We start from the raw sequence: 56,225 nt of genomic DNA on the forward strand, positions 1-56,225 counted from the left end.
GATCGCCATGCGGCGGCACGCGCGCACGGCGATCGCAAAGGAGCGACATGAAAGAGGCAATCCGCCGCAGCGCCACGCGTGCTGCCGCAACGATGTTCCCCTGTAGGAGCGGCTTCAGCCGCGACAGGCACCCACCATCCCGCGACATCGCGCCGCACGCGCGCTGCTCCGCACGGACAGGTCAAACATCCCCCACCACCGGCAATCGCATCCTGGCCCACTGCCTGGCCATGCTGTCCTGCCTGGCACTCCCGGCCTTCGCCGCCCCCGCACCCGCCACCACCGCACCCGAACTCCTGTTCCGCGTCTCCGCCGACCAAGGCTTCGACGCCGACATCGCCCAGGGCGACGCCAAACCCAACTTCCGCGACAAGGTCGCCCTGGTCCCCACCGGCGTGAAAGGCAACGCCATCGAATGGGCCGACGACGGCGTCCTCGCCTGGAACGCGCCCGGCAACCTCTACACCCAACGTGGCACGCTGTCCTTCTTCTGGCGTTCGCGCTATCCGGTCGGCGAAGCGCCGTTCGTGATCTTCCGCGTCGGCTACGCCGACCACAGCAGCTGGGACATGGCCTGGCTGCGCATCGACTGGAACGGCCACGGCTTCGACGCCTTCGTCACCGACGCCAACCTGGCGCGCACCCGCGTGTCGTTCAAGCTCGACAAGAACCCATCCGCCAGCGCCTGGACCCACCTCGCCTTCGCCTGGGACGAAACCCGCGGCGTGCGCCTGTACGTAGACGGCAAGGAAGCCGCGCGCGCCGACTGCGCGCAGGCCTGCGCCGACGGCGGTTCGCTCGACTTCGACGCCGCGCTCGACCAGCTCGGCCTGGCCGGGCGGGTGATGGCCCCGCACCAGGTGCAGAGCCGCTACAACTTCCTGCGCGGCAGCGACTTCGACGAGATCCGCGTCTACGACCGCATGCTCGACGCCACCGGCGCCGCAGCCCTGGCGCGGCAGCAGGAACCGCGCAGCGCCGAACCGCCGCGCGCCGACGCCGCGCGCAACGCCTGGCTGCATCGTTTCGGCTGGGACCACGGCCACGCCCCACCCGTGCTGGATGCACCGTCCACCCGTATCCGCAAGGTCGAATTCGCCGACGCCAAAGACCTCAAGCAGTGGATGTGGAAGGCCACCGACGGCATCGCCGAGACCACCTGGCCCGGCGTCTACAACCGCTCGCGCCTGCCCGGCCGCAACGACTACTTCCAACTGCCGGACTGGAACGTCTACGTCGAAGGCGGCAAGGCGCTGGACCTCACGCTGCCCGACGAACCGTTCAACCGCATCGAACTGCGCGGCGCCGCCTACGGCCAGGCTAGCTACGCCGCCGCCGGCGCAACGCCCGCGCCGCTGTTCCAGCGCAGCCAGGGCACCGTGCGCAGCGTCGACCAGTTCGAACGTCGCCGCGGCGGCCATCTGCGCTTCGCCAACACCGCGCAGGAAACCCCGATCCAGGAAATCTGGGCCTACGACGTCGGCGCCGGCGCACCGCCGTCCGACCCCAGCGCCACCCTCAGCTACACCGTGCGCAGCGACATCGCACCGGACTACGCCAACCTCGCCACATTGCGCAACTACATCGCCGGCCGCTACCCGCCGGCCGAACGCAGCACCGTGGTCGCGCTGCCGAGCAAGGCGCCCACGCGCAAGCGCAGCGACGAAAAATCCGCCGTGCCGCCGCTGCCGATCGTGCACGTCCTGATCCCCTCCAGCCTCGGCGACGCCCCGCCGGACCAACCGCTGATGCGCAGCTGGTCCTACGGCTGGGAAAACATGCATGACGGCCTGGACGGCATCGCCATCGACCTGCCGGCGCTGGACCTGCCGGCCACCCACGACGGCCTGATCCCGCTCAACCTCCGCATCAAGGACCCGATCTGGCCGGCGCGCGACATGCTCGACGTCTCGGTGTCGGTCAAGCCCGGCCAGGCGCGCACGCTGTGGCTGGACCTGCGCGACCGCATCCTCACCAACGACAGCCTGATGCTCAGCATCGCCTCCGCCGCGCCCGGCTTCGACGCGCGCGCGCTGGACGGCGCGCAACTGCGCCTGCTGTTCAAGCCGCGCGACCAGGCCAAGGCCGAACACATCGCCGACCGCTTCAACCAGGTCAAGGACAACTGGGGCTTCCTGGTCGAGGAACACACCACCTCCAAGCGCCAGCTGCTGTACGCGCGCCTGGATGCGGACATCACCGACCTGCTGCGCGTGGACCCGGACAACGCGCTCGGCCGCGAATACTGGAACGACATCAGCTACGGCAACCAGGGCGCGCTGCCGGTGGACCTGCCCACCCCGCCCAAGGGCGTGCCGGCCTGGGCGTTCTGGCAACTGGAAGACCTCAAGGCCACGCGCCGCTACATCAACTGGTGGATCGACGAGCGGCAAGTGGCCTACGGCGATTTCGGCGGCGGCATCTCCGACGATTCCGACCTCACCCAGCAATGGCCCGGCGTCGCCCTGATGGGCGTGGACCCGGACAAGCTCAACGCCTCGCTGACCGCGCTGTCCGACGCCAACTACCGCAACGGCATGTTCACCGACGGCCTGTCCACCATCGAGACCGACGAACTGCATTCCTACGAGGAAGGCATCAACATCAACAGCGCCATGCTCTACCTCAACTGGGGCGACCCGCTGACGGTGGAACGCCTGATGCGCACGGTGAAGGCGTTCGACACCATCATCCAGGTCAACCCGCAAGGCCACCTGCTGTTCGCCAGCAACTGGTTCGGCGGGCGCAAGGTCTACCGCGAGCCGAACTGGCAGTGGCAGAAACCCTACTCGTTCCCGGTGCTGCACCCGGCCATGCTGCTCGGCGGCTACAACGCCGACCCCAACAGCCGCCGCATCGTCACCGGCCTGGCCGACGGCTACCTCGCCCACGCCTATACCAACGCCAAGGGCCAATGGGCGCTGCCCAACGAGATCAACTGGACCACCGGCAAGACCCGCGGCGGCGAACTGTTCGAAGGCAGCGGCGGCGCCGACACCCTGCACACCTTCTGGGCCGCCTACCGTTGGACCGGCGAGGCGCGCTACCTCAAGCCCATCGACTACCGCGTCGCCAACGCCGGCCCGGCGGGCCTGTCGCTGCTCAACGAGAACGTCCTCGACCTGCTCGGCAAGCGCGACAGCTGGGGCGCCGACCTGGCCAAGGACGCCGCCAAACCGGATGCCGTCCCCGACTTCGCCCACCATGCCGCCTGGGAAGCCAGCGGCGACACCGCCTGGCTCGAAGCCCTGTACCGCGCCGAGACCCGCGACAAACTGCAGAGCTTCTACATGAACACCGAAGGCCACTGGTGGAGCGACCGCGTCGAATCGCCCACCGTGAACCTGCAGCGCGCCCGCCTGGGCGGCGTGGCCCTCAAGCGCAACCAGACCTACCCCGGCCATACCGTCAGCTGGCGCTTCGCCGACCCCGAAGGCGCCGTGCAGGTCGCCCTGCTGCTGCCCAAGCCGCGCCAGGACCGCTTCACCGTCATCGGCTACAACACCGGCGGCAAGCTGCAGCGGGCGCAGATGACGGGGTGGAACGTCGCCGCCGGGCAATGGCGCATGCGCTCGGGCCTCGATCGCGATGGCGACGGGCAAATCGACGGCAAGCCCGCCACGCGCGAATTCGCGTTCGAGAAGAGCGGGGCGGTGGACGTGGAATTCCCGGCCGGCAAGACGGTGGTGATGGAGTTCGAACTCATTGCGCCTGCCGCGGTGCCGGTGGAGCAACGGCCGGATCTGGGGATTGGGCGTGGCGATGTGCGGGTGAGTGCGGATGCCATCGAAGTGACTGTGCATAGCCTTGGCCATGCGGATGCGCCGGCGGGGTTCGTGGTGTTGGAAGACGCGCGTGGCCGGGAATTGGCGCGGGCGGCGTTTGCTGCGTTGGAGGCACCGCGGGATTTGGAGCCGAGGACTGCGAACGTGCGGTTGGCGGTGCCGGGGGGCGTCAGTACCAAGGGTGGCCGTTTGCGGGTCGTCAGCGAGGATGAGGTGGACGAGGTGACGCAGCGCAATAACGCGATGGAGTTGCCCTGATCCAGCAGGGAATAAGCCAGCAGCACCACCTTCGATAGCGGGAGACGTCGTCGCACGGAAGCGACTTCGGGACAGAGCTTACATTTGTCTCCACGCGCCGCATCGCGTCGTGCTACAACAGAATCGTCTATCTGGGAGAAGGGACTCCCATCTGACCCTATTGAACGGCTGCGCGAGCTTGCGGTGTGCGGCGCACTCCTCAGTACGTGTCAGGAAAGCTAGAACTCGACATTTCTCAGGGGGAATCGATGTTCACCAAAGTTTCGATCATTACGGCGCTGGCTGGGTTAGCCATGTGCCTGGCCGCTGCATCTGTAGACGCCCGAGTCCGTGCGTCCGGTGCACATCACACTTCTAGTCATGGCGGTCACTACTCGTCGGGCCACGGCTCCTCGCACAAGGGCGGTAGTTACCGTAGTCCAAGCACCAACAATCAATACCGGCGGCATAAGTCTTGGTTTTTATAATTTACGAAATTGGTGACACGAACAGATACTTGGTGGAGCAAATGCGTCTGTTTGTTCTCTAACCGTGCCCAACATCTTAGAAAATGTACTGACCCTGGTTCTCTGAAAGTGATGAAGCGGATGAGATCTAATAATTCATTCAGGCCGAGGCCGCTTCGCGGCGCGGATTGCCTAAGGCGTTAGGCCGCTGAACATGGGAATTGAATCCGTCGCCAATAAGGTCCACTGGAACTACTTCCTCGCCCTTGAGCGCGATCTCGAGACGGCTGCGCGCTACGTAGAGTTCGCAGAAGCGAATATGACCACTTACTCCATTGAGTTCGCGCACCTGCTATTCGCGGCCGCGTCGGAAGCGGATGTAGTCGCGAAGCTGCTTTGCAAGTGTGTCGCAGTTGACATGCCTCGTGGAAATATTGACCAATACCGCGCTGCGCTTGCGCAGAACTTGCCGGAAATCATCTCTACAAAAGTGCTAGTGCCGCGCTATGGGCTAACCCTTAGCCCTTGGTCGAACTGGGCCAATGAAAAGAACCCAGATTGGTGGCGGAGCTACAACAATGTTAAGCACGAGCGCGACAGCCACTACGCGGAAGCGACTCTCAAGAATGCGCTGAACTCACTAGCCGGTCTTATGGTTCTCGTTCTCCATCAATACAGCAGCACGCCACTAGCACCCGGTGTGAAATTGGATCGACGCGAGACGACCCGATACTTGTTGCCGGAGTCTACTCTGCTCCGCTTTCCCGAGAGTTACTACTACGATGTCCTCATTTGTGGCTAAGCAGTAGCTGCCTAACAATTCGTCCAAGCCGACGCCGCTTCGCGGCGCGGCTTAACACAGGTGTTAGGCCTCTCGATAACCATTCCTATTCTTGGAGCGCAAAATTGACGACAGAACTCGAATTCATGCGGATGGCAATCGATGCATCAAGAAAATGCAAGGGCGAGGACGGACGTGCTCACCCGAAGGTTGGCGCAGTAGTCGTTAAAGACGGTAAAGTTCTTTCTGTCAGCTACCGGGGTGAGCTTGCCGACGGCGAGCACGCAGAGTTCACTGCCCTCGAGAAGCGCTTAGAAGATCAAATCATTGCTGGGGCGACCGTCTACACCACTCTGGAGCCGTGCACCACGAGAAATCACCCAAAGGTTCCTTGCGCTGAACGTCTAATCGAAAGAAAGGTCAGTCGTGTTGTTATCGGAATGTTGGATCCGAACCCCGACATTACTGGGAAGGGTCAGAGGCGACTTCGCGATGCGAACATCAAGACGGACCTTTTTCCGGCTGATTTGATGGCAGAGGTAGAGGAACTAAATCGTGAGTTCACACGATTTCAACGAAGACAAGACGAAGGTCCAACATTCTCTGAAGCACTTGTCACGCAGAATGCCTCTCGATCATTAGATGAATGGTACAAAATCTCAAATCGAATATTCTGGAATCAAAACTTCCAGCGCGACCCCAGCGCCATCTTCTCGCACCTCGTTGAGGTGATAGGTAGTCTTTCTGCGCTGGCCAGCAGCAAACGCAAGGCGGGCGTCAATCCTGAGACTTACATCGTCAAGGCTTTGGCTTGGTGGTTGGCGCTATGTGGAAAATTGGGAGTTAAAAGCGTCGAAGACATGCTCTGGGATAAATTCCCCGCAGTGTGTCCTTACTGCCAAGAGCCGCGGCACAACCCAGATGTTTGTACGGAGCGGAAAGCCGCCTCTGGTGGACCGCCATGGACTCAGTTGGCAACGCTTGGATCGAAAAGAGGGCGCCCCAAACGTCTTAAGGAGTGGCAGTTGATGTACTCCACCATCTATCCAGCACAACAGACTGAGGAGTTCGGACCCTCGTTCGCTCGTTTGACGGAAGAACTTGGCGAACTGGCGGAAGCGGTTCGGGTCTTCCGGGCGGAGCCAGGATATCTCTTGAGTGAAGCCGCGGACGTATTTGCCTGGCTTATGCACATTCAGAATATTGTCGACTCGCGCGCCAATGTCACTTCTGCCAAACGTGGCGATACGCTTGAGCTTGCATTTGCACGCGCCTATCCAGACAGTTGCACCGCATGCGGAAAGAGACAATGCGCGTGCCCACCGATACTTCCGTCGACTATCGGCCGAATCGCCCATGAAGTCCCCTCCGGCCGCGGCTCATTCGATGATGAAGGCAGGTTTATGACACCAGACAGAGCGAGCAAATTCTTTCAAGATAACTAGCTCGCGGTGAGGCTTAACCCCTAATTCCAGCGGACTGCCTTCGGCAGCCCCTGAATTCAAAAGTTAGCGTGAAAACCCAATGTACTCAACACTGACTCAAGGCTTCGCGGACCGCGCGTCTTCCTTGATCTCTGCCGGATCAAGGGTAGAGCTCATCTACGCTGCACTCGAAATTCGTATGGGCGTTGAGGCACGCCTTCAGTCGTACGTCCAAGCAAATGACGAGGTATCTGAGCGCTTAAAGCGCGGGTGGCAAATACCGAAACTTTTCAAAGGCCTTGAGCAAACGTTCTCTAATTCAAGCCAAGTTGTAGAGTTTTACATATCAGCAAACGGGGCCGACCCGATAACGATGTGCTTCATTCCCGTAAGCAAAGGCCTGCGATCACATGCAGAGCGGTTCGGTAATGTGTTGCACTACACGGCCGATAGTCACATGACAGACCAATGGTGGTCTGATCTTGAGGAATCGCTGACGGATGCCCTGAGGGACTTGAAAATTTGTGCTAGAGCCAACTTGCTCGGCGTACCCCTATTAGACCCGCTAACCAATCAAATTCTGACCAAGTTCGAGTTCCATGCAAGCGATCCAAGAGCGGAACTTATGCAACGCCTAGCAAGAACAAGGGAGCAGCATAAATTCAACGTCAAGTACATCCAAACTGATCAGTATTACGTAAGTGCGCGGTAACAATTTATTCAAACCGATGCAGAGTAACAGGGGTCAGAGTAGAATTTCCCCGCAGATAGCGGGGCTAGGTGTGCTTTTACTTGTGCACCGGTGCCTTCTCAACGCTTGACATCTAAAGCAGCCGGTATCAAATCTGTTGCCCAAAGAGTGTAGAAACTTCTAAGGCAGCGGTACCCACCTCCGAGATCAAGGTGTTTTTTTTCCCGATGCTCAGGCGCAGGCCGACGCGATGCCTACGTCGGGAGGGCGGCTAATACAACACCCTTCGGAAGAATACGCCCGCCGTCTGTCTTCGGTTTCTAACCGCGATTTCGCCACGTCGACCAGTTGACATTTGAAACAACCAGTAGCAATCTATTCTCCAAGGAGCGTAGAAACTCCTCTAGTAGCGGTACCCACCTCCGACAAACCGGTGGGTTTTTTGTGCCTGATACCTCAGGTACAACCGACGCGATGCCTACGTCGGGAGGGCGGCTAATACAACACCCCTCGGGGAAATACGCCCGCCGTCTACTAGCGGTTTCTAACCTCCCGACATCCCGTCGCCGGCTGGCGGCGGGTTTCTGGTCGTCAAGGAGGGCTTCGCCATGCATCCACCGTCATCCCGTCCTGCCCCTGCGCGCAAGCGTGCAACGCACAAGGCAACCTGCTGCCCGAACTGGACCATCGTCGATTCGGAGCTTATTACCATGCTGACGCCCGAACAGATCGCCGCGGCCGACGCCGCCGATCTCGCCCGCCAGCAACGCGCCCCGCGCCGCACGCGCCCGCCGCAGCACTGCACCGTCGGCTGTGGCCATGCCGCCAACGGCAAGCGCATGCCCGCGCTGCGCCTGGCCGGCCGCTGGATGGAGGAACTGGGCTTCGCCATCGGCAAGAAGCTGCAAGTGCGCGTGCGCGACGGCGAACTGGTGGTGAGCCTGGCCACCGAGGATTGAATCGGTACGCTTCCTGCAACCGACTCGCCTGGATACCATCTAAGGTACCCTCACCTGCATCCTGGCTGGCCGACGGCGGATGGCACGATCCGGCTTATCCACCCGATCAGACACATCCTTTAAACCCCTTGCCCCATCGAGGTTTGTAATGCATGAAAATAGCAACCAGGATACTCGCCCTCTGCCTTGCCCTTCTTGTGAACGGGCAAGCACTGGCATATGAAAGCACCGCTCAGGTCATCAAACACCAAGCGCCCAAGGGAATTACCAATGCGTTCTATGGATGCATTGAAAAAGCAGAATCAGACAATATTGCGATTGCCGCATGCCAATCTGCGGAGAAGAAGAGACAAGACGCTCGATTGAATGCTACGTATAAGTCGCTGCTCAGCAAGCTGCATGACACATCCAAGGAAAACCTTGTCCGCGCCGAGCGCGCCTGGCTCGAGCTCCACGGCACCAGCGAGGCCTTTGAGTCGTCGCTTTATGGCAGCGAAATGGTGAGCAGCTTTCAAGTCATGCAGAACGAAATTTTCCGTCTCTGCGAGCGCGCCAATACGCTCGAAGAATATCTGTCTGTCGCAGACGATCGTTAGCCACACTAGGCCGCATCGGTCCGGTTGCCCCGACGCGCGCATCACCAAGCTTCCGTGGACAAGTCACCCGTCATTCAACCGCGAACCCCGCAATAAGGCCTGTCTCGTCCAGCCGGACCGTATAGCCGATGAACGCTCCCGGGCCGAACTCGGCCACGTAGCTGTACAGCGTTCCCTTTTCGCCCTGGCGTGTGCCCTTGAACACCATGGCGGTCGGTGTGCCATACGGGCTCAGGGAACGCATCATGCCGGCGCCGATGCCGGCCGACAGCTTGCCACGCAGGTCGTCGCTGAAGGCGCTGTAGTCGGTGCCGCCCTGCAGCTGGCGGAACGAGGCCTTCGCGCTGTCGCTGACGGCGGCAACCTCGCCGGCAACAGGGAGTTCCCAGGCCGCGACGATGTCCGGATGCAGTGCGGCGAACACCAGGTTGGTCATGGTGATGCCGGCCTCGGGCTTCTTGTCGCCCAGGTTGCTGAAGGCCAGGATGCGCAGGCCAAGATCCGGGAAGTACTCATCGGCGGTGGTGAAACCCTGCGAGCCGCCGGTGTGACCGACCCGCGCCTGCCCATACACCGAATCCACGAACAGGCCCAGGCCGTAACCCACGGGCTTGCCATCGGCGGTGGCGAAGGAGGTCTTCATCTGCGCATAGCCGGCTGCGGACACCACCTTGCCACCGCTCAGGCCGGCGTCCCAGCGCGCCAAGTCGTCCAGGGTGCTGACCAGGAAGCCGGCCGCACCGCTCCAGTCCGGGTGGAAGTATGGCGAGCGCCGCAGCGCACCCTGCTCATGCCGGTAACCGACGGCCATGCCGGCCAGGCGGTCGTTGTCGGCCAGGGTAAAGGTGTGCGTCATTTCCAGCGGCGCGAGCATGTGCCGCTGCAGGTAGTCGCGGTAGCGCTCGCCGGATACGGTTTCGATCACCTTGCCGAGCAGCGCGTAGCCGGTATTGGAATACGACCAGCGCGTGCCCGGCGGGAAGTCCAGCGGCTGGTCGGCAATGCGCGCGATCAGGTGCTCGAAGTCGATGGGGCGGGTCACCAGATCGTCGACTTCCGCTTCCGGCCCATCGAAGTAGTCGTGCAGGCCGCTGGTATGGGTCAACAGCTGGCGCAGGCTCACTTCGTTGGCATGCGGCGCATGCGGCAGGTAGCGCGCCAGCGGGTCGTCCAGCTGCAGCTTGCCCGCTTCTTGCAGCTGCACGATGGCTGCGGCGGTGAACTGCTTGGTGATCGAGCCGATCTCGAACGGCGTATCGGGACGCACCGGCAGTGCGCGCTCACGGTCGCGTAGGCCGTAGGCGTTGGAATAGACGGGCTTGCCATCCACGATCACCGCGATGGCCGCGCCGGGCACCTGGAAGCGTTGCATGACCTGCTGCACATCGGCATCGATGCGCCGTGTCACGGCGGGGTCGATGGCGCTGGCATGGCGACCGACGCCGCCGGCAGGCACGGCCGGCACCGTGGGCGAGGCCGAGGCGCAGCCGCAGCCGACAATGGTGGCGGCAAGGGCGCCGGCAACGATCCGCAGGTATCGAGTACGCATGTCCAAGCCGCCAATTATTCAATTTTGATCTATAGTTTGAATTATGAGCAAACCCCCAGCAAGCCCCCCTGCGCCGCGCGCACTGAAGCTGACCCCGGACCAACTGGGCGCCATGGCGTCTTCGCCGCGGCTGGCGATCCTGCAGCGCCTGGATATCGACGGCCAGGCCACCGCGCGCGAGCTTGGCGAGCGCCTGGGGCGCCCGGTCACCGCGCTCTATCACCACCTGGAGCGGCTGGAATCGGCTGGGCTGGTGCAGGTGGTTGAACGGCGCAGCACCGGCCGTCGACCCGAAGCGGTCTATGCCGTGGTAGCGCGGCAGCTGTCTTCGGCCGACGCACTGCGCACGCCGGGTGGGCGCAGGAACCTGATCAAGGTGGCCAGCAGCGCGGTGGGCGCCAGCCTGCGCGCGTTCGCGGGGGCAGCCACGCAGGCCGCGGCGCGCTTCGAAGGTAGCCAACGCAACTGCGCCGTGCGCCATCTCTCTTTCCGTGCCGACGCTGCCCAGTTGGCACGCATCAACACGCTGATCGGCGAACTCGAACAGGCCAGTCTGCAAGGCGGTGAAGCGGCCGAGGATGGCCAGCCCCTGCTGTTGACGGTGGTGCTGGCCCCCGTGTCGGACACACGCAAGAGCTGAGTGTCGTTCGGCACGATCGGCGGGGTTACAGAAAATGAGGTCGGAGTGCAATTTTCTATGTACCCGGCACCCTGGAAAGTGCACTCTGATCCAGATTCTCTACTTATGCGCCAACTAAGCGTGCGTGCTCATGCTCCGACATTTCGCTTTTCTGCTTCCCTTGCTCCTCGCGGCATCGAGTGCCGCGAACGCCCAGTGCCTGCCCGGCCAGCCGGAGGTGGTTCGGCTCACCGGCGTCCTTGAGCGCGTCACGTTCGCAGGCCCGCCCAACTACGAGAGCGTCCAGGACGGCGACGAGGCCGAGACCTATTTCGTCTTGCGGCTGCCGGCGCAGGTATGCGTGCGCGATGACGATCAAGGCGTCGTCTCCGCGGCCAGCCTGCAACTGCTCCTGGAGCCGGGTCAATACGATCTATTCCGGCCCCAGCTTGGCAAGCGCATCACGCTGCCGGGCGAACTGTGGCCGGCTGAAACCGGGCACCACCACACGCCGCTCATGTTTACGCCGGCGCGTGGGAAGACGGGCTAACGATCCGTCCAAACCGACGCTCGTTTGCCGGTAACGGAGTTAGGTTCACAAAAGACAATCTGACTCCGGCTTTGGAAGAACTGGGCGTTGTCGTCGGCCGGATGCTGTAGGCCCCTGTGCGCGACGGCGAACAAGTGGTGAGCCTGGTGGCTACCGTACCGAGGACTGACTCGATGCGCTTCCCGCAATCGGCCTGTCTGGATACTATCCAGGGCGGCTTACGTCTTGTCAGTCGACACTGAGGATCCATGGCCACTAGACAAAGCTATGAAGCATCTTGCCTACGCCTGCAGCCGAGCTACTTGGAACCCGGCGATGTTCCGCCCGTTCCCGACCATCTCCCGCAATACGATGACGAGGAGCCAATGGGCGTCAACTTCTTTCGGACGGCGATAGACGGGGAAGATCTCAGCAATCTGACCTTGCCGCGTACGTTCTTTGGTCGCTCCGAGATCAGCAACGTCTCTTTTCAGAACACCGATCTTTCGGAGTCTAACCTTTGCTGGAATGAGTTCATCCAGGTAGATTTTTCATCAGCACGGCTGACGCTGAGTGATCTGCGTGCATCCGTCTTTACCAACACGTCGTTTCAATCTACCGACCTGAGCGGATCGGATCTTCGCCGCTCCTCGTTTGAGAATTGCATCTTTACGGATGCCCTGATGGCCGGCACTGTCCTCACTCTCGCGCAAGGCAAAATTCTGCCGCTGTCGGATCGGCAGCGAGCGGACATTGCCTGGGCAGACACGGACGGGGACGAGCCGGGCGGTGGTTAAAATGAATATGGGGTCGGAGTGAGCCACCCCCGATTTCTCGGACAGGTTAATTAGGGAACAACCGCCATCTTCTCGAACTCGGCCGGCGAGCGGTAGCCCAGCGCACTGTGCAGCCGCTGCCGGTTGTAGAACACTTCGATGTACTCGAACACTTTCCCGCGCGCTTCGTCGAGACTGGCGAAGCGCTCGTGGTGCGTCAGTTCCTGCTTGAGCGAACTGAAGAAGCTCTCCATCACCGCATTGTCGTAAGGCATGCCCTTGCGGCTCATGCTCGCGACCAGCCCAGCTTCCTGCAACTGCCGCTGATATGCACCGCTGGTGTATTGCGTGCCCTGGTCGCTATGGTGGATTGCACCCTGCGCTGGCCGTCGGCGGTGCACGGCCATGGCCAGTGCAGCGCTGGCCAACGCCTGGTCGGCCCGCTCGCCCATCGCCCAGCCCGCGATCTGCCGACTGTGCATGTCCAGCACCGCCGCCAAGTACAACCAGCCCATCCGAGTCGGGACGAAGGTGATGTCCGCCACCCACACCCGATCTGGTCCTGGACTGACGAACGGCCATGCCAGCCGGTTAGGCGCCACCGCCACACGCTGATAGGTGCTGCGCGTGCGCAGGTAGCGTTGCCGCCGTTTGGTGCTGATCGCATGTGCCTGCCGCAGGCGCCGCACCCGATGCCGGCCGCAGGTCTCACCTTGCTGGCGCAACGCGCGCCACAGGCGCTCGCTGCCATACGCCTCGCGGGTTTGTACGTGCAACTGCTCGATCCGCTGCAATAGCCGAGCATTCTCCTGCGCGCGCGGCCCCGGACGGCGAGCGCACCATGCGTAGTAACCACTGGGCGACACGCCCAGCGCATGGCAAAGCCAACGTACACGGTAACCCTGCTGGTCTCGGATCCAGGCGTACTTCACGATAGTTCTCGCGCAAAGTACGCCGCCGCTTTTTTTAGGATCTCGTTCTCTTGCCGCAGACGCTCGTTCTCGCGCTGCAGCTTGGTCAGTTCATCCGGGTTGGACTTAGGTCGGCCACTGCCGCCAAAGGCGCCCGCGCCTTTCGCATCGAGGTCCGTGGCCCACTTGTAGAGCCGGTTGCGCGGGATGCCTAACTCCCGCGCGATCACGGCCGCTGGCCGATCCCCCGCCTTGAGCAATCGCACTGCTTCCCGCTTGAACTCCGCCGTGAACCGCTGCCGCTTCTGCATCGAACACCTCCGTGCGAGGATTGTCCTCGCTTTCAGGTGTCCGAGTTATCAGGGGTGGCTCAGAGTGCACCTTTCCCTGAGCGACATTTTTGAAAGTGCACTCTGACCCCAGGTTCTTCCTCGCACATGGGCGGCAATCCCTCCGCCGGACAACGCCGCCACGATAGGGGCGTGCGGGTCATTCGCATTCGAAGGCAGCTTCCCGCGCGCGCACGCTACGCGCCGTCGCTGTGCACGTCCTCGCCGCATCAGGCATCCGCTTGTAGATCTGGACCTGACCGGCGGGACCGTACTCGCATACCGCGTACTTTCCGTACGCGTCCGGCCCAGGGAACGTCCACACGGACGTCGAGACCCCGCCTGCTGGCGCCGCGCGCTCGTTGTCTGGAACCAATGACGCCTGCTCGCGTGGGTGCCCGGAGAACATGCCCATGGAGAAAAACGGCAGCGGTGCATCGCTCTTGAAGGCCATCTCGCCGCCTTCCGGCAGGTCCGGGCTCTGCAGGGCCGCAGCGGAGACGCGCAGGGTATCGGGGCACTTGAAGGTGTCTTTCGCCAAGGCGTACATGCTGAAAGACGCCAATGCCAGGGCAACCACGCATTGCGCTATTGCGGATAGACGCTTCGGAACCATGTAACTCCCCTTTGCGGTGACGGCCGACTGGCCAGAAAGAAAACGCCAGGACACCTTGTGGATGCGAACCGATGGGCAGACCGGCATTGCGCTCAGTCAGGCGTGGGGCCGCGCCCGTGCCGGCGCGTAGCCAAGGCTTCAAGCGCGCTCCGGACCAAGTATCCACCATGATGTCCCCAGCGAACCTTGCACTCCGTTGACGAGCCGCACCGGCAAAGGTCGCGATGGGGTGGTAATTGACGCTGGCGGCTACGCGACTACAAGCCGTGTTCTACGCCCGACCTCAGCGCCGCGCCGCCGCCCCCCGCCGATACACCCCGCCGAAACTCACGTTCGCGCCGCCGCATTGCAGGTTGTCCGCGACCACCAGCAGGTCGCCGAGCAGCTGCAGACGGACGTTGCAGTCGTCCTCGCTGACCTCGACCCGGTTGCCTTCCGGATAGCCGCGCGCAGTGACGGCGCCCACGTTCGGGCCGCCCGGCCTTTCCTCCGGATCCGGATTGGCGCTGGGCCAATAGGCGTCGCCGTTGACGGTGACGCTGCCGTCGCCGTTGGCGGTCAATTGCAGGCCGTTGTCGCCATCGTGCCAGCGGCCGTTCCAGGCCTGCGGCGTCGGCTCGGCCGCGCTCGGTAACGGCTGCACGCTTTCCTGCGCGACCCAGCCGGCACTGCCGCCGACCTTGTTTGGATAGAACGCGCAGGCAAAGCCGTCGCGCCGCTGGGCCAGCACCACGACATCGCCCTTGACCACGTAGGCGCGCTGCCGGCAGGCGGCCTCGCCCTTGCTCGGGCAACCGTCGCTGTCGTCGAGCAGATACAACCGCGGCACGGCAACCTTGGCGAGCGCGAACCCGGCCGGGCTATTGGCGAACACGCCATTGCGGCAGGTGGCCGCCTCTTCATCGCCCGGCGCAGCGTGCGCCATTGCCGATACCGCCAACAGGGTGAGCAGCCAAACTCCGCGCATCTCGATCGCTCCAAAGGGTGTGGCCGGTAGTGTGGGCCAACGGCGGCGAGCGTGCGCCAGGCGGGCGGGCGATTCGGTGCCGGCTGCGTCGCGAAAGCGCACGACCGAGAAAGGCCTGGCGGTTGCGCCGATGTTCGGACGCAGGTGTCGGCCGCCCGCCGCGGCAGCGCTTGGAACGATTGACGCCGGATGACGGCTCGGCGAGGATCGCGCTGGGCCGCGTTGCGGCGGCTCGGTGGTGGCAAGGCGTGACGAATGCGGGGGCATCCCGATCAATCCTCGGCTTCAAATCGATTCCATTTCCACGCCTGCCCACTGGAGATGCCGCAATGCATGTTCTTGCCAGACTCGCCATGGCGCTGGTATGCCTCGCCTTCCCGCTCAAGGCGTATGCGACGTTCTCGATCGCGGCATGCGCCCCGGATGGGTCGTGCGGCGTGGCGGTCGCCACCAACAATCTGGCGGTCGGTGCCAGCGTGATCTATGCCAAGGCCAAGGTCGGCGCACTGGCCACCCAGTACGAAACCAATCCCGCCTACGGCCCAAGAGGACTCGACTTGCTTGCCGCCGTCGAAGGTCATGGCTGAGCTGTTGGCGAAGGACGGGAACTTCGACGGAACGACCATCGCGGCGCGCCAAGTCGGCATCGTCGCTGCCGCGGGCGCTTCGACGGCCTACACGGGCGAAGAAGCGGCCGCCTCGGCTTGGGCCGGCGCCCGTCATGGCAAGGGCTACTCGGTCCAGGGAAACGGGCTGGCTTCCGAGCGCGTGCTGACCGCCATGGAGACGGACTTCCTCTCATGTCGCGCGACGTTGGCCAATTGCCTGATGGCCAGCCTGGAAGCGGGCGAGAACGCGGGCGGCCAGACCATCGGAAGGTTGTCGGCCGCGTTGCTGGTCAAAACGCCGGGAGGCGATTGGGAAGATATAGATCTGCGTGTAGACGCGTCGGCGTCTCCGGTTCCGGATCTGCGCCGGCTGCTGGACCGCTACTACGCCCATCAGGCGATGATCAACGCCGAGCACCTGGCCGACCGCGGCAAAATCGCCGAGGCCAAGGTAGCGCTCGCCCAGGCGCTGCACCTGAGTTGGCAGTGGGACCGCATCTGGCGGCGTGCTGCCCGGTTGTCCATGCAACTCGGACAGCCCGAAGACGCCCTCAGCGAACTTGGCGTCTTCGCGGCCGAGAATCCGACGTGGGCGAGGATCGAATTGCAGGATCCGATCTACCAGCCGTTGCACGACAATGCGCTTTTCAAGTCTTGGGCTGGCGCCGCTAGCGATGAGCGACCGAAATGATGGGCCGCTGCCAGTGAAGGGCTGCGCTGCTTCGCGCCATCGCGGGGTCCAGAGGATGGGGTCAGAGTGCACTTTCTTAGTGCACTCTGACCCCCGGTTTAGCAAACCATTGCGTACGCCACAGGCGTCGTTCTGTGCTGCCTGCGGGCACCCACGTAGTGGGGGCGTATTGCCATCGACCACATGAAGACAATCGTTCTGGTGTGCTTTGTCGCGATCGTGTCCGGCTGCCATGGCGTGGGTTCTGCCGACGGGGAAGGCAGCCAGAAACAGGATCGTAGGATTCGGTTGTCGAGATTCTATTGTCCCCAGGCCCAGGGCGTCGGTCCCATCAAGGTTGTTCGCATCGAAGAGCTCATCGCGAACGGCCGCGCCTACGAAGGACGTAATGTCTCCGTGACCGGCTACTACAACCAAGGCTTCGAGCACTCTGCTCTCTATGCGTCCCCCGGGAAAGATCAATTCGCCCGCACGTTCGCTGACGGTATCTGGATCGATGGCATTTCTGCCCCTTCGGACGGCAACGGGCAACATCTTCACGTCACCGGAAGCTTCTCGGAAGCGTCCAAGGGTCACCTGTCGCAATGGTCCGGCTCGATCTGTGCGATGAACGTTGTGCTGCTTGAGCAGGAGGAGCCTTAGGCGCAGTGTGCCTTCCCTGGCATTGGACGTGGCCGGCGTATGCGCTTCCCCGACACCGCCGAAATCTCGCTTCCATGTTGCGAACTCAACGCTGCGCCGCCCTCTCCCGCCAATACACCCCACCGAAGCTGACCTTCGCACCACCGCACTGCAGGTTGTCCGCGACCACCAGCAGGTCGCCAAGCAACTGCAGACGGACCGTGCACTCGTCCTCGCTGACCTCGATCCGGTTGCCGTCCGGATAGCCGCGCGCAGCGACGGCGCCTATATGCGGGCCGCCAGGTACTTGCTCCGGATCCGGGTTGGCGCTGGGCCAGTAGGCATCGCCGGTGACGGTCACGCTGCCGTCGCCATTGGCGGTCAATTGCAGTTCGTTGTCGCCATCGTGCCAGTGGCCGTTCCAGGCCTGCGGCGTCGGCTGGGCCGCGCTCGGCAACGGCTGCACGCTGGCCTGTGCGACCCAGCCGGTGCTGTCGCCGGCCTTGCTGGGATAGAACGCGCAGGCAAAGCCATCGCGCCGCTGCGCCAGGACCAGGGCATCGCCCTTGACCACGTAGGCGCGCTGCCGGCAGGCGGCTTCGCCCTTGCCGGGGCAGCCGTCATCGCCGCCGAGCAGATACAACCGCGGCACCGCCACCTTGGCGAGCGCGAACCCGGCCTGGCTGTCGGTGAACAGGCTAACGCGGCAAGTGTCCGCATCGGCATCGTCCGGCGCGGCATGCGCCAGTGCCGGTATCGCCAACAGGGGGAGCAGCCAAGCTCTGTGCATCTCGATCACTTCAGGTGTGTGGCGATAGTGTGGGCCAATGGCGACGACTTGGTGCACGCGACGACCGCGCTCATGCGTTCCAGTGGCACGCCGGCCTGGGGCCTTTAGGCAAGAGACCTGAGAACCTATCGAAAGGTCCGAGCGCACGCTCCCGTTCGGCGACCGAAGCCCCTACAATCCCGCCCATTCAATCCGCACAGGTACGAGGAAACGTCATGGAAGAAGATCTCGGCGGCATCGACAAGGAACACGGCCATCCCCGCGCACTGCAGATCATTCCGGACGAATTCTTCTGGGATTGCACGGACGAGCTTGCTCCGTTCGGCTCCGACGAAGGAGATACCGCCCTTCACGAGTACCGCGAATGGCGCAAGCAACATCCGGGTGAACCGCTCGAGGCATGCATCATCTGGACGATCGAGTCGGTCGGGGAGATGGAGGCCTCCGACTATTCGGACGCCATCTTCAACGAGTCCACGGTGCGCGAGCAGATCGAAGATCCCGATTTCGACGATCAGCAGTACATCTTCACCACCGACGTTTCGGTGCTGGCGACGGCATTCGGCCAGCTCGCCGATGAGGGCACGATCGATGCTTCGGCCAAGCCTTTCGCGGTACGCGCGCTCAAGCGCCAAGCGGTCTGGGCCAGGCTCCAGGCCGATTGGGAGTACACGGACGAATACCTCCACAAGCTTTCACGGCTGCAGGCAGCGCTGGATGCTGCCTGACGCCATGCCGGCCTAGGCCGCTGCGGCTCGGCCAACCTCACACATCGCAGCGAACGCATAGCCCATGACGACCGACGAGACCTGCCTTGCCGCCCGAAAGACGATGGCCAGCATGCGCGACCGCATCGACGGCGATGCGACGCTCAAGCTGACGCTGGAAGGGATGATCGCCGTCGAAGAGGCGCATTTCCCAGATCGGACAACATATGAGGCGATGGCGCATATCGAGGAGTGCGCAGCGTGCCAGCGGTGGAGCGCCAGTTGGATGGATGCCCAGTTTCCCGAGCGCGTGACGCATCGCGAACGGCAGAGCAAGTACTGCTGCATCCACATGTTCTCAGCTGCGACCCATCCCGACGCTGAGGTGCGATTCGCGTTCGAGATGTTCAGGGGCGAGGATGCATGCTGGTCGATCAATGAGCAGTATGCATTTGCGCGATTCTGTCCATGGTGCGGCCAGGAGCTGCCCAACCGAGCCTTCGAACCGGAGCCGATTGCATGAGCACTTCCCATCCCGTCCATGCCCTCACCGTGATCTACGCCCGGGACATCGAGCGGGTCGCCGAGTTCTACAGGAACACGCTCTCGCTCGTGCTTGTGGAACAGGACGACGCATTCGTGGTGGTGGGCAATCCCCACTACGAAATCGCGGTGGTCCGCATGGCGAGCGACAGGGCACCCTCTCCCGCACCTGGGCCGCTCCACGTGAGAACCGCAACGCCAATCAAATGCTCGTTCCTGGTGGAGAGCCTGGAGCATGCCCGGTCCGCCGCCGAGTCCAGCGGCGGCGCCTTCAAGCCGCTCGCATCCGCGTGGCGCTGGCGCGATCAACTGCATTTGGATGGCCATGATCCGGAAGGCAATGTCGTGCAGGTGCGCGTCATCGCGACCTGACGATTTGCAGGGCGAGAAGCAGTGGGGCAGCATGCCATGCCATCGTGGGGGGATGCGTCCATAATCGTGGTAATCCGTATGCAGCGCTGACAAGTTTTTCTCGGCCAAGGCATCAGCAACACGGTGATGCCCTTGTCCTACTTAGGCTTGCTGTCGTAAGTGGCTGTCCAGTACAGGATATTCTTGAGACCGCTCAATGAGATTAGGCAATGCGCTTAGCCAGCCAGCCGTGTGCCAACACTTAACTCCGGATTGAGCAACATGCAGCGACGCCTTCCTCTCCTTGGAGCAGCAACCCTCACGGCATGCGCTGCAGGATTTCTGCTGTTCGGCTATTCCCCGGCGCCCTGCGCTTGCGAGACGCCATGGCAACTTGTGTACGCCGCGTCTGGGCTGCCATTCGATCAGCCCTACACGGCCTATAGCGCACAGCAGGTGGAGCAAGGCCTGAACCGCCATCTTGCAGGATCAGCCGTGCTCGGTTCGGACGACTACTTCTTCGACGCTTGCAAAGAAACGGCTTCGCAGCATCTTCGGTGTGTCGTAGGCACGGAGCAATCGGTGCTGAGGCAATCAGGCTTCGTCATCGATATGGACGCGGACGCGCACGGAGGATTCGACCATGCCCATGTGACATCCTATTCCACGTGGCGGTAGACGACTTTTCCGGGCGATAGAGTCCAGTGCCAGAACGCCATCCATCCTCAGTCGAAAGGAGAGACCATGCGTGCGCTTGCAGGGACGTTTCTGGTATCGGCCGCACGTCTCCCGTTATCCACGGCATCGAGCCTGTCGTCGATGTCGCCACGCGCGAGGATCCGGTTCGAAGGCACGCCGCCCGATGGTTGGGGTGGATGATATCTACCACTCGACAACACAGGCAGTCACATGCCACGAAAGCGCGCATTGGCGGAAGCAGAGGCCGGAAAGCTCATTTCCTCCATCCAGAAGGAATGGGGAAAAGACACCGGGACCGCACAGGCCAAAATTTCCGAACACGTCATGGAATCCGCGCACACGCTGCTGCAGGCTGCGCATGGCGATCGTCTGGAAGAGGCGCTCGGGGGCAGGTCGGTCGTGGACTACTTGGGTGCGCTTTGGGTAAAGCGTCATCCGTCCGTGCTTCCCGCGATATATGCACTCGAGGCGGCGCGTTTCAAACGGTCATAGAAGATGGCCACGCCGAGTTCAGCCACTCCTTTTCGCAAGCGGATGGAGGCCGGTATCGCGGCCATCCATCGGCATGTCGAGAGCCGCACAGGCGCATGATCGCCGGCAGGATCGCTGTCTAGAAACCGCAGCGATCGAAGGTGCGCACCCGCGATTCTTCGGCGACGATCAGGCGATCCCCGCGCTGGGCTAGCGTGAAGACGGCGGCAACCTCCTTGTTGGGATCGTTCGTCGAGGCGGTGACGATCCGCCATGTCCACGGCGTACGTGCGAGCAGGGTGACGAGATTGGGCCAGATGTCTTCGCCCATACCGGTCATGCGCTCGTTGCCGAACGTGACGTATTGCGTCGGGTCATCGGTCTTCTCGCAGCTGTTGCCCGCAATCACCCATTTGCCCTGGAGACGTGCGGGAAAGTGACTCTTGGCAACGTGCTTTTGATAGTGGCTGTCGGGCAGGCGCGTCAACTTGCCGGGTGCCCAGGCATAGGCCCAGGTGTAGCGACCCGGTGGCGGGCAACGATCGCTGCCGTCGGGCGCGCGCTGGTGCCGCAGGCAGATCGGCGAGTTCTCGTGGACGACGAAAGTGATGTCGATGCGATTGCCCTTGGCCTGCAGTTCCATGACTTCTCCGGGAATTTGCTCGCCGGCGTCCGGGACGTACCCGGTCTTGCGCGCCCTGGCTTCCCATTCGTCGATGCGCCGGCCGATGGACGGGGTCTTGCCCGGAACGAGTTTGCGCAGCACGTCGATGCTGTTGGGACAGTCGCTGCCGGATCCGATGCAGTAGGACGAGTTGAGGTAGACGATCTCGTCGATGCCATCGGCATCGAGGTCGACAGCGCGGACGAAGCCCGCGTAGTCCTCGGCGATGATGTCGTCGTTGACGGAAAAGTCTTGCCACAGGTCCACGATCTCGTGCGCCTGCAGCCATCCCAGCTTTCCTTCCTCCGCCTGCGCCGCGGGGGCCAGTGCCAGCAGCACGATCATCACCCAGATCCGCATCCTTGCTCTCCTTCGCGTGTGGACACGGCACGGTACTACGCGCCAGGCGTGCGTCCAAGGAGGCAATGCGACCGGATATCGAATCCGGTGAGATTCGCAGGGAACGGCTCGCTGCCGCCATGGACGTGGCGAGGCGGGATCGCGCGCGGCATGGCTGCGGTTTCTTGCGGCTGTGAGATCGCCAATACCCGCAATGGCTGGCGCCGGTGAAGCCCGGACGGGAGCCGCGCGATGAGGCCTGGGCAGCTGACGCGCGACGGCCATCAAGCTGGCGTATCCTCGCGCCCGTCTTCCCTGCGTGTGTGCTGCCGATGTCGATCCGGATGTTGCCGCTGTTGCTGTTGTCGTCGCTGGCGGCTGCGCCGATCGCGCGGGCAGCGCAGCCGCATTGCCTGCCCTATGGGCCGATCAAGGTCACGCTGTCCGGCAAGTTGGAGCCGCACATAAAGGGAGCGCCGGTCAGCGAAGCTGCTGCGGGCGACGCTGGCGGCGAGGTGTTGGCGCTGCCGACGCCGGTGTGCGTGGCGGCGTCGCCCGCCGGACAGGCGCCGCGCCATGAGGATGTGCGCCGCCTGCGCCTGGCGCTGAGCAAGCAGCAGGCGGCACATCTGGAAGAAGAAGGCGCCGGGCAGATCGTGCGCGTCACCGGCATGTTGTCGGAAGCCGCAGCCGGCCAAGAAGCGCCTGCGTTGTTGCTGACGGTGGTGGGCATCGATAGCGACTGAGCCGTTTGCTCATCCGTTGCATGCGATCGCGCAAACCGCCCGGTCTTCGGCGTTCGCTGCCGCTCGGGCACGGGCGGATCGGGAGCCGCTAGGGATGCTGCGTCCGTGCATCCGACACGCCAGGGATCGGTGTGGCCTCGGGAAACGCCGGGCGCAACAGGTCCACGCCCTCCTGCGGTTTCGCCAGCGCGGTGAGGTCCTTGCGATCGGCGCGCAGCTCGGCGGCGCTGTGTGCGGCGACTTGGTCGCGGCGCGCCTGCAGCGACGGCTGCAGCTCGCCATCGCGGTTGAACGACCAGGCCAGCATCGCCTCGCCGGTCGGCATCGCGTCGCCTGGACCGGCGCCGTCGCGGGTATGCCAGGTGTGCCACGTCTTGCCGTAGCTATTCATCTTGCTCCGCATCAGTTCCTTTTCCGCCACAAGCGGCAAGCCGGGCGCAGACAGCTGGCCGGACAGGATCTCGCCGTTGTGCGGGTGCCAGTAGCATCGTTCTTCGGGCGGCAGGCGCTGGAACAGGGTTTCGGAAATGATGTACTCCACGCCGGTCAGGTTGGCCTGCGCGCTGTCGCCGTCGAACAGGGCGCACTGCGCGAAGTCTTCGTTGACCTGGCGGCAGAAGTGGTGCGCTTCCATCTGCTGGTGCGGGTGCTCCTTCATCGGATGGAAGCCGACCAGGTGGATGTCGAGTTTGGCCAGCGGGCCGTTGCCCTGCAGCGCCTTGGCGCCGGCTTCGAGCATGTCGGTCTTGGCGGTTTCTTCGGCGCCGGGCGGGTGCGTGGCCGGGCCGGTATCGTCGCGCGAGCAGGCGGCGAGGGCGAGCAACAGTGGGGCCAGCAGGGTGATGCGCATGCGGGGTCTCCAGCGAGGCGGCACGATCGTGTCCGGGCCGAGCATCGGCGGGCGTGGGTGAAACGTCCGTCGCCGCCGTGTCGTCGCCAGGTCGCGAGCCCGTCCGGAGTCTGTAAGAACACGCATGCTGTGGCCGTGCCGGCCATGCGGCGTCGTTGCCGCTCTCCCGGCTGCCTTGCAACCGGGATGCAACACAGATGACATATCGTGCCGCGCTACGCCATCCAATGGCGGGCCGTCGCGCAAGCCGAACGGAATCGTCATCCAGCCCAAAGGAATCGCCATGTTGCTGCATCCCTCTCTTTCCGCGTGCCGCTTGGTCGCGCGTTCGTCGCGCCTGCCTGGCGCGCTGGTCCGCAACCGCCTGGCCCAGGCCTGCGCCGGCCTGCTGCTGGCGTCGATCGCCACCTCGGCCGCCGCACAAGAGATGGCGCCGTCGCTGGCCGGTAGCGAGCAGCAGGCCACGCGCGGCGCCGCGGCCGGCGATGCGGCGACCTCGCTGGACACCGTCACCGTCACCGCCGAGCACCGCGAGCAGAACCTGCAGGAAGTGCCGGTGTCGGTGGGCGTGATGCAGGGCGATGCGATGCGCAACTACACCGCCGGCGGCGACGACACGCTGCTGGCGCTGTCCGGCCGCGTGCCCAGCTTCTATGCCGAGACCACCACCGGCCGCATCTTCCCGCGCTTCTACATTCGCGGCCTGGGCAACATCGATTTCTATCTCGGCGCCTCGCAGCCGGTGTCGATCATCCAGGACGACGTGGTGCTGGAGCATGTGGTGCTGAAGTCCAACCCGGTCTACGACCTGGACCAGGTGGAAGTGCTGCGCGGTCCGCAGGGGTCGCTGTTCGGCCGCAACACCACCGCCGGCATCGTCAAGTTCGACAGCATCAAGCCCAGCGACGACTACAGCGGCCGGCTCAGCGCCAGCTACGGCAGCTACGGCACCACCTCGCTCGACGGCGGTTTCGGCGGGCCGATCAACGACGTGCTGTCGTTCCGCGTGTCGGCGCTGTACCAGCACCGCGACGATTGGGTGGACAACACCTACAGCGGCCCCAGCGCCGACGGCACGGCGACGCCGAAGAAGGACGCGATGGGCGGCTACGACGACCGCAATGCGCGCCTGCAGTTGCTGCTCAAGCCGAGCGAGAACTTCTCGCTGCTGGCCTCGGCGCATACCCGCGACTACGACGGCACCTCCACGCTGTTCCTGCGCAATGCGGTCACCAAGGGCTCCAACAAGGTCGATGTGCCGCGCGACCAGGTCGCCTACGACGAGGCGCACGACAATCCGCAGGCGTACAAGACCCACGGCGGCTCGCTCAAGGGGGTGTACGACTTCGGCGGCGTGTCGCTGACTTCGATCAGCGCCTACGAAACCACCTCCGGCTACAGCCGCGGCGATACCGACGGCGGCGCAGCGGCGAACTATCCGGTCAACGGAGTTGCCAACGGCTACGGCCAGTCGATGGGCCAGGTGCGCGATCTGGACCAGTACACGCAGGAGCTGCGCCTGGCCAGCGAAGGCGACGCGCCGTTGCAGTGGCAGGCCGGCGCGTTCTACTTCGACGGCAAGGACACCACCGATTTCTACCAGCGCGCCTACTTCCTGCAGACCGCGGCGCGCAATCCGAACAACTGGGTGCGCCTGCGCAACAGCAACACCTCATGGGCCGGTTTCGGCCAGCTGACCTACAAGGCCACCGACGCGCTGACCCTGACCGCAGGCGTGCGCCAGACCCGCGACAGTAAGGAAACCAAGCTGCTCAAGACCGCCGACACCGCCGCCGGCGTGGTCACCTACCGCGGCCGCCGCGACGTGCGCATGGCCGACACCCAGCCGAGCTGGGATTTCAGCGCGATGTACGCGATCGACGACAACGTCAGCGTGTACGCGAAGGTCGCCCGCGGCTTCCGCGGCCCGACCATCCAGGGCCGCTCGGCGGTGTTCAACTCCGACTTCACCACCGCCGATTCGGAGACGATCCTGTCGTGGGAAGCGGGCATCAAGAGCAGCCTGTTCGACAACCGCCTGCGCCTGAACGTCACCGGTTTCACCTACACGGTCGATGACATCCAGCTCAACGGCAACGACTCCAACGGCAACGGCGTGCTGTTCAATGCGGACAAGGCCAAGGCCTACGGCATGGAAGCCGATCTGGACTGGCGCCCGATCCCGAACCTGTCGCTGAGCGCCGGCCTGAGCCTGCTGCACAGCGAGATCCAGGACAAGCGCGTGTACGCGCAGGTGTGCGCGCTGAACGGCGTGGTGGTGTGCACGGTGAACGATCCGACGATCAAGCTCGGCGCCAACACCTTTGCCCAGATCGACGGCAATCCGCTGCCGAACGCGCCCACCTACAACGTGAACCTGGCCGCGCGCTACGACATCCCGGTCGCCGACGGCGGCGCGTTCTTCGTCGCCACCGACTGGAACAAGCAGGGCAAGACCAGCTTCGTGCTGTACGACTCGACCGAGTTCAATTCCAAGGGCAGCTTCGAAGGCGGCCTGAAGCTGGGCTACAGCGGCGACTACGGCGCGTGGGAAGTGGCGGCGTTCGCGCGCAACATCACCAACGAGAAGAACCTCAAGGGCGTGATCGAGAACTACATGGCGGCGGTGTACAACGAGCCGCGTATCGTCGGTCTGTCGGTCGACGTGCATTGGCATTGAACCGCGCAACGCCGGCGCTGCTGTAACGCGGCTCCGGTTCGCTCGGGTGACTAGCGGTCACGACGGCGCTGACGGGCTGCGCCGTCGCGACGGCTTGTGTAGGAGCGGCTTCAGCCGCGACAGGCGTTATCGATAGATCCTGTCGCGGCTGAAGCCGCTCCTACAAAGGCCGCTCCGTCCTGAAGAGCGGGAAGAACCCATGCCGAAGATTCGCCATGGCAGCCCTTGATACACCGCACAAATTTGTAGCCGCCATCTTCATGCTCTGTTAAAGTCCGCGCCCAGCGCTGCCAGGTCAGGCAGCCAGGCACAGCCATCGCCATGCCTCCGTCCGATTTCCTTTTCACGGAGCGATGCGCGTGCGCGTCAATTTGTTGCCCTTGTCTGTTTCCGTCGCCGCGGTGTTGGCCTTGCATGTTTCAGCGCCTGCGCTGGCCGCCGAGGCGGATGTCGCCGATCCCACCACCCTGGACCGCATCGTCGTCACCGGCGAAAAGCGCGCACGCACGCTGCAGGACACCACCAGCAGCGTGGCGGTGACCACCCAGGCGCGGATCGAGCAGGAAAACCTGCAGAACCTTTACGAGGTGCTCAACCGCACCGCCAACGTGGCGCAGAGCTATGGCGATACCGGCTTCACCATCCGCGGCATCCGCGACATCGATGGCGGCGGCGATGCGCCGCTCGCCACCATCTACCTGGACGGCGCGGCGCTGCCGCGGAACGCGACCAGTTCGGCGCCGCTGAGCCTGTGGGACCTGCAGCAGGTGGAGATCCTGCGCGGACCGCAGTCCACGCTGCAGGGCGAGAACGCGCTGGCCGGCGCGGTGATCCTGCACACCGCCGAGCCGACCATGGACTGGGAAGGCAAGCTGCGGGTGCTGGCCTCCGATCCGTCCGACCGCACCCTGGCCGCGGCGTTCGGCGGCCCGCTGGTGGCCGACGAACTGGCCTTCCGCGCCTCGGTCGAACAACGCAGCTTCGAAGGCTACAGTTGGAACGACACGCGCCAGGCGTCCGACGATGCGCTGCACGCGCTGACCTACCGCGGCAAGCTGCTGTGGACGCCGTCGGCGATCGACGGGTTGAAGGTCCAGCTCGGCTACACCAAGGCGCACCGCAACGGGCCGTATCTGTACGTGTACGTGCCCACCGACGAGGCGGACTACTTCAAGCGCCGCACCAACCACGACGACACGCCGAACCGCAGCCTGACCGACAGCGACATCGCCAACCTCAACGTCGACTATGAGATCGATGCGGCCTGGTCGCTGTCGGCGGTGACGGCATGGAACAAGGTCGACATGGACAGCACCTGGGACGGCGACCGCAGCGCGGCGCAGACGGCCTACGCCAGGCGCCTGGCCACCACCCGCACCACCTCGCAGGAACTGCGACTGAACTACGACGGCCAGGCCGTGGACGGCCTGTTCGGGCTGTACTGGGCCAAGCACGACACCCAGAACGACGTGGTCAACCGCCTCGACGTGAATACCCCGCTGGCCACCATTACCCGCCTGTTGACCGGCGCCGGTTTCCCGGCCGCCAACGCGGCGGCGATCTCGGCCGCGTATGGCGCGGCGTTGCCGGTGATCCCGGTGCTGTATGCCAGCGATGCGCCGACTACCTCGGAGAACCGCGCGCTGTTCGCCGACGGGCAGTGGCACGTGGGCGGCGGCTTCTCGCTGCTCGGCGGCGTGCGCTACGACCGCCAGCGCTACGAGATGGCCTCCAGCACCACCGCGACATTCGTCGGCACCTATCCCAGCGCCGCCAGCTTCGCCAGCCCCGGTACCGCGCTGTATCAGGCGATCAACGCGATCAACGCGGGCGTGGCCGGCATCGTCGATTCGGCCAGCGGCGAAGTGCCGGACAACACGCGCGACTTCAGCGCGTTCCTGCCCAAGCTCGGCGCGCGTTACGAATGGAGCCCGGATCTGGCGGCCAGCCTGGTGGTGCAGCGCGGCTACCGCTCCGGCGGCTCCAGCTTCAACACCGCGCGCAGCCAGGCCTTCGCCTACGACCCGGAATACACCTGGAACTACGAGGCCTCGCTGCGCTCGCAGTGGCTGGACGGGCGCCTGAGCGTCAATGCCAACGCCTACTACATCGACTGGAAGGACAAGCAGGTCTTCGCCTTCTTCGGCCTCAACGACTACGACTACAACACCGTCAACGCCGGCCGCGCGCACCTGTACGGCTTCGAGCTGGAGCTCAGCCACCGGCTCGGCGAGGGCTTCGACTGGTATGCGTCGCTGGGCCATTCGCGCACCCGCTACGACGAGTTCAAGACCGTGGCCGACGCGCAGATCACCGACTATGCCGGCCGCGAGTTCGCCTACGCGCCGCGCTGGACCGCAGCCGTGGGCGGCAACTGGCGCTTCGGCGCGGGCTGGGTCGCCAACCTCAACGCCAACTTCCGCGACAAGGTCTACACCGACATCGGCAGCGATGCGCCGCGGCTGGCCTCGCGCACGCTGCTCAACGCCAAGTTCGGCTACGAGAACCTGGACTGGAGCGCGTGGGTGTTCGCCAACAACCTGCTCGACAGGCAGTACGTCCAGTACCGCTGGGCGGACCAGCCGATCGCCATCCTCGGCGCGCCGCGCGTGGTCGGCATCGGCTTCGAGGCGCGCTGGTAACCGACGATGGCCATGCACGCGCTGACCACCGCCCTGTACCTGCTCGCCGCGCCGCTGGCGGCGCTGGCGTTCTACCTGGCCACCGCGCACCAGCGCCTGCGCCCGGATTGGCGCCCGCATGCGCGCGCGCTGCGCGTGGCGGGTGCGCTGTTGAGCATGTTGGCGCTGGTCGCGGCGATCGCCGCGCTCGGAGTGTGGGCCGGCACGTTCGCGGCGCTGAGCGCGCTGATGCTGGCCGCGGTCGCGCTGCCGTTCCTGGATGCATGGCGGCAACTACGCGGAGGCCGCGCCGATGTGGGCTAGATGGCTGGCGGCGATCGTGCTCGGCCTGCCGCTGGCGGTGGGCGTGGTCGGGCTGTGCGTGCTGTTGTGGCCGGGCGCGTTGCAGGTGCATACGTTGCCGTGGCTGCTGCTGATGTTCCCGTTGTGGATCGGCGCGATGTCGCTGGCGTTCGTGTTCCGCAGCGGCGCGCGCGCCTGGCTGTGGCTGGGCCTGGCCACGTTGCTGTGCCATGGCCTGCTGTACGCGTTGAAGGCCGCCGGCCTGGTGCAGGTGACGGTATGAAGGCGGCGACCTTGCGTCAGTTCCTGTCGGCGCACAGCTGGATGGGCCTGCTGGCCGGCATGGCCTTGTTCATCGCCTTCTATGTCGGCGCGATCACCGTGTTCACCCACGAGCTCAACGACTGGCCGCGCGCGCCGGCGCTCGCCGCTCCGGCGACGCAGCCGCCGGAACAGGCGGCGCAGGCCCTGCTGGATACTGTGCTGGCGCGGCATCCGGTGTTGGCCGAATCGTTCTCGCTGATGCTGCCGGGCGAACACGGCGCGCAGCCGCGGCTGTATGCGTTCGGGCCGCCGGCGCAGGCGTTCGGCGGCACCGTGCAGTTCCAGCCCGGTGCCGACGGGCAACCGCTGCAGCTGCCGCAACGCACCGGTTTCGTCGACTTCCTGTACGACCTGCATTTCACCGCCGGCTTGCCGCGCACCTTCGGCACCTACCTGTTCGGCGTGGTCTGCATTCTCTATGGCCTGGCGTTGGTCAGCGGCGTAGTGCTGTACGCGCCGGTGTTCCTGAAGGACCTGTTCGCGCTGCGCATGGGACGCAACGTCAAGCGCCTGTGGCAGGACGCGCACAACGTGGTCGGCATGCTGTCGCTGCCGTTCCACGTGATCTTCGCCTGGTCCGGCGCGGTACTGGCGCTGGGCGTGCTGCTGCTGGCGCCATTCCAGTACCTGGTGTTCGACGGCAAGCTGATGCAGGTGCTGGAGCCGGATCTGGAGCTGACGCCGCACGTGCAGCCGGCGCACATCAAGGCGCCGTTGCTGCCGGTGGCCGAGCTGCTGGCGCGCGCGCGCGCGGCCAGTCCGGGCTTCGAGCCGGAAAGCCTGTCCTTCCACGACGCCGGCGATGCCAATGCGCGCGTGGAAATCTACGGCCAGCACCCGCAGCGCCGGCTCAACACGATGGCCGGCGTGGCCATGGAAGCGGCCACCGGCAAGGTGCTGCGGGTGCTGGCGCCGCAGGACATGTCGCCCGGCGTGGCGTCGCTGCGCGGACTGCAGGCGCTGCACTACGCCAACTTCGGCGGAGCGCCGCTGCGGTGGCTGTATTTCCTGCTTGGCCTGGGCGGCGCGTTCCTGTTCTACAGCGGCAACCTGCTGTGGGTGGAGGCGCGGCGCAAGCGGCGCCAGCAGGCGCAGCCGTGGCGCACGCATGCGCTGGCGCGGCTCACGGTGGGCATCTGCCTGGGCTGCGTGGCGGGGGTGTCTGCGTTGTTCGTCGCCGCGCGGCTGTTGCCGCCGGGGCAGGAGCGTTACGTCTATTACGCCGTGTTCGGGCTGAGCGTGGCCTGGGCGCTGCTGCGCCCCACCGCACGCGGCGCCTACGAACTGCTGTTGGCCTGCGCGGTACTGACTGCGCTGGTGCCGTTGGCCGCGCTGCGCGGCGCCGGCGGCTGGGTGGCGCCGTGGAGCAGTTCGCTGTTGCTGGCGGTGGATGGCTGTGCCTTGGCCCTGGCCTGGGCCTACTGGCAGATGGCGCGCGCCACCCTTCGCCGCGGCCGCAACGGCGATCCCAACAGCGTGTGGGCGCTGCCGGCGAAGACCTGAGCGCTGTCCCTCGGCCGTCGCTCGGGCCGCTGCGGCCACCGGCCGCACGCGCTGTCGCATGCCAGTCGCGGCGCGTCCACGCTGCATCCTGCCGCTGACATGCGCTGCGCATCGCATGCATGCATGGCGGACAAAAGTGGACAATCGTGCGCCAGTGATTTCTCATGTACGCGGAAGTCGAAGTCTGCAGCGTTGGCGCTGGGCGTCGTACGGTGAATTGTGTGACAGCCGCCGCGTTCTGTTCCACGCTGCCGTGTACAGGGGATCGCATGCACCACCGCTACGAAGGACCGCCGGACGCGCCGTCCGGCGAGGACTACGCCAGGCAACTGCATCGCGGCTTTGCCGCTCTGCGCTTCGACCCGCCGCTGGAACGGGCGTATCGCCGCTACACCGCATCGACCTTGGGCTTCGCGCAACGCGTGGCGGCCTCGCTCGGGGTGCTGATCGCGCTGGCGTTGCTGGCCTGGGACGCGTTGCATTTCGGTTGGTCGGGCAGCACCGGGCTGCTCGGCTATGCGGTGGCGGTGCGCGCGGCCACCTTGCTGGCGTTGCTGTGGGTGGCGGTGGCGATCCATCGCGCGGCTGCGCACGGGCCGGGCCGGGCGGCGCTGTTGTTGCTGGTCGGCGGCACCGGCCTGGTGCTGTCGAGCATCGGCTATCCGCCGCAGGAACTGCGCTATGCCGCCGCGGTGATGACCCTGGTGATCGTCGCCGGTTTCTTCCCGCTGGGCCTGGCGCTGTGGCAGAGCGTGGCGGTGGCGCTGGTGCTGTGCGCGATCAGCGCCGCGGCCGCGCACCTGTTGCTGGACGGCGCGGCGCGCGACGCCTATCTGCGCCTGCAATGGTTGCTGTGGGCGGCGGTGCCGATCGGCGCGGTCGGCGGCTATCTGCGCGAGCATTCGCGCCGCGAGGGATTCCTGCAGCGGCGGGTGCGCGACGACGAGGCCTTGCGCGACGCGCTCACCGGCCTTGGCGATCGCCGCCGTTTCGACGAACACCTGGCGGTGGCGCTGGCCGAGACCCGGCGCCTGCAGCGCGGACTAGCGCTGATCCTGGTCGAACTGGATGGATACGCCGCCTTCGTGCAGCGCTACGGCGCGCGCGAGGCCGATCGCGCGGTGGTGGACGTGGCCGAGGTGCTGCAATGCCTGCTGCGGCCGATGGACGTGACCATGCGCATCGATGCGGGCCGCTTCGCGCTGGTGTTGTACGACGCCAGCGGCGCGCACCTGCGCCAGGTGGCGCCGGCGTTGCGCGACATGGTCGAGCTGCTGGCGATCGCGCACGCCGACATGGCCAACGAACAGCTCGGCGTCAGCGTCGGCGCCTTGCTCGCCGCGCCAGCCGACACCGCCGCCACGCTGATGCAACGTGCCGAAGCGCTGCTGCAGCGCGCGCGCATCGGTGGCGGCAACCAGGTGGTGCTGGCCGAGGACACGGGTTGGTAGCGCAGGCCGGCATGGCATGCGACGCTAGGGGGGCGTGCATAGCCCTTCGCCGAGGTGATCGATGCGTCTGGTCAAGACGTTGCGGGTTCTCGCGCTGTGGCTGGTGATCCCCGTGGGGGCGATCGTGCAGCTGCAGATGGTGTCCACGATGATGCGCACCTATATCGCCGTCGGCGTGATGCGCGATCAACTGCAACGCAGCGGACTCGGTCACGTCACCTCCCTGCGCGGGATACCGCAGGCCTGCCGGGAAGAAGGATTTCTCGACGGCATCGACTACACCTATGCCGTAGATGTAGCGAAGATTCCCGATGCCTATTGGGCCAGCGAAGATGCGCGGCAACGCCACTGGCACCATGCTCCATTCGACGACTCGCAGAGCGAAACGTTCGATGGTTTCATCGAGTACAACGCGCGCAAGCCGGGATGTCCGCAACTTCCCGCGCTGCGATCCCCGCACGTCGTGATCACCGTCCTGTACAGCGAAGCGGGCTATCTTGGTCCGAGAACCGTGTCCTCCAATGGAGATGGTTTCATGGCCTACGATACCCGGACGTCCAGGCTCTACTGGGCCTACTCCGGCAACTGACCTGCCGCGCGCTGCGGCTGGTTGCGCTGCCTCAGAACGTCCCGCGCTGCACGAACGGCACCTGCTGGTAGAGCCGCCGTTCGCCGCCGCGCGGGTCGTGCGCCAGGCGGCTGTCGGCGTCGAACAGCATGGTCTCGCGCCGGGCGAGCGAATACGGTTCCCAGCGCGGCAGCCCGGCGTAGTTGGGATCGCCGTGGCGGGCGAAGGCGAGCAGCGCTTCGCTCATCGCATCGGCCACGCGCTGCGCCTGCGTGCCGTCGCCGGTGCGCGAACCGGGCTGGCGGATGTTGTCGAACACCAGCGGGATGTCCAGGGTGTGGAATGCGCCGAACTTGCCGCCGTCCAGCGGCGAACCCCAATCGAGTTGATAGGCCCAGGTCGGCGCGCCCTGCCGCGCGCGCGCTTCGGCTTCCTCGATCGCGCCGCGCCACGAGCGCCCGGCGGTGGTCGCGGCGAAGAACACTTCGCTCGGCGTGTAGTGCGGATACAGACGCCGGTACTCGGCGATCACCACCTGCGGCAGCAGGTCCACGAATTGTTCCTGCTCCAGCTTGGCCGGCAGCGTGTCCCAACTCAGCGCGAAGTTGGCCGGATCGTTGCCGAGGAAGGCGCGGGTCTCGTCGTGGGTGTTGCCGATCACCATCGGGATCGTCGCCGATTGCGGCGGTGCGTCCGGCCAGAACGGATGCCGGTGCAGCACCTGCGCATCCAGCACCGGGCCCAGGTACAGGGAGGTGTTCTCCACCCGCGACGGATCGCGCGTGCGCGTGGCCTCGAGCAGGCGTTGCATCGGCAGCGTGCGCAGCGCCGCCAGTTGCGTGGCGTCGAGCTGCAAGGCCTGCAGCAGCAATTGCGCGCGCTGCGTGGCCGCGCGCGGGCCGGCGGCGGTGACCTGCTGGCCGCTCATGGTCCAGGCGCGGTGGAACAGGCCCTGCGCGGCCGGCATCGCCATCAGCGTGGCGATCTTGGCGCCGCCGCCGGACTGGCCGAACACGGTGACGTTGCCGGCATCGCCGCCGAACTCGGCCGCGTGCGCGCGCACCCACTGCAGCGCCTGCACCAGGTCGAGCTGGCCGACGTTGCCGGACGCGGCGAACTCGGCGTCGCCGAGCTGCGCCAGGTACAGGTAGCCGAACGCGTTGAGGCGGTGGTTGACGCTGATCACCACGGCGTCGCCGCGCCGGCACAGGCGCGCGCCGTCGTACTGCGGATCGCTGCCGGAGCCGTTGTTGTAGGCGCCGCCGTGGATGTAGAACAGGATCGGGCGCTTTGCGCCGTCGCGCAGGGCGGGCGTCCACACGTTGAGGAACAGGCAGTCCTCGCTGACCGGGTCGAGCTTGAGCTGCGGCGCGGAAGCGGCGTAGCTGGTGCAGTCGCGCACGCCGCGCCAGGGGTGTTCCTGCAGCGCCGGCTGGAAACGGCGCTGTGCGGTGTCGGCGCCGTAGGGAATGCCCTTGAACACCTGCACGCCCTGGTCGCGATAGCCGCGGATGCGACCGCTGCGGGTGCGCGCCAGCGGCGCTTGCGGGTCGGCGGGCGCGGGCGCGGCGCCGGCGCTACCGCCAGGCAGGGCACCGCTCACTGCCAGTGCGGCGAGCGCGCTGCCGTGCAGGAAGCGGCGCCGGCCGTGGTCGTCGGGTGCGGTGGACGCGATGGCGGCAGGCGCGGCAGGCGGGATGGCGGCGGGCGTGGTCATGCGTGGCGGAGTCCGTGGGCAAGCGCCGCCGGCCATGGGCGAAAGCCCGGGCCGACAGCGGAAAGGATCGGATGGGTGCAAGGCGGCAGGCCTGTGGCGTGCGCCGCGCGAGGCGGCCCGAGGCAGTCGGCGTTCGCGCGCTGGGTCATGGCGGTGTGGTGCATGGCAACGCGGCTGCGCCCGCTACTGCTTCGGCGCGGCCGGCAGGATCGGCGCCAGCGCGGCCGGGTCGCCCTGCACGCTGCGCATCCATTCCAGCGCCTGGGTCGGCCATGCCGCCAAGGGCAGGCCGGCGATGCCGCGGGTGCCGAAGCCATGGCCGCCGTGCGCGAACAGGTGCAGTTCCGCCGGCACGCCGGCCTGGCGCAGCGCCTGGTAGAACAGCAGGCTGTTCTCCACCGGTACCACGCGGTCGTCCTGCGCGTGCACCAGGAACGTCGGCGGCATCGCCGGAATCACGCGGTTCTGCAGCGAATACGCCACCATCGTGGCGGCATCGGGATGGCGGCCAAGCAGCCGCAGGCGTGAGCCGGTATGCGCCGCGGTGCCGCTGCCCATGTCGATGACCGGGTACAGCAGCAGCAGGAAGTCCGGCCGCGCGCTGAGCCGGTCGATGGCGTCGCGCGCCGGGTAGACGCGGTCGTCGTAGCGGGTGCCGAGGCTGGCGGCGACGTGGCCGCCGGCGGAGAAGCCGATCGCGCCGACCCGGTGCGGGTCCACGCCGTAGTCGGCGGCGCGCGCGCGGATCAGGCGCAGCGCGCGCTGCGCGTCGGCCAGCGGCAGGTCGCGCTGCGCCGCGGCGTCGGCGCCCGCCGCTTCCGCATCGGGTAGCCGATAGCGCAGCACGAACAGGGTGATGCCTGCCTGTTCGGCGAAGATCGGCAGCAAGGCGGTGCCTTCCTTGTCCAGCACGATGCGCGCGTAGCCGCCGCCGGGCGCGACCAGCAGCGCGCTGCCGTTCGGCGTCTTCGGCCGGTACACCACCAGGTAGGGCTGGTAGCGGCCGCTGATGGCGCGATCGGGCAGCGCCGGGTCGTCGCTGCGGTCGACGATGCGCGCCTGGTCGGGGCCGGGCGCGGAGCCGGGCGCCGGGTCCGGCCACAGCGGGATCCGCGCCGCTTGCTCGGCCGCGGTTTCGCTGCTCGGGTGCTCGGCGGCAAGCGCGGGGCCGGCGAGTGCCAGTGCCAGCAAAATGCCCAGTGCGCTCTGCCGGCGATGGCGCCACGCCAGCGCCAGCGCGCCGGCCGCATGCCTCAGGACCGGGCGCGAGGCCAGGCGCCGCAGGCCGTTGTCGTCGGCAGCATCCGTTAGCGCCACGCCAGCGCCTTCCGTTGTCGTCGTGTTCCGCATCCGTCGCCCTCCCAGGTCAAGGATGTGCAGCTAATCCGCTCGCACGGCGCCGCGCAAGCGCTGGGTCTCGCACACGGGATCAGGTCGCAATGCCGCGGCGAATCCCTAATCCCCACTGCCGAATCACCGCTTTTTGCCGCACCGCACATTGCCAATGACACCGGTTTACCATATACAACTGCGCAACGCGCTGTCGATGAGCGGCGCAGCAATTCTTCCGATCCCCCACATTCTTGCGGAGATGCCCTTGAGCACTCATTCCGGTCCTTCGGACACGCCACCGCCCGCGTTGGCCGACATCGCGGCCCGCTTCGTCCAGGCCCGCCAGCAGGGCCGTTCGCTGCCCGATTTCCCCGGGATCATCCCCGACGACCTGGAAACCGCCTACCGCGTGCAGGACCTGGCGATCGCGCAATGGCCGGACCGCGTGGTCGGCTGGAAGGTCGGCTACATCGCCGCCGAGCGCCGCGACCACTCCGGCGACGAGCGTCTGCTCGGCCCGATCTTTGCCCGCAACCTCTGGAATGCTACCGGTGGAACAACGGACATTCCGGTGTTCGACGGCGGCTTCGGTGCGGTCGAGGCCGAGTACGTGATGCGCCTGGACGCGGACGTGCCGGCCGACCAGCTGCACTGGACTGCGGAGCAGGCCGCGCAGGTGCCGTCCACGCTGTTCATTGGCGTGGAAGTGGCCAGCAGCCCGCTGGCCACGATCAACCAGCTCGGGCCGCGCGTGGTGATTTCCGACTTCGGCAACAACAACGGCCTGATCCTGGGGCCGCAAGTCGCTGACTGGACCACGCTGGACGAATCCGCGCTGCTGGCGGAAACCTTGATCGAGGGCCAACGCGTCGGCAGCGGCGGTGCCACCCTGTTGCCGGGCGGGCTGCGCACCGCGTTCGCGTTCGCGCTGGCGCGTTCGGCGCGGCGCGGCCGGCCGCTCAAGCGCGGCGAGCTGATCGCCACCGGCAATGCCACCGGCATCCACGACATCGCCATCGGCCAGCAGGCGACGATCCGCTTCGACGGCTACGGCGAACTTCACTGCAGGGCGGTCGCGGCGTAAGCCGCGGCATGCCGACGACGCGCGGGAGGGCGCAGCATGATCACTCGTAGATGTTTTCTGGGCGCAGGACTCGCCGCGGCCGCGGCGGCGCCGCTGGGCACGCTGGCCCAGGCCGGCGGCGGCAGCCAGTTGCTCACTGCCACCGACGTGCACGTGGCCGACTATCCCACCGTGGAGGCGGTGCGCTGGTTCGGGCAGACCCTGGAACGGCAGACCGGCGGCCGGCTGAAGCTGCGCCAGTACCACTCCGGCCAGCTTGGCCGCGAAGCGGAAGCGATCGACATGGCCCGCTTCGGCGCCATCGACATCACCCGTGTCTATTCCGGTGCGCTCAACAACACCTTCCCGCTGACCCAGGCGCTGTGCCTGCCGTACGTGTTCGACTCGGTGCCGCACCTGCGCCGCGCGATCGACGGCCATGTCGGCGACAGCATCCTGCGCAGCTTCGAGCAGCGCGACCTGGTCGGCCTGGCCATCTACGATTCCGGCGCGCGCTGCTTCTACAACACCAAGCACCCGCTGCATCGTCCCGAAGACCTGCACGGCCTGAAGCTGCGCGTGGCCTCGTCGGACATCTTCCTCAAGCTGATGCACATGCTCGGCGCCAATCCGACGCCGATGTCGCTGGGCGAGACCTTCTCGGCGATGGAGACGCACATGATCGACGGCGCCGAGAACAACATGCGCAGCTTCCAGTCCAGCCGCCATTTCGAGGCCGCACACTACTGGTCGCAGAGCGAGCATTCCTATGCGCCGGACGTGCTGGTGATGTCGCAGCGCAGCTTCCAGGCGCTGTCGCCGGGCGATCGCGCGCTGGTGGTGGAGACCGCGCGGCAATCGGTGGCGGTGATGCGCAAGCTGTGGGATGCATCCGAATCGAAGGCGCGCCAGGAAGTGCTCGATTACGGCGTGCTGATCAACGAGGTGGACATGCCCGCCTTCCGCAAGGCCGCCGCGCCGCTGCTGGCCGAGTACCGGCGGCAGCCGGAGATCGAAGCCCTGTACCGCCGCATCCGCGATTTCGCCTGAGGCCATGCCGATGACCGACCACGCCATTGCCGTTCCGGTGGCGCCGCTGCAGCGGCTGCTCGACCGGATCTCCAACCTCGCCATCGGCATCGCCGCCGCCGCCCTGCTCGGGTTGGTGGTGGTGCAGGGCTGGCAGGTGTTCACCCGCTACGTGCTCAACGATTCGCCGAGCTGGACCGAGCCGGTGACGCTGCTGTTGCTGAGCACCGCGATGAGCCTGGCCGCCGCCGCCGGCGTGCACACCCGCCGCCATTTCGGTTTCTTCCTGCTGGCGGAAAAGATGCACGCCCGCGTGCGCCGGGCGATCGACCTGATCCGTCCGTTGATGATCGTCGCCATCGGCGCGGTGATCGCCTGGTGGGGCGGGGTGCTGTTGCTGGACGGGCTGGACATCAAGATGGCCGGCGCCTCGCTGCCGCAGAGCATCAATTACCTGCCGCTGTCGATCGGCGGCGCGCTGATGAGCGTGTTCGCGCTGTACCAGGCGTGGCAGGCGCTGCGTCCGGCCACCGCTGAAGGAGTGAACTGAGCCATGGCCATTGCAATCCTGCTCGGGCTGTTCGTGCTGTTGCTGTTGATCGGCGTGCCGGTGGCCTATGCGCTGGGCGCCGCGGCGCTGGCGACGATCCTGTATCTGGACCTGCCGGCGATCGTGCTGGTGCAGCAGATCTCCGCCGGCAGCGGCTCGGCCTCGTTGATCGCCATTCCGTTGTTCATCTTCGCCGGCGAACTGATGCTGCGCGGCGGCATTTCCGAACGCCTGATCGCGCTGGCGTCGTCGCTGGTGGGGCGCATGCGCGGCGGCCTGGGCCAGGTCAGCGTGCTGTCCTCGCTGTTCTTCGGCGGCGTGTCGGGTTCGGCCATCGCCGACGTATCGGCGGTCGGTGGCACCATGATTCCGCAGATGATCAAGCGCGGCTACGACCGCGACTACGCGGTCAACGTGAGCATGACCGCGGCGCTGGTCGCGCTGCTGGTGCCGCCCTCGCACAACCTGATCCTGTTCTCGGCCGCGGCCGGCGGCGGGCTGTCGATCGCCGATCTGTTCGCGGCCGGCATCTTCCCGGCGCTGCTGATGACCGCGGCGATGATGATCACCGGCTACGCGGTGGCGCGCCATCGCGGCTACGGCACCGAGCCGTTCCCGGGCTGGCGCGCGGTGGCGCTGCGCCTGGTCGGCGCGCTGCCTGGGTTGGGCCTGGTCGCGCTGATCTTCGTCGGCATCCGCGCCGGCATCTTCACCGCGGTGGAGAGCGCGGCGATCGCAGTGGTGTACGCGTTGATCGTCACCGCGCTGCTGTACCGGCAATTGCGCTGGGCCGAGTTCTTCGCCGCGGTCACGCATGCGGCGCGCACCACCGGCGTGATCCTGTTCGTGATCGCCACCGCGGCCGTGTTCGGCTGGCTGCTGGCCTACCTGCAGGTGCCGGCGGCAGCGGTGAAGTTGCTGCAGTCGATCGCCGACGGCAAGAACACCGTGCTGCTGATGATCGTGGTGATGCTGTTGCTGCTGGGCATGTTCATGGACCTGGCGCCGAAGATCCTGATCTGCACGCCGATCTTCCTGCCGGTGGTGAAGGCCTACGGCATCGACCCGATCCATTTCGGGCTGGTGATGGTGCTGGCCGGCGGCATCGGCCTGATCACCCCGCCGATCGGCTCGGTGCTGTTCATCGGCACCTCGATCGGCCAGATCACCGTGGCCCAGAGCATGCGCACGATCTGGCCGTTCTGGCTGGCGGCGCTGTGCGTGCTGCTGATCGTGGCGTTCTTCCCGGAACTGTCGCTGTGGTTGCCGCGCGCGCTGCGCGCCTGATGCGCCGCGCCGCACGCAAGCGCTGCGGCGCCAACCAAGGAGTGCACGCATGACCTCGCCTACCGCCTCGTCCTCGCTGCGCTGGCTGTTGCTGGCCGGCCTGCTCGCCGCCAGCACGCTGGCCGCGGCGGCCGACTGGAAGCGCGGCATCGAGCAGCAGCGCATCGCCGACCAGGGCGACGGCACCTTTCTCAATCCGGTGCTGGCAGGCGACCATCCCGATCCGTCGGTGCTCAAGGACGGCGACGACTACTACCTCACCCTGTCCTCGTTCGACGCCTACCCAGGCCTGCCGATCTGGCACTCGCGCGACCTGGTCAACTGGCAGCCGCTGGGCCACGCCATCAGCGAGAACGTCGGCGCGATCTGGGCGCCGGACCTGATCAAGCACGGCACGCGTTACTACATCTATTTTCCGGCGCGGCGTGGCGAGCAGGGCCAGCGCAGCAACTTCGTGGTCTGGGCCGACGACATCAAGGGCCCGTGGAGCGCGCCGATCGACATCGGCCTGGGCAAGTACATCGATCCCGGCCACGCGGTCGGCGAAGACGGCAAGCGCTACCTGTTCCTCAGCGGTGGCGACTACGTGCAGTTGTCCGACGACGGGTTGAAGGTCGTCGGCACGCCCAAGCATGTCTACGACGGTTGGAAGTACCCGGAAAGCTGGGACGTGGAAGCCTATGCGCAGGAAGGGCCGAAGATCACCCGCCACAACGGCTGGTACTACATGACCACCGCGGTCGGCGGCACCGCCGGCCCGCCGACCGGGCACATGGTGATCACCGCTCGCTCGCGCTCGATCCACGGGCCGTGGCGCAACGCGCCGAACAACCCGATCACCCGCACCAAGAGTGCGGCCGAGCCGTGGTGGTCGCGCGGCCATGCGACCCTGGTCGAAGGCACCGACGGGCGCTGGTGGATGCTCTATCACGGCTACGAGAACGGCTACTGGACGCTGGGCCGGCAGGCGCTGCTGGACCCGATCGAGTGGACCGCCGACGGCTGGTTCGTGGCCAAGGGCGGCGATCTCGGCTCGCCGCTGAAAAAGCCCAGCGGGCAGGCGTTGCCGCACGGGCTGGCGTTGTCGGACGATTTCCGCGACGGCCGACTCGGCCCGCAGTGGTCGTTCTTCAACCCGGGCCGCGACGAATACCAGCGGCTGTCCTTCGGCGACGGCACGCTGAGCGTGCAGGGCAAGGGCCGCGCGCCGCGCGACAGTTCGCCGCTGACCGTGATCGCGCCCGACCCCGCCTACGAGTTCGAAGTGCAGATGGAGATCGAACCCGGTGCGCAGGGCGGCGCGCTGCTGTTCTACAGCGAGCGCCTGTACGCCGGGGTGGGCAGCAACGGCGAGGCCTTCGTCATGCACCGCTACGGCGAGGAGCGCCCGGCGCAGCTGGCGCCCAGCGCCAAGGGCGGCCGCCTGTGGCTGCGGGTGCGCAACGACCGCCACATCGTCACCATCCACAGCAGCCGCGACGGCAGCACCTGGACCAAGTACCCGGTGCAGATGGAAGTGTCCGGCTACCACCACAACGTCGCCGGCAAGTTCCTGGCCCTGAAGCCGGCGCTGTATGCGGCCGGAAATGGAAAGGTGCATTTCCGCCAATTCCGCTACCGCGCGCTGGAGTGAACATGACTACCGGTAGAATCCGTCCTCTTCCGTCCGGTTTTCCGTCCATGGCGCCGAGCAAACCTCCTTCCGCCGATCTCCACGCCTCCGTCCACGGCAAGGCGGCGACGATCAACGACATCGCGCGCCTGTCCGGGGTTTCGAAGAAAACGGTGTCGCGGATCATCAACAACTCGCCGCTGGTGCGCAAGGACACGCGCGAGAAGGTCGAAGCGCTGATGCGCGAAGTCGGCTACGCGCCGGATCCGCTGGCGCGCGGGCTGGCGTTCCGGCGCTCGTTCCTGATCGGCATGGTCTACGACAACCCGACCGCGCAGTACATCGTGGACATGCAGTACGGCGCGCTGGACGCGTTGCGCGGCTCCAGCTTCGAGCTGGTGGTGCATCCCTGCGACAGCCGCAGCCCCGGCTATATCGAGGGCGTGCGCCGCTTCGTGCAGCAGCAGAAATTGCACGGTGTGATCCTGGTGCCGCGCGCCTCCGAAGACCAGGCGCTGGCGGACATGCTCGCCGGCATCGGCGTGCGCTACACCCGCATCGCCTCGCTGCCGCTGGACGAGACCTCGCAGATGGTGGTCACCCACGACCGCGACGGCGCCGCCGAAGCCGCCGACTACCTGCTGTCGCTGGGCCACCGCGAGATCGCGCTGATCACCGGCCCCAGCGCCTACCGCTCCGCGCACGAGCGCACCGCCGGCTTCATCGAAGCGCTGACCCGGCGCGGCATCGAACTGCCGCCGGAGCGCATCGTCGAGGCCGGCTACACCTTCGAATCCGGCGTGGCCGCGGCCGAGAAACTGTTGCTCGGCAAGCAACGCCCGAGCGCGATCTTCACCGGCAACGACGAGATGGCCGCGGGCGTGTACAAGGTCGCGCTGCGCGCCGGCATCAACATCCCGCGCCAGCTGTCGATCATCGGCTACGACGACAGCCCGCTGGCCTCGCGCCTGTGGCCATCGCTGACCTCGGTACGCCGCCACACCCGCGACACCGGCCGCACCGCCGCGGCGATGCTGATCCAGCCCGAGGGCACCCCGGCACTGGCGATCGCCAGCGTGCGCCCGCACCTGATCGTGCGCGACTCCTGCCAGCCGCCAGAAGATTGATGAAGCCGCTGAGCCCCTCTCCCTCCGGGAGAGGGGTTGGGGTGAGGGTACGGCGCGTAGCGTCTCGCTGAGTTTGGGCGCACGAGGCTGCGCTCGTACCCTCATCCGCCCTACCGGCACCTTCTCCCGAGGGGAGAAGGAACAGCCGCCTTAGCCCCTCTCCCCTCGGGAGAGGGGTTGGGGTGAGGGTACGGCGCGAAGCGTCTCGCGGAGTTTGGGTGCACGAGGCTGCGCCCGTACCCTCATCCGCCCCTGCGGGGCACCTTCTCCCGATGGGAGAAGGAAACATCGGCCTTTCGTGCACTGCGCAATGACACCGGTTTACCAGAGCCGCTAGAATGCCCTCATGCGGGCTGCCGCGTGTCCCTGCTTGCCCCGGAGATCCCCATGTCCCTGTACTGCAAGACCCACTACGCCACCCATCCCGACGCCATCAAGGGCGCCAGCAACGACCAGTTGCGCGAGCTGTACCTGCTCGATGGCCTGTTCGTCGCCGATGCGATCACGCTGAAGTACACCCACTACGAGCGCTTCGTGCTCGGCGGTGCCGCACCGGTCAGCAAGCCGGTGCAGTTGCCTAAACAGACCGAACCGGCCTCCGCCGCCGGCCATCCATTCCTGGAGCGCCGCGAGCTGGGCGTGATCAACGTCGGCGCCGGCAGCGGCACGGTCACCGTGGACGGCACCGCCTACGCGCTGGGACCGAAGGACGGGCTGTACGTGGCGATGGGCAGCAGCGAGGTCAGCTTCGCCTGCGACGACGCGGCCAACCCGGCCCGGTTCTATCTGGCCTCGACCCCAGCGCATGCGCGCTTCGAGACCAAGCAACTGTCGATCAAGGACGCGGTGGCGCTGGACCGCGGCGCGCTGGAGACCAGCAACGAGCGCACCATCTACCAGTACATCGTGCCGGCCACATGCCAGTCCTCGCAGCTGCTGCTGGGCCTGACCGTGCTCAAGCCGGGCAGCGTCTGGAACACCATGCCGCCGCATCTGCACGACCGCCGCAGCGAGGTCTATTTCTACTTCGACCTGGGCGCCAACGACCGCGTCTATCACTTCATGGGCGAGCCCGACGCGCAGCGCCACATCGTGATCCAGAACGACGAGGCGGTGGTCTCGCCGCCGTGGTCGATCCACATGGGCGCCGGGACCAGCAACTACGCCTTCATCTGGGCGATGGGCGGCGAAAACCTGGATTACACCGACATGCACGTGCTGGACATCTGCCAGCTCAAGTAAGCCGCCGCGCGCGCCACCTGCGCCGCCGCCCGCCACCGTATCCGCATCACTCTAGGAGCACCCGCAATGACGAATCCGTTCAGTCTCGAAGGCAAGGTCGCACTGGTCACCGGCGCCAATACCGGCCTCGGCCAGGGCATCGCGCTGGCGCTGGCGCAGGCCGGCGCCGACATCGCCGCCGCGGGCATCCAGGCGCCCACCGAGACCGAGGAAAAGGTCAAGGCGCTGGGCCGACGCTTCGTCGCGATCGAGGCCAACCTGATCAGCATCGAGCCGGTGCAGCGCGTGCTCGACGAGACCCTGGCCGGCCTCGGCCGCCTCGACATCCTGGTCAACAACGCCGGCCTGATCCGCCGCGCCGACGCGGTGGATTTCAGCGAACAGGACTGGGACGACGTGATGAACGTCAACATCAAGTCCGCGTTCTTCATGTCGCAGGCCGCCGGCCGCCACTTCATCGCCCAGGGCAGCGGCAAGATCATCAACATCGCCTCGATGCTGTCGTTCCAGGGCGGCATCCGCGTGCCCTCGTACACCGCCAGCAAGTCCGGCATCGCCGGCATCACCCGCCTGCTGGCCAACGAGTGGGGCGCCAAGGGCCTGAACATCAACGCCATCGCGCCCGGCTACATGGCCACCGACAACACCGCGCAGCTGCGTGCCGACGCCGCGCGCAACCAGTCGATCCTGGAGCGCATCCCGGCCGGGCGCTGGGGCGTGCCGGAAGACCTGGGCGGCACCGCGGTGTTCCTGGCCAGTAGCGCTTCGGACTACGTCAACGGCACCGTCATCCCGGTCGACGGCGGCTGGCTGGCGCGCTGAGCCAAGCACGCAGCGTGCGCTGCTCCCTTCTCCCCGTGGGAGAAGGTGCCCGCAGGGCGGATGAGGGTTGGCCCGCACGCACACCATCCAGATGCAGACGGCGGTCGGCACCACACGCGCCACATCGATCACACGCGACATCTTCCCCCCGCAATCGGAGACACCCATGAAAATCGCACTGATGAATGAGTTCAGCCAGGCCGGCAAGAACCCGGTGATCCTGCAGCAGCTCACCGACGTGGCCGGCGAACAGGGCCACAGCGTGTTCAATGTCGGCATGGACGGCGACAACGATCACCGCCTGACCTACATCCACCTGGGCATCGTCGCCAGCCTGCTGCTGAATTCGAAGGCGGTCGATTTCGTCGTCGCCGGCTGCGGCACCGGCCAGGGCGCGATGATGTCGCTCAACGCTTACCCGGGCGTGTTCTGCGGCTACTGCATCGAGCCGACCGACGCCTACCTGTTCGCCCAGGTCAACAACGGCAACGCGCTGGCGCTGGCCTTCGCCAAGGGCTACGGCTGGGGTGCGGAAATCAACGTGCGCTACATCTTCGAGAAGGCCTTCAGCGGCGAGCGCGGCATGGGCTATCCGGCCGAGCGCCGCGAATCGCAGCAGGCCAACGCCGGCATCCTGGCGCAGGTCAAGCAGGCCACCGGCAAGTCCTACGTGGACGGCCTGCGCGCGCTGGACCCGGAACTGGTCAAGCAGGCGGTCGGCGGCGAGCGCTTCCAGCAGTGCTTCTTCGACAACGCGCAGGACGCCGAGATCCGCGCCTTTGTCGCTGGCGTGCTGGGCAAGCCGGAAGCCGCAGCGGCCTGACCCGCATGACGCCCCTCTCCCGCGGGAGAGGGGTTGGGGTGAGGGCCGAACGGTTCGACCAACCCGCACCGCGCTTGCCTAACGCCTCGCCACACCCGCCGTGACAGCGGCGGCGGCGCAAGCGCAGACGCCGCGCACCGGAGCCCGCCATGCGCCTGTTCTTGTCCGTCTTGCTGTCGCTCTGCGCAGGGATCGCCTGTGCAGAGCCGCAGCGCGTATTCATCGCCGGCGATTCCACCGCGGCCGACTACGGCCCCGAGCGCGCGCCGCAGGCCGGTTGGGGCCAGGCCTTGCAGAGCTATCTGGATCCGGCCGCCTGGCAGGTGCGCAACCACGCCAAGGGTGGGCGCAGCGCGCGCAGCTTCATCGTCGAGGGCCGCCTCGACGCGATCGCCAAGGACCTGCGTCGCGGCGACGTGCTGCTGATCCAGTTCGGGCACAACGACGCCAAGGTCGAAGACCCCAACCGCTACGACGATCCGCAGCATGCTTATCCGCAGTATCTATCGCGCTACGTGACGCTGGCCCGCGACAAGGGCGCCACGCCGATCCTGCTCACGCCCGCCGCGCGGCTGCTGTACGACTTCGGTTCGCTGCTCGACACCCACGGGCTGTACACCCAGGCGGTGAAACAGCTGGCTACGCGCGAGCAGGTCGCGCTGATCGACCTCAACGCCAGTTCCACCCGCTGGATCCGCGCGCTGGGCGAGCAGGGCGCCAAGCCCTACTTCATGTTCGTGCCCGAGCAGAACAAGGCCGACGGCACCCACTTCAGCACCGCCGGCGCCACCGCCGTGGCTTGCCTGGTGCTGCGCGACTGGGTGGCGTCGACGCCCGAGCTGAAGCCGGCCTTGAAGCGCGACATCGACTGCGACGTAAGTCAGCCCGCAGGGCGGGGCAGCGAGCCGGCCAAGCCCTCGCGCGTGGTCCACGAGCGCGATATCGGCATCAGTCAGCCCGGCCCGCACGGCGGCGCCGGGCCGACCACCGCGTATCCCTTCTTCGCCGACGACAAGGACCTGCCCTTCGTGCTGCGCAAGCGCGTGCTGCACAAGGGCGCGGGCATCGGCCTGCACCCGCAGCACAAGGACGAGATCTATTACATCGTCAGCGGGCAGGGCAGCTACGTGCTGGATGGCAAGCAGTACGACGTGGCGGCAGGCGATGCGCTTCTGACCCGGGTGGGCAGCCTGCATGCGCTGCAGCAGCGGGGGGAGCAGGATCTAGTGGTGCTGCTGGCGTATCCGCGGTGAAGCCAGCCGGGCAGGGCCCCGGTCTACCGGCGCCAACTTTCAAAAGCGGTGGGAGATTTTGAAGTTTAATGAAGTAAACTTCAAAAATCTTTGCTGCTTTTGAAGGATGGCAGGCTAAACTTCAGAAGCGTAGAGTGCTTTTGAAGTTTAGGGCGGAGGGTTCCATGCGACGAGAAGACATAGCGGTCCCACTGCGCCAGTACCTGGTGCCGGTCGAAGGTCGCCCGAACCTGGTGGCCATGACAGCCCCGCCAACGCCGCGCAGGCTGCCCGCTGGGCAGTCGGGCAACCGCGAACTGTTCGCTGGCGCCAACGCGGCGCTGGCCCGGCTGGAACAGGCAATGCGCCACTGGCCTGCCCCGGATTTGGTCACCCGTACCTTGGCGCGACGCGAAGCCGTGCAGAGCTCCCAGATAGAAGGGACCCAGACCGATCTGGACCAGTTGCTGGTGTATGAAGCTACCCTTGGCCTCGACGGCCTGCCCGCCGACGTGGTGATCACCGAGCGTTACGTACAGGCGCTGCAGGACGGCCTTGAAGCGGTCAGGGAGCGGGGTAGGTCCGCCATCGACCTTGCGCTGGTCAATCACCTGCACGCAGTGCTGATGCAGGACACGCCCGAGCATTTCCCAAAGGGCAGCTATCGTCAGGAACAGGCCGTTATCGGCCCGTTGGGAGGACGCCCTGAAGACGCACGCTTCGTTCCTTCGCCGCCGGATCGGATCGGATCGGCGATGCAGGAACTGGAACGGCAGATGCTGCAATACCAGGCGGCGGAAGACGAACAGTTCGAACTGAACATCCTTGCCCAGCTCGCCATCACGCACGCCCAGTTCGAAACCATCCATCCATACAAGGATGGCAATGGACGCACCGGTCGGCTGCTGATGCCGCTGATACTGGCGGCAGAAGGATATCCACCGCTGTACCTGTCTGGCGCATTGCTCCGAAGCAAGGACACCTACTACGAAGCGCTCAACCAGGTGCAGATCAAAGGCAACTGGGTACCGTGGATGGATATGGTCTCCAAGGTCGTGGTGGAGTCGGCGAACGATGCGATCGCCATCGCCGAGGACATGCAGCAGCTTGTAGCAGAGTGGTCGGTGAAGGTAAGCCGCTATCGCGGCGATTCTGTCGCGCGTCGACTTCCCGCGCTGCTGGTCGGCCATCCGGTGGTCACGGCGTCACAGGTTGCTTCGCTGCTGGATGTGTCTGACCGGTCAGCGCTTACCGGCATCTATGCGCTCGAGGAGGCCGGAATCCTGTCGAAGGGCAACGAGAAGAAGTGGGGCAGGACGTACCACGCCCACGCCGTCCTCAAGCGACTCAACCAGCCACCAGCGCGCGTGGCTACGCGGCCGCGTTGAAAGCAGCCGGGCAGGGCCCGGCTCTACGGTTAAACGTCGCCGCCTTCCGCCCAGCCTTCGCCGGTGCCCTTCTGGTACACGCGGTCGCCTTCCTGAACCTCGCCGGCCGGCAGGTGCTCCTGGGTTTCCAGCGCCACATAGAGCGGAGTGAAGTCCGGCGCAGTCGCCTGCATCAGCTGTTCGAAGCTGTCGATGACGAAGTAGGTCTTCTGGAAGGTGTCGATGCGGTAGCGGGTGCGCATGATCCGCGCCAGGTCGAAGCCGATGCGGTTGGGCGCGGCCGATTCCAGCGCGTACAGCGATTCTCCCTTGGACGAGACGATGCCGGCACCGAAGATGCGCAGGCCGTCGGCGCTGGCGATCAGTCCGAACTCCACCGTGTACCAGTACAGGCGGGTGAGGTTCTGCAGCGCGTCCGGGCCGATGCCGTGCGCCTTGACCCCACCGCGGCCGTAGGCCTGCATGTAGTCGGCGAACAGCGGATTCATCAGCAGCGGCACGTGGCCGAACAGGTCGTGGAACAGGTCCGGCTCGGCGATGTAGTCGATCTGTTCGGGGCGGCGGATCCACCAGGTCACCGGGAAGCGGCGGTTGGCCAGGTGATCGAAGAAATCCAGTTCCGGCAGCAGGCCCTCGACCCCGACCAGGGTCCAGCCGGTGGCGGCGCCCAGCACCTCGTTGAGCTGCTCGAAGCGCGGGATCGCCTGCGGACTCATGCCCATCGCGTCCTGCGCCTGCAGGAATTCGTCGCAGGCGCGGCCGACCAGCAATTCGCGCTGGCGCTGGTACAGCGTTCCCCAGGTGGCATGGTCGTCGGCGCTGTAGCTGTCCCATGGCTGCGCGACCACGGCCGTGGTGTAGACCGGCACATAGCCCTTGTCGGTCTGCTGGTGTTCGACGCGGCGCGGTGCGGTGTCCATGGGCGGCGGCTCCGGTGGGGATACCGACGATGCTAGGCGACAAGCCACGCAATGAGTTTGCGAAGTTGCGCGATTCCGGCCCCTGAGCGCAAGATTGTTGCAGCGAATCCATGTTGCAGAGCAATAAATGACCGAATCGGCCCTGTTCGACCGCACCGACCTGCGCCTGCTGGCGCTGCTGCAACGGCAGGGACGGGCCAGCAACGCCGAACTGGCCGCGCAGGTGAACCTGTCGCCGTCGGCCTGCCTGCGCCGGGTGCAACGGCTGGAGGCCGACGGCGTGGTCGCCGGCTACGCCGCACGGCTGGTGCCTGGCGCGATCGGCCTGGGCCTGCAGGCGTTCGTGCGCGTGCAGCTGGAAAAGCACGGGCAAACCGGCATCGCCCATTTCGCCGACAGCGTGCAGGGCTGGGACGAAGTCGTCGCCTGCCACGCGCTGACCGGCGACATGGACTACCTGCTACACGTCTACGTGCGCGATCTGACCCATTTCTCCGCGTTCCTGCTGGACAAGCTGCTCAACGCCGCCGGCGTGGCCGACGTCAATTCCAGCTTCGTGCTGCGTACGGTCAAGGACTTCACCGGGTTGCCGCTGCCGCGCGGCTGAGTTAAGCGCAACAACTTCTGGCGCCTTGCCATCGCCGATGTGCAGCGCAGGCTGCAGCGCGATGCCGCGCCAGGTTCAGTGCCATCGGGCCTGCAACCTATAATCAACTTCTGCGCATCACCGGAGGATGCAGGATGAAACCCGCCCTACGCCTCGCCCATTGGCTGCTGCTGGTCAGCGCCTTGCCGATGGCAGGCTGCGCCAAGCCCGCCGATACGGCGCAGCGAACCACCACCAACGAACAGGGATGTGTCATGAAGCATCACGATGGCCCGCAGGATCCATTCAAGACGCCGCCGCCGCTGATGGACACATGCCTCGGTCCGTACACGTTGCGGATTCCGGCCAACTATTTCGGCGACCAGATGGGGCCGAACTTCGACGGCAGCTTCGGCCTGTACCTGGAATATCCGACGCTGGAGCCGTTCGCGCCTGGCGAGCGCAGTCATCTGAGCCTGGATGTGGCGACGCGCACGGTCAATATCGGCTACAGCTATCTGGATCGGGTGGACACGCATGAATATCTGCGCAGGCAGTACACGCCCGATCCGGGTGAAGAGGGAAATCCAGAAGAACGACTCGATGATCGCATTGAGGGCGAACCGACTTACGGCTTGACGCCGTACTACGCGGATCTGCCGAAGTTCATGGAGTACTACAGAGCAAAGGGATACAGAGAATCCGCTCCCGTGATGCAGGCCGAGCATCATGAGGATTGGTATGTAAAGCGAAATGGCAACGGTGAGATTGAAACGCTGATCAAGTGCACCTCGCGCGAAGTCACGCAGTCCGGGGTGGCTTATGTCGATGGCAAACTCGTTCGCAGCAAAGAAGATGCGCTACCGGTTTGCAAGCACTTCTTCATCATTCCCGAGTTGAAGGTGGCTGTCGACATTCGCTACGTGCGTTTCGCACTTGCGGACTGGAAGAGGATCGAGGACAGGGCGCGTAGTGCGGTGCATCAATTCATGGTCGAAAAGGCTGACAAGTAGGTCAATACACGGAGGTTCGAATGGCTGGTATCACGCAACAAGACATCAATGTGCTGCGTCACTACGCAGACAGCGGCAATCGTGAACTCTATTGGAATTATCTGGCCCACAAAGACGGCAATGATGGCTATGGTCTCCTCGCATTAGGCGTAGTCCGAAACGACAATGCGCCCGGCGCGACCGCCAACGTGTTTGCCGACAGCCAGGCACGGCGCGATGGCGTCAGCATGAGCGAGCGCGAGTGGAACAGTTTCGGTGTCGACCTGATGCGCTCCGATCTTGAACGGCGCCAGCACTACGAAAGGAGCGGCCGCCCGGAACTCGCCCTCAATCTGCCGGTGAGGGACGTCGAAGACGTTCACGACGCAAGCTTCCAGAAAAGGCACATCAACCCCGACGCCTGGACCCCGCGCCAGCTGCTCGATGCCGCGCGCCGCCACGGCGGCGAAGCCGAGGCGGAGAAGGTCTGGTCGATGATGCTCGACAACTCCGCACTTGGAGTGAACCGGGCCAGCGAAACCATGGCGGACGTTGGCAAGTACGACGATGCGCAACTCAATGCGCTTTCCTATACGTGGCGGATGACGGTCGCACGCATCGGAGCGAGCCATACGCTGCCCATCACCGACCCGGACCGGATTGGTGCGCCGAATTTTTCCTACATGTACGACCAACAGACGCGCGGCTGGAACACGTGGGTCAGCGATGGTGAGCAGACCGTGGTGCAGCCAGTGCGCGACCCGCAGCAACTCCGCGAACTCGACGACACGCGCGCGCTACGCCTGGAGCGCCAGCAGCTGCGGCAGCAGTTCCATCCCGACGATCCTTACCGGCAGCAACCGGTCATGCGCAGCCCGCAGACATTGGCCGAGGCCGATCCGATGGAGCCTGCACGTGGCGGCGAGTCGCTGGCGGCGCGCGCTGCCGATCCTACGCAAGCGGCTCACCCGCGCAATGCGTTGCATCAGCAATGCGTCGCCGGCACGCACGCGCTGGACCAGCAGCTCGGGCGCAGCCCCGACGCGGACAGCGCCTGCATGGCTGCCAGCCTGACCGATCTGGCCGCGCGCAGCGGCCTGGAGCGGGTGGATCATGTGTTGTTGAGCGAGCGCGGACGCACTGCGCAAGCGGGCGAACTGGTGTTCGTGGTGCAGGGCGACCCGAAGGATCCGGCGCACCTGCGCGCGCAGATGCCGAGCGAAGAAGCGGTGCGCACGCCGGTCGCGCAGTCGTTCGAGCGGCTGGCCGAGTTCGATCGGCAGCAGGCGCTCGCACAAACGCAGCAGGCAGCCATGCAGCAGGATGTGCAGCAGCAGGATGCACAGCGCCAGAGCACGGCGGCAATCCGGATCTGAGCGAAGCTGCGGGCAGAGGGGATTTGCACGCTCGGCTGTTCCCTTCTCCCATCGGGAGAAGGTGGCCCGCAGGGCCGGATGAGGGTCCGGGCGAAGCCTCGTGCACCCCAACTCCGCGAGACGCTGCGCGCCGTACCCTCACCCCAACCCTCTCCCGGTAGGAGAGGGGCTATGGACGCCCGGCTGTTCCTTCTCCCCTCGGGAGAAGGTGCCCCGAAGGGGCGGATGAGGGTACGGGCGCAGCCTCGCGCACCCAACTCAGCGAGACGCTGCGCGCCGCACCCTCACCCCAACCCCTCTCCCGGTGGGAGAGGGGCTAGCTCAGTCCTGCTTCTTGCACGGATCGTCGCGGCCGATCAGGCGGCCCAGGCGCGAGCGCAGTTCGCATGGCGCGGGTGCCGGCTGCGCCGCCTTGGCTGCAGCAGCCGCGGCCGCCGCGCGCTGTTGCTGCAGCTGCGCCAGCTTGGCCTTGATCTGCGGCATCGCCGCCAGCGCGGCCTTCTCGCCTTCCAGGATGGCGGCGTTGCGCTGGGCGAAATCGGCGGCGCCGATGTCGTTGACCTTGGGCCGGATCACGATGTCCGCGCGCGCTAGCTCCTGCTGGCCCAGGCGCTGGCCCATGATCGCGATCGACTGGTTGACGATGCCGAGCATGCCGGCCGGGTTCTTGCCGCTGGCCTTGCTGGAGATGTCCACCGCGACCACGAAGTCGGCGCCCAGCTGGCGCGCCGCGTCCACCGGCACCGGGCTGACCACGCCGCCGTCCACGTAATGGAACTTGCCGATGGTCACCGGTTCGAACACGCCGGGAATGCTGCTGGAGGCGCGCACCGCCTGGCCTGCGTTGCCGCGCACGAACACGGTGCGCTCGCCGTCTTCCAGGCGCGTGGACACCGCGGCGAAGGGCTTGGCGAGCTTCTCGATCGGGCGGTTCTTGAGCTGGGCGTTGACGTAGTCCTGCAGCGCCTGGCCTTGCACCAGACCGCCGGAGAACAGGCGCATGTCGCGGATGCTGGTCTCGTCCAGCGCCACCGCGGCCTGCTGCATCTGGAACGCGTCCATGCCGCTGGCGTACAGCGCGCCGACCACGCTGCCGGCGCTGGTGCCGGACACCACCACCGGCTCCAGCCCGTTGGCCTGCAGCATCTTGATCACGCCGATATGGGCGAAGCCCTTGGCCGCGCCGCCGCCCAGGGCGATGCCGATGCGCAGCGGCTTGGCCGCGGCGGTCGGTGCCGGCCCCACCACCACCGGGGCCGGCGTCGCCGGCTTGGGCTCGCCGCCGCACGCAGCGAGCAGGCCGAACAGGGACAGGGACAGGAGCAGGCGCGGGGAACGGAAGGCGGTCATGGATGCGGCGTCGAGGAAGGAGAGGGCGGAGCCGGCGCGAGCATACCGGGATCGGCCTGCACCGCCCACGACCGGAGGTCATGCCGGCTGGCGCATGCGGCGCCGAACGAACGCAGCGCCGGCTACCAGCGCAGCAGGCGCGGGCCGAGGGCAGCGCCGAGCGCGGTCGGCAGTGCCATCCCCAGCACGTACCACAGCGCCCAGAACGGGACCGCCATCTCCGGGCAATGGAAGCAATAGGCCGTGGTCGCCAGGGCGCCGCCGAGCAGTCCGCCGGCCGCGCCGGCCGCGCGCAGGCGGGTCGGCGCCAGCCCGCGCAAGGCCCAGAACACGCTGGCGAAGGTCGGAATCGACAGCAGCGCGATGTTGAACGGGCAACTGTGCCAACTCTGGCCCTCCAGCAACGGCAGGCGCAGTTCCGCTGGCGCCGCCCACAGCGCGGCGATGGCCGCGATCCACAACGTGACGACCGGGACGCCGATCGCGATGGCGGCGGCGCCGACCCGCCGCCCCGGCGTGGCCAGGCGCCAGGTCGCCAGGCCGGCACCAGCGGTCATGCAGGTGGCGAAGCCCAGCTTCGCCCAGAACGCCGGATCCGCAGCGGCGACCATCAGGTCCGGGCGGAGACCAAAGACGGCTGCCGCCAACAGCAGCGCACCCAGCAGCCCGCATGGCAGCGCCAACGCGAATCGCCGAGCAGAAGCATGCCGGCCCACGCGCAAAGGTTCCTGCGCCAGCAGCGCAATCAATTCATTGGTCTTCATGTCGTACTCCTGATCTTCAGCGCCAGCGCCTTGAGTCCGCGATGCACGCCGACCTTGACCGCGGATTCGGACATGCCGGTCAGCCGGGCGGTCTCGCTGACCGACAGGCCCTGCAGCTTCACGTGCACGATCGGCAGGCGGTGCCGGTCCGGCAATTGCTGCAGCAGCCGGCCGATCTCATGGCGGGCGTGCGCCGGCGCGTCGTCGGCATGCGCGAACAGATCGTCCGCGGCGTCCAGCGGCAGTTGCAGCGGACGCTTGCGCGCGTGCGCCCGGTAGAAGTCCAGCAGCTTGTAGCGGGCGACCGCATACACCCACGCGGTCAGCGGTTCGCTGCGGCGATAGGTGTGGCGGCTGTTGTGGATGGCCAGCAGGGTCTCTTGCAAGATGTCCTCCACATCATCGGGCGCGTGGTTCAGGCGGCGGCGCAGGAAAGCGCGCAAGTGGGCGCTGAGTTCGTCCAGGAACGTGCGGTAGTCGCGCGCGTCGCCCTCCAGGCCGGCCACGAACAACAGGCGCAGACGCACTTCCACCGCCTGCAGCGCGTCCAGCCGGCTCATCGCGCCACGCGGCCGGCGGCCTGGGACGGGACGCGGCGGGAACGGCGGATCGGCATGCAGCGTTCTCCAAGGCGGCCTGGCGCACGCCGGACAGGCAGGATACGACGGCAATGGCCTTGCTGCTGGAGTCGCACCGGACGTCGGCCCGTTGGTGCCGATGCCGCCCTGGCCGCGCCTGGCGCCGCACTCGGCCGTGCCAGGCGCGCCACGCACGCGCCCACCGCCGCGACGCATGGCGCCGCGGGCGCAGGCCATGCGGTCACGGCCGCCACCGGTGTCTGGCTGTTCACTGTCGCTTCTTGTCTCTGGTCATGACCGCGGTAGTTCGTCGCATGCGCGGTGGCGGTTACAGCCGCCGGCCGAATATTTTTTCCACGTATGGGCGGCCGGCTGTAACCGCTGCGGCGTTCGCCGCGAATGCAGGAGGAACCCGGCCGCAGCGTGCGCCCGGCCCGTCCATTCCCTTTTCCGCAGGAGCATTCCCATGAACGTACGCAACGCCGCCGCGGCAACCCTGACCCTGGCCGCCCTCGTCGCCGGAGCCGCGATGGCGCAGGGCGCCGATCGCGCTGCGCAGCCCAAGCCGATGGAGAAGTGCTACGGCATCGCCAAGGCCGGCCAGAACGATTGCAAGGCCGGGGCGGGCACCAGTTGCGCGGGCACGTCGAAGCGCGACTACCAAGGCAATGCCTGGAAGAACGTGCCGGCCGGCACCTGCGTCGGCATCAAGACGCCGAAGGGTCATGGCACGCTGAGCCCGGTCGGCGCCTGAGCGCGGAGCCGCGGCCATGCAGCTCGGCGCCGGCATCGGCCTGAAGCCGCAACACTACGCGCAGGCGCTGGACTGTCCTGCGCCGGGGTTGTGGTTCGAGGTGCATCCGGAGAACTACCTGGTCCAGGGCGGGCCGCGGCTGGCCTGGCTCGAGGCGATCGCCGCGCGCCACCCGCTGTCGCTGCACGGCGTGTCGCTGTCGCTGGCGGCCGATGCCGATCCGGACGCGCGGCACCTGCGCCGCCTGGCCGCGCTCGCCGAGCGGGTCCAGCCGTGGCAGGTGTCCGAGCACCTGGCCTGGTCGGTCTGGCGCGGCCGTTACCATCCGGACCTGTTGCCGGTACCGCGCAGCGCCGCGGCGCTGGCCCGCGTGGTGAGCAATGTCCAGCGGGTGCAGGAGGCGCTCGGCCGCACCCTGGCGATCGAGAACCCTAGCCACTATCTGGAGCTGCCCGGGCACACCTGGAGCGAACCGGATTTCCTGGCCGAACTGGTGCGGCGCAGCGGTTGCCGGCTATTGCTGGACATCAACAATGTCCATGTCAGCGCGCACAACCTGGGGTTCGACGCCTATGCCTACCTGCATGCCTTCCCTGCCGATGCGGTGGTGGAAGTGCATGTGGCCGGCCATGCCGAGGAAGCGGCAGACACGCGGACGCTGCTGATCGATTCGCACGACGCGCCGGTGGATGCCGCCGTCTGGGACCTGTACGCGTATTTCCTGGACCTCGCCGGGCCGCGGCCGACCTTGATCGAGCGCGATGGCAACGTACCCGCATTCGATGCGCTGCTGCTGGAGCGCGATCGTGCGCAGCGGCTGCTGGAGCGGGCCGCCACGCGGCGGCGGCGGGCGGCATGAGCGCATTGGCGCAGTTCCAGGACGGGTTCGCGCGCGCGCTGTACGGCGATGGCGAC

At 66.2% G+C, this 56,225-nt stretch carries 54 protein-coding genes and 1 pseudogene (1 of these 55 running past the window's edge); 41 read left to right on the top strand and 14 right to left on the bottom strand.

Annotated elements, in window-relative coordinates; genetic code table 11:
* Positions 1-230: 230 nt before the first annotated feature.
* From HEP73_RS00255 to HEP73_RS00275, 6 genes are all read left to right on the top strand, one after another.
* Positions 231-4,043 (top strand): LamG-like jellyroll fold domain-containing protein, encoded by a 3,813-nt coding sequence (locus tag HEP73_RS00255; RefSeq protein WP_185821674.1) that lies wholly within the window; start codon positions 231-233, stop codon positions 4,041-4,043.
* A gap of 248 nt (positions 4,044-4,291) precedes the next feature.
* Complete coding sequence (locus tag HEP73_RS22510; RefSeq protein WP_255423612.1) at positions 4,292-4,510, top strand: hypothetical protein; 219 nt, start codon at positions 4,292-4,294, stop codon at positions 4,508-4,510.
* Positions 4,511-4,703: 193 nt separating this feature from the next.
* Complete coding sequence (locus HEP73_RS00260) at positions 4,704-5,291, top strand: hypothetical protein (protein ID WP_185821675.1); 588 nt, start codon at positions 4,704-4,706, stop codon at positions 5,289-5,291.
* Positions 5,292-5,395: 104 nt separating this feature from the next.
* Positions 5,396-6,715, top strand: coding sequence for a deaminase (locus tag HEP73_RS00265; RefSeq protein WP_185821676.1), 1,320 nt, complete (start codon positions 5,396-5,398; stop codon positions 6,713-6,715).
* A gap of 1,380 nt (positions 6,716-8,095) precedes the next feature.
* On the top strand, positions 8,096-8,344 hold the full coding sequence (locus HEP73_RS00270) for a SymE family type I addiction module toxin (RefSeq protein WP_345776845.1): 249 nt from the start codon (positions 8,096-8,098) through the stop codon (positions 8,342-8,344).
* 152 nt (positions 8,345-8,496) lie between these two features.
* Complete coding sequence (locus tag HEP73_RS00275) at positions 8,497-8,940, top strand: lysozyme inhibitor LprI family protein (RefSeq protein WP_185821678.1); 444 nt, start codon at positions 8,497-8,499, stop codon at positions 8,938-8,940.
* 70 nt (positions 8,941-9,010) lie between these two features.
* On the opposite strand, the gene HEP73_RS00280 is transcribed toward HEP73_RS00275, so the two are convergent.
* Positions 9,011-10,489 (bottom strand): serine hydrolase domain-containing protein, encoded by a 1,479-nt coding sequence (locus HEP73_RS00280; RefSeq protein WP_185821679.1) that lies wholly within the window; start codon positions 10,487-10,489, stop codon positions 9,011-9,013.
* Positions 10,490-10,532: 43 nt separating this feature from the next.
* On the opposite strand from HEP73_RS00280, the gene HEP73_RS00285 reads away from it, so the two are divergent.
* From HEP73_RS00285 to HEP73_RS00295, 3 genes are all read left to right on the top strand, one after another.
* The gene (locus HEP73_RS00285; protein WP_185821680.1) at positions 10,533-11,129 is read left to right on the top strand and encodes an ArsR/SmtB family transcription factor; all 597 of its coding nucleotides are present in this window, start codon (positions 10,533-10,535) and stop codon (positions 11,127-11,129) included.
* Between the two features lie 130 nt (positions 11,130-11,259).
* Positions 11,260-11,658 carry a DUF4431 domain-containing protein gene (locus HEP73_RS00290; protein ID WP_185821681.1) on the top strand — a complete coding sequence of 133 codons (399 nt, stop codon included), beginning with the start codon at positions 11,260-11,262 and terminating at the stop codon, positions 11,656-11,658.
* Positions 11,659-12,023: 365 nt separating this feature from the next.
* Entirely contained in the window at positions 12,024-12,434 is a 411-nt protein-coding gene (locus HEP73_RS00295) for a pentapeptide repeat-containing protein (protein WP_185821682.1), read from the top strand.
* A 50-nt stretch (positions 12,435-12,484) separates the two neighbouring features.
* Here the strand turns inward: HEP73_RS00295 and HEP73_RS00300 are convergent, their stop codons facing one another.
* The 4 genes from HEP73_RS00300 to HEP73_RS00315 all read right to left on the bottom strand — a co-directional run bounded on the left by HEP73_RS00300 (position 12,485) and on the right by HEP73_RS00315 (position 15,236).
* Positions 12,485-13,348 (bottom strand): IS3 family transposase, encoded by an 864-nt coding sequence (locus tag HEP73_RS00300; RefSeq protein WP_345776850.1) that lies wholly within the window; start codon positions 13,346-13,348, stop codon positions 12,485-12,487.
* On the bottom strand, positions 13,342-13,635 hold the full coding sequence (locus tag HEP73_RS00305) for a transposase (RefSeq protein WP_185821683.1): 294 nt from the start codon (positions 13,633-13,635) through the stop codon (positions 13,342-13,344). Before HEP73_RS00305 ends, HEP73_RS00300 begins: the two co-directional genes overlap by 7 nt.
* 178 nt (positions 13,636-13,813) lie before the next feature.
* On the bottom strand, positions 13,814-14,194 hold the full coding sequence (locus HEP73_RS00310; protein ID WP_185821684.1) for an STY0301 family protein: 381 nt from the start codon (positions 14,192-14,194) through the stop codon (positions 13,814-13,816).
* A gap of 358 nt (positions 14,195-14,552) precedes the next feature.
* Positions 14,553-15,236, bottom strand: a complete 684-nt coding sequence (locus HEP73_RS00315) for a hypothetical protein (protein WP_185821685.1) — start codon at positions 15,234-15,236, stop codon at positions 14,553-14,555.
* Positions 15,237-15,589: 353 nt separating this feature from the next.
* Between HEP73_RS00315 and HEP73_RS00320 the strand changes: the two are divergent.
* Positions 15,590-16,535, top strand: a pseudogene (locus HEP73_RS00320) (DUF1028 domain-containing protein).
* A gap of 183 nt (positions 16,536-16,718) precedes the next feature.
* The gene (locus HEP73_RS00325; protein WP_185821686.1) at positions 16,719-17,177 is read left to right on the top strand and encodes a hypothetical protein; all 459 of its coding nucleotides are present in this window, start codon (positions 16,719-16,721) and stop codon (positions 17,175-17,177) included.
* A gap of 85 nt (positions 17,178-17,262) precedes the next feature.
* Here HEP73_RS00325 and HEP73_RS00330 read toward each other — a convergent pair whose 3' ends face one another.
* A complete protein-coding gene (locus HEP73_RS00330; RefSeq protein ID WP_185821687.1) occupies positions 17,263-17,946 on the bottom strand; it encodes a hypothetical protein in 684 nt (227 codons plus the stop codon).
* A gap of 215 nt (positions 17,947-18,161) precedes the next feature.
* Here HEP73_RS00330 and HEP73_RS00335 point away from each other — a divergent pair, with 215 nt between their 5' ends.
* The 5 genes from HEP73_RS00335 (at position 18,162) to HEP73_RS00355 (ending at position 20,738) form a co-directional block, all read left to right on the top strand.
* On the top strand, positions 18,162-18,674 hold the full coding sequence (locus HEP73_RS00335; RefSeq protein ID WP_185821688.1) for a hypothetical protein: 513 nt from the start codon (positions 18,162-18,164) through the stop codon (positions 18,672-18,674).
* A gap of 64 nt (positions 18,675-18,738) precedes the next feature.
* The gene (locus HEP73_RS00340; protein WP_185823558.1) at positions 18,739-19,176 is read left to right on the top strand and encodes a hypothetical protein; all 438 of its coding nucleotides are present in this window, start codon (positions 18,739-18,741) and stop codon (positions 19,174-19,176) included.
* A complete protein-coding gene (locus tag HEP73_RS00345) occupies positions 19,173-19,568 on the top strand; it encodes a VOC family protein (RefSeq protein WP_185821689.1) in 396 nt (131 codons plus the stop codon). The genes HEP73_RS00340 and HEP73_RS00345 overlap by 4 nt, the downstream gene beginning before the upstream one ends.
* Before the next feature lie 261 nt (positions 19,569-19,829).
* Entirely contained in the window at positions 19,830-20,225 is a 396-nt protein-coding gene (locus HEP73_RS00350; protein WP_185821690.1) for a hypothetical protein, read from the top strand.
* A 231-nt stretch (positions 20,226-20,456) separates the two neighbouring features.
* Positions 20,457-20,738: a hypothetical protein gene (locus tag HEP73_RS00355; protein ID WP_185821691.1), complete on the top strand. Its 282-nt coding sequence runs from the start codon at positions 20,457-20,459 to the stop codon at positions 20,736-20,738.
* A gap of 118 nt (positions 20,739-20,856) precedes the next feature.
* Here HEP73_RS00355 and HEP73_RS00360 read toward each other — a convergent pair whose 3' ends face one another.
* On the bottom strand, positions 20,857-21,726 hold the full coding sequence (locus HEP73_RS00360) for a hypothetical protein (protein ID WP_185821692.1): 870 nt from the start codon (positions 21,724-21,726) through the stop codon (positions 20,857-20,859).
* Positions 21,727-21,947: 221 nt separating this feature from the next.
* On the opposite strand from HEP73_RS00360, the gene HEP73_RS00365 reads away from it, so the two are divergent.
* Positions 21,948-22,466, top strand: coding sequence for a hypothetical protein (locus HEP73_RS00365; RefSeq protein WP_255423614.1), 519 nt, complete (start codon positions 21,948-21,950; stop codon positions 22,464-22,466).
* 88 nt (positions 22,467-22,554) lie between these two features.
* On the opposite strand, the gene HEP73_RS00370 is transcribed toward HEP73_RS00365, so the two are convergent.
* Positions 22,555-23,316 carry an OBAP family protein gene (locus HEP73_RS00370; RefSeq protein ID WP_185821693.1) on the bottom strand — a complete coding sequence of 254 codons (762 nt, stop codon included), beginning with the start codon at positions 23,314-23,316 and terminating at the stop codon, positions 22,555-22,557.
* A gap of 283 nt (positions 23,317-23,599) precedes the next feature.
* Between HEP73_RS00370 and HEP73_RS00375 the strand changes: the two genes are divergently transcribed.
* From HEP73_RS00375 to HEP73_RS00405, 7 genes are all read left to right on the top strand, one after another.
* The gene (locus HEP73_RS00375; protein WP_185821694.1) at positions 23,600-25,996 is read left to right on the top strand and encodes a TonB-dependent receptor; all 2,397 of its coding nucleotides are present in this window, start codon (positions 23,600-23,602) and stop codon (positions 25,994-25,996) included.
* Between the two features lie 359 nt (positions 25,997-26,355).
* A complete protein-coding gene (locus tag HEP73_RS00380; protein WP_255423615.1) occupies positions 26,356-28,638 on the top strand; it encodes a TonB-dependent receptor in 2,283 nt (760 codons plus the stop codon).
* A gap of 6 nt (positions 28,639-28,644) precedes the next feature.
* Positions 28,645-28,941, top strand: a complete 297-nt coding sequence (locus HEP73_RS00385) for a hypothetical protein (protein WP_185821696.1) — start codon at positions 28,645-28,647, stop codon at positions 28,939-28,941.
* Positions 28,931-29,203, top strand: a complete 273-nt coding sequence (locus tag HEP73_RS00390; RefSeq protein WP_185821697.1) for a hypothetical protein — start codon at positions 28,931-28,933, stop codon at positions 29,201-29,203. The genes HEP73_RS00385 and HEP73_RS00390 overlap by 11 nt, the downstream gene beginning before the upstream one ends.
* Positions 29,200-30,747, top strand: a complete 1,548-nt coding sequence (locus HEP73_RS00395; protein WP_185821698.1) for a PepSY-associated TM helix domain-containing protein — start codon at positions 29,200-29,202, stop codon at positions 30,745-30,747. The genes HEP73_RS00390 and HEP73_RS00395 overlap by 4 nt, the downstream gene beginning before the upstream one ends.
* Before the next feature lie 269 nt (positions 30,748-31,016).
* Complete coding sequence (locus HEP73_RS00400) at positions 31,017-32,198, top strand: GGDEF domain-containing protein (RefSeq protein WP_185821699.1); 1,182 nt, start codon at positions 31,017-31,019, stop codon at positions 32,196-32,198.
* Between the two features lie 61 nt (positions 32,199-32,259).
* Positions 32,260-32,787 carry a hypothetical protein gene (locus HEP73_RS00405; RefSeq protein ID WP_185821700.1) on the top strand — a complete coding sequence of 176 codons (528 nt, stop codon included), beginning with the start codon at positions 32,260-32,262 and terminating at the stop codon, positions 32,785-32,787.
* Positions 32,788-32,818: 31 nt separating this feature from the next.
* Here HEP73_RS00405 and HEP73_RS00410 read toward each other — a convergent pair whose 3' ends face one another.
* Complete coding sequence (locus tag HEP73_RS00410; protein WP_185821701.1) at positions 32,819-34,483, bottom strand: carboxylesterase/lipase family protein; 1,665 nt, start codon at positions 34,481-34,483, stop codon at positions 32,819-32,821.
* Between the two features lie 183 nt (positions 34,484-34,666).
* Entirely contained in the window at positions 34,667-35,713 is a 1,047-nt protein-coding gene (locus HEP73_RS00415; RefSeq protein ID WP_255423822.1) for an alpha/beta hydrolase, read from the bottom strand.
* A gap of 361 nt (positions 35,714-36,074) precedes the next feature.
* On the opposite strand from HEP73_RS00415, the gene HEP73_RS00420 reads away from it, so the two are divergent.
* The 11 genes from HEP73_RS00420 (at position 36,075) to HEP73_RS00470 (ending at position 47,990) form a co-directional block, all read left to right on the top strand.
* The gene (locus HEP73_RS00420) at positions 36,075-36,899 is read left to right on the top strand and encodes a 2-keto-4-pentenoate hydratase (protein WP_185821703.1); all 825 of its coding nucleotides are present in this window, start codon (positions 36,075-36,077) and stop codon (positions 36,897-36,899) included.
* Between the two features lie 36 nt (positions 36,900-36,935).
* Positions 36,936-37,928: a TRAP transporter substrate-binding protein gene (locus tag HEP73_RS00425; RefSeq protein ID WP_185821704.1), complete on the top strand. Its 993-nt coding sequence runs from the start codon at positions 36,936-36,938 to the stop codon at positions 37,926-37,928.
* 10 nt (positions 37,929-37,938) lie between these two features.
* The gene (locus tag HEP73_RS00430) at positions 37,939-38,457 is read left to right on the top strand and encodes a TRAP transporter small permease (protein WP_185821705.1); all 519 of its coding nucleotides are present in this window, start codon (positions 37,939-37,941) and stop codon (positions 38,455-38,457) included.
* Between the two features lie 3 nt (positions 38,458-38,460).
* Positions 38,461-39,744, top strand: a complete 1,284-nt coding sequence (locus tag HEP73_RS00435) for a TRAP transporter large permease (RefSeq protein WP_185814709.1) — start codon at positions 38,461-38,463, stop codon at positions 39,742-39,744.
* A gap of 49 nt (positions 39,745-39,793) precedes the next feature.
* The gene (locus tag HEP73_RS00440) at positions 39,794-41,377 is read left to right on the top strand and encodes a family 43 glycosylhydrolase (RefSeq protein ID WP_185821706.1); all 1,584 of its coding nucleotides are present in this window, start codon (positions 39,794-39,796) and stop codon (positions 41,375-41,377) included.
* 47 nt (positions 41,378-41,424) lie between these two features.
* Positions 41,425-42,483 (top strand): LacI family DNA-binding transcriptional regulator, encoded by a 1,059-nt coding sequence (locus tag HEP73_RS00445; protein WP_185823232.1) that lies wholly within the window; start codon positions 41,425-41,427, stop codon positions 42,481-42,483.
* Between the two features lie 387 nt (positions 42,484-42,870).
* A complete protein-coding gene (gene kduI, locus HEP73_RS00450; RefSeq protein WP_185821707.1) occupies positions 42,871-43,725 on the top strand; it encodes a 5-dehydro-4-deoxy-D-glucuronate isomerase in 855 nt (284 codons plus the stop codon).
* A gap of 66 nt (positions 43,726-43,791) precedes the next feature.
* Positions 43,792-44,547: a 2-dehydro-3-deoxy-D-gluconate 5-dehydrogenase KduD gene (gene kduD, locus HEP73_RS00455; protein ID WP_179570402.1), complete on the top strand. Its 756-nt coding sequence runs from the start codon at positions 43,792-43,794 to the stop codon at positions 44,545-44,547.
* A gap of 166 nt (positions 44,548-44,713) precedes the next feature.
* On the top strand, positions 44,714-45,370 hold the full coding sequence (locus HEP73_RS00460; protein WP_185821708.1) for an RpiB/LacA/LacB family sugar-phosphate isomerase: 657 nt from the start codon (positions 44,714-44,716) through the stop codon (positions 45,368-45,370).
* 149 nt (positions 45,371-45,519) lie between these two features.
* Positions 45,520-46,623, top strand: coding sequence for a GDSL-type esterase/lipase family protein (locus HEP73_RS00465; RefSeq protein WP_185821709.1), 1,104 nt, complete (start codon positions 45,520-45,522; stop codon positions 46,621-46,623).
* Between the two features lie 164 nt (positions 46,624-46,787).
* Positions 46,788-47,990, top strand: coding sequence for a Fic family protein (locus tag HEP73_RS00470; RefSeq protein WP_185821710.1), 1,203 nt, complete (start codon positions 46,788-46,790; stop codon positions 47,988-47,990).
* Positions 47,991-48,019: 29 nt separating this feature from the next.
* Here HEP73_RS00470 and phhA read toward each other — a convergent pair whose 3' ends face one another.
* On the bottom strand, positions 48,020-48,910 hold the full coding sequence (gene phhA, locus HEP73_RS00475; protein WP_185821711.1) for a phenylalanine 4-monooxygenase: 891 nt from the start codon (positions 48,908-48,910) through the stop codon (positions 48,020-48,022).
* 127 nt (positions 48,911-49,037) lie between these two features.
* Here phhA and HEP73_RS00480 point away from each other — a divergent pair, with 127 nt between their 5' ends.
* The 3 genes from HEP73_RS00480 (at position 49,038) to HEP73_RS00490 (ending at position 51,864) form a co-directional block, all read left to right on the top strand.
* Complete coding sequence (locus HEP73_RS00480) at positions 49,038-49,517, top strand: Lrp/AsnC family transcriptional regulator (protein ID WP_185821712.1); 480 nt, start codon at positions 49,038-49,040, stop codon at positions 49,515-49,517.
* Between the two features lie 134 nt (positions 49,518-49,651).
* Entirely contained in the window at positions 49,652-50,509 is an 858-nt protein-coding gene (locus HEP73_RS00485) for a hypothetical protein (protein WP_185821713.1), read from the top strand.
* Between the two features lie 20 nt (positions 50,510-50,529).
* Positions 50,530-51,864, top strand: coding sequence for an XVIPCD domain-containing protein (locus tag HEP73_RS00490; RefSeq protein ID WP_255423616.1), 1,335 nt, complete (start codon positions 50,530-50,532; stop codon positions 51,862-51,864).
* 321 nt (positions 51,865-52,185) lie between these two features.
* Here HEP73_RS00490 and HEP73_RS00495 read toward each other — a convergent pair whose 3' ends face one another.
* The 3 genes from HEP73_RS00495 to HEP73_RS00505 all read right to left on the bottom strand — a co-directional run bounded on the left by HEP73_RS00495 (position 52,186) and on the right by HEP73_RS00505 (position 54,538).
* Positions 52,186-53,214, bottom strand: a complete 1,029-nt coding sequence (locus HEP73_RS00495; RefSeq protein ID WP_185821714.1) for a patatin-like phospholipase family protein — start codon at positions 53,212-53,214, stop codon at positions 52,186-52,188.
* Between the two features lie 122 nt (positions 53,215-53,336).
* Positions 53,337-53,978: an NrsF family protein gene (locus HEP73_RS00500; protein WP_185821715.1), complete on the bottom strand. Its 642-nt coding sequence runs from the start codon at positions 53,976-53,978 to the stop codon at positions 53,337-53,339.
* Positions 53,975-54,538 carry a sigma-70 family RNA polymerase sigma factor gene (locus tag HEP73_RS00505; RefSeq protein WP_185821716.1) on the bottom strand — a complete coding sequence of 188 codons (564 nt, stop codon included), beginning with the start codon at positions 54,536-54,538 and terminating at the stop codon, positions 53,975-53,977. The genes HEP73_RS00500 and HEP73_RS00505 overlap by 4 nt, the downstream gene beginning before the upstream one ends.
* A 484-nt stretch (positions 54,539-55,022) precedes the next feature.
* Here HEP73_RS00505 and HEP73_RS00510 point away from each other — a divergent pair, with 484 nt between their 5' ends.
* The 3 genes in view from HEP73_RS00510 to HEP73_RS00520 are tightly spaced (at most 16 nt apart) and all read left to right on the top strand, a layout consistent with a single transcriptional unit that may run on beyond the window.
* Entirely contained in the window at positions 55,023-55,310 is a 288-nt protein-coding gene (locus HEP73_RS00510) for a BufA1 family periplasmic bufferin-type metallophore (protein WP_185821717.1), read from the top strand.
* A 16-nt stretch (positions 55,311-55,326) separates the two neighbouring features.
* Positions 55,327-56,169 carry an MNIO family bufferin maturase gene (bufB, locus tag HEP73_RS00515; protein WP_185821718.1) on the top strand — a complete coding sequence of 281 codons (843 nt, stop codon included), beginning with the start codon at positions 55,327-55,329 and terminating at the stop codon, positions 56,167-56,169.
* A protein-coding gene (locus HEP73_RS00520) for an HvfC/BufC N-terminal domain-containing protein (protein ID WP_185821719.1) crosses the window boundary here: on the top strand, positions 56,166-56,225 show its 5' end (the start). The gene runs 702 nt beyond the window's last position; only the first 60 of its 762 coding nucleotides appear in the window; the start codon lies at positions 56,166-56,168; the stop codon falls past the right edge of the window. The genes bufB and HEP73_RS00520 overlap by 4 nt, the downstream gene beginning before the upstream one ends.

The sequence above is a fragment of the Xanthomonas sp. GW genome (assembly GCF_014236815.1).
In the GTDB taxonomy this organism is placed as follows: Bacteria; Pseudomonadota; Gammaproteobacteria; order Xanthomonadales; family Xanthomonadaceae; genus Xanthomonas_A.

Coding starts and splice junctions, on each gene's coding strand:
- HEP73_RS00330 (WP_185821687.1), bottom strand. CDS start 17,946: ATGCACAGAGCTTGGCTGCTCCCCCTGTTGGCGATACCGGCACTGGCG.
- HEP73_RS00305 (WP_185821683.1), bottom strand. CDS start 13,635: ATGCAGAAGCGGCAGCGGTTCACGGCGGAGTTCAAGCGGGAAGCAGTG.
- HEP73_RS00395 (WP_185821698.1), top strand. CDS start 29,200: ATGAAGGCGGCGACCTTGCGTCAGTTCCTGTCGGCGCACAGCTGGATG.
- HEP73_RS00375 (WP_185821694.1), top strand. CDS start 23,600: ATGTTGCTGCATCCCTCTCTTTCCGCGTGCCGCTTGGTCGCGCGTTCG.
- HEP73_RS00340 (WP_185823558.1), top strand. CDS start 18,739: ATGACGACCGACGAGACCTGCCTTGCCGCCCGAAAGACGATGGCCAGC.
- HEP73_RS00510 (WP_185821717.1), top strand. CDS start 55,023: ATGAACGTACGCAACGCCGCCGCGGCAACCCTGACCCTGGCCGCCCTC.
- HEP73_RS00255 (WP_185821674.1), top strand. CDS start 231: ATGCTGTCCTGCCTGGCACTCCCGGCCTTCGCCGCCCCCGCACCCGCC.
- kduD (WP_179570402.1), top strand. CDS start 43,792: ATGACGAATCCGTTCAGTCTCGAAGGCAAGGTCGCACTGGTCACCGGC.
- HEP73_RS00390 (WP_185821697.1), top strand. CDS start 28,931: ATGTGGGCTAGATGGCTGGCGGCGATCGTGCTCGGCCTGCCGCTGGCG.
- HEP73_RS00445 (WP_185823232.1), top strand. CDS start 41,425: ATGGCGCCGAGCAAACCTCCTTCCGCCGATCTCCACGCCTCCGTCCAC.
- HEP73_RS00500 (WP_185821715.1), bottom strand. CDS start 53,978: ATGAAGACCAATGAATTGATTGCGCTGCTGGCGCAGGAACCTTTGCGC.
- HEP73_RS00435 (WP_185814709.1), top strand. CDS start 38,461: ATGGCCATTGCAATCCTGCTCGGGCTGTTCGTGCTGTTGCTGTTGATC.
- HEP73_RS00430 (WP_185821705.1), top strand. CDS start 37,939: ATGACCGACCACGCCATTGCCGTTCCGGTGGCGCCGCTGCAGCGGCTG.
- HEP73_RS00470 (WP_185821710.1), top strand. CDS start 46,788: ATGCGACGAGAAGACATAGCGGTCCCACTGCGCCAGTACCTGGTGCCG.
- HEP73_RS00385 (WP_185821696.1), top strand. CDS start 28,645: ATGGCCATGCACGCGCTGACCACCGCCCTGTACCTGCTCGCCGCGCCG.
- HEP73_RS00485 (WP_185821713.1), top strand. CDS start 49,652: ATGAAACCCGCCCTACGCCTCGCCCATTGGCTGCTGCTGGTCAGCGCC.
- HEP73_RS00420 (WP_185821703.1), top strand. CDS start 36,075: ATGCCCTTGAGCACTCATTCCGGTCCTTCGGACACGCCACCGCCCGCG.
- HEP73_RS00345 (WP_185821689.1), top strand. CDS start 19,173: ATGAGCACTTCCCATCCCGTCCATGCCCTCACCGTGATCTACGCCCGG.
- HEP73_RS00290 (WP_185821681.1), top strand. CDS start 11,260: ATGCTCCGACATTTCGCTTTTCTGCTTCCCTTGCTCCTCGCGGCATCG.
- HEP73_RS00425 (WP_185821704.1), top strand. CDS start 36,936: ATGATCACTCGTAGATGTTTTCTGGGCGCAGGACTCGCCGCGGCCGCG.
- HEP73_RS00285 (WP_185821680.1), top strand. CDS start 10,533: ATGAGCAAACCCCCAGCAAGCCCCCCTGCGCCGCGCGCACTGAAGCTG.
- HEP73_RS00295 (WP_185821682.1), top strand. CDS start 12,024: ATGGGCGTCAACTTCTTTCGGACGGCGATAGACGGGGAAGATCTCAGC.
- HEP73_RS00360 (WP_185821692.1), bottom strand. CDS start 21,726: ATGATCGTGCTGCTGGCACTGGCCCCCGCGGCGCAGGCGGAGGAAGGA.
- HEP73_RS22510 (WP_255423612.1), top strand. CDS start 4,292: ATGTTCACCAAAGTTTCGATCATTACGGCGCTGGCTGGGTTAGCCATG.
- kduI (WP_185821707.1), top strand. CDS start 42,871: ATGTCCCTGTACTGCAAGACCCACTACGCCACCCATCCCGACGCCATC.
- HEP73_RS00370 (WP_185821693.1), bottom strand. CDS start 23,316: ATGCGCATCACCCTGCTGGCCCCACTGTTGCTCGCCCTCGCCGCCTGC.
- HEP73_RS00495 (WP_185821714.1), bottom strand. CDS start 53,214: ATGACCGCCTTCCGTTCCCCGCGCCTGCTCCTGTCCCTGTCCCTGTTC.
- HEP73_RS00350 (WP_185821690.1), top strand. CDS start 19,830: ATGCAGCGACGCCTTCCTCTCCTTGGAGCAGCAACCCTCACGGCATGC.
- HEP73_RS00335 (WP_185821688.1), top strand. CDS start 18,162: ATGGAAGAAGATCTCGGCGGCATCGACAAGGAACACGGCCATCCCCGC.
- HEP73_RS00275 (WP_185821678.1), top strand. CDS start 8,497: ATGAAAATAGCAACCAGGATACTCGCCCTCTGCCTTGCCCTTCTTGTG.
- HEP73_RS00480 (WP_185821712.1), top strand. CDS start 49,038: ATGACCGAATCGGCCCTGTTCGACCGCACCGACCTGCGCCTGCTGGCG.
- HEP73_RS00490 (WP_255423616.1), top strand. CDS start 50,530: ATGGCTGGTATCACGCAACAAGACATCAATGTGCTGCGTCACTACGCA.
- HEP73_RS00410 (WP_185821701.1), bottom strand. CDS start 34,483: ATGACCACGCCCGCCGCCATCCCGCCTGCCGCGCCTGCCGCCATCGCG.
- HEP73_RS00465 (WP_185821709.1), top strand. CDS start 45,520: ATGCGCCTGTTCTTGTCCGTCTTGCTGTCGCTCTGCGCAGGGATCGCC.
- HEP73_RS00325 (WP_185821686.1), top strand. CDS start 16,719: ATGAAGACAATCGTTCTGGTGTGCTTTGTCGCGATCGTGTCCGGCTGC.
- HEP73_RS00505 (WP_185821716.1), bottom strand. CDS start 54,538: ATGAGCCGGCTGGACGCGCTGCAGGCGGTGGAAGTGCGTCTGCGCCTG.
- HEP73_RS00400 (WP_185821699.1), top strand. CDS start 31,017: ATGCACCACCGCTACGAAGGACCGCCGGACGCGCCGTCCGGCGAGGAC.
- HEP73_RS00315 (WP_185821685.1), bottom strand. CDS start 15,236: ATGCGCGGAGTTTGGCTGCTCACCCTGTTGGCGGTATCGGCAATGGCG.
- HEP73_RS00405 (WP_185821700.1), top strand. CDS start 32,260: ATGCGTCTGGTCAAGACGTTGCGGGTTCTCGCGCTGTGGCTGGTGATC.
- phhA (WP_185821711.1), bottom strand. CDS start 48,910: ATGGACACCGCACCGCGCCGCGTCGAACACCAGCAGACCGACAAGGGC.
- HEP73_RS00270 (WP_345776845.1), top strand. CDS start 8,096: ATGCTGACGCCCGAACAGATCGCCGCGGCCGACGCCGCCGATCTCGCC.
- HEP73_RS00460 (WP_185821708.1), top strand. CDS start 44,714: ATGAAAATCGCACTGATGAATGAGTTCAGCCAGGCCGGCAAGAACCCG.
- HEP73_RS00355 (WP_185821691.1), top strand. CDS start 20,457: ATGCCACGAAAGCGCGCATTGGCGGAAGCAGAGGCCGGAAAGCTCATT.
- HEP73_RS00440 (WP_185821706.1), top strand. CDS start 39,794: ATGACCTCGCCTACCGCCTCGTCCTCGCTGCGCTGGCTGTTGCTGGCC.
- HEP73_RS00260 (WP_185821675.1), top strand. CDS start 4,704: ATGGGAATTGAATCCGTCGCCAATAAGGTCCACTGGAACTACTTCCTC.
- bufB (WP_185821718.1), top strand. CDS start 55,327: ATGCAGCTCGGCGCCGGCATCGGCCTGAAGCCGCAACACTACGCGCAG.
- HEP73_RS00280 (WP_185821679.1), bottom strand. CDS start 10,489: ATGCGTACTCGATACCTGCGGATCGTTGCCGGCGCCCTTGCCGCCACC.